The sequence below is a fragment of the Mycobacterium gordonae genome (genome assembly GCF_001417955.2).
GTDB classification, from domain to species: Bacteria; Actinomycetota; Actinomycetes; order Mycobacteriales; family Mycobacteriaceae; genus Mycobacterium; species Mycobacterium gordonae_B.
Window position 1 is genome coordinate 1 of the sequence record NZ_LKTM01000350.1, and the last position, 57,671, is coordinate 57,671.

The 57,671-nt window shown below is 66.9% G+C and carries 52 protein-coding genes and 2 pseudogenes (1 of these 54 running past the window's edge); 32 read left to right on the top strand and 22 right to left on the bottom strand.

Features of this window, described 5'->3' with window-relative positions; translation table 11 throughout:
• From AO501_RS39675 to AO501_RS26190, 4 genes and pseudogenes are all read left to right on the top strand, one after another.
• Positions 1-960, top strand: a pseudogene (locus tag AO501_RS39675) (PPE family protein); the annotation flags it as partial.
• A 338-nt stretch (positions 961-1,298) separates the two neighbouring features.
• Entirely contained in the window at positions 1,299-1,598 is a 300-nt protein-coding gene (locus AO501_RS26180; RefSeq protein ID WP_055580498.1) for a PE family protein, read from the top strand.
• 311 nt (positions 1,599-1,909) lie between these two features.
• Positions 1,910-3,178 (top strand): MFS transporter, encoded by a 1,269-nt coding sequence (locus AO501_RS26185; protein ID WP_371935034.1) that lies wholly within the window; start codon positions 1,910-1,912, stop codon positions 3,176-3,178.
• 99 nt (positions 3,179-3,277) lie between these two features.
• Positions 3,278-4,483 (top strand): sensor histidine kinase, encoded by a 1,206-nt coding sequence (locus AO501_RS26190; protein WP_055580499.1) that lies wholly within the window; start codon positions 3,278-3,280, stop codon positions 4,481-4,483.
• Between the two features lie 22 nt (positions 4,484-4,505).
• Here AO501_RS26190 and narL read toward each other — a convergent pair whose 3' ends face one another.
• Positions 4,506-5,159, bottom strand: coding sequence for a two-component system response regulator NarL (narL, locus tag AO501_RS26195; protein ID WP_055580500.1), 654 nt, complete (start codon positions 5,157-5,159; stop codon positions 4,506-4,508).
• Positions 5,160-5,253: 94 nt separating this feature from the next.
• Between narL and AO501_RS26200 the strand changes: the two genes are divergently transcribed.
• Complete coding sequence (locus AO501_RS26200) at positions 5,254-6,471, top strand: sensor histidine kinase (RefSeq protein ID WP_055580501.1); 1,218 nt, start codon at positions 5,254-5,256, stop codon at positions 6,469-6,471.
• Here the strand turns inward: AO501_RS26200 and AO501_RS26205 are convergent.
• Complete coding sequence (locus AO501_RS26205) at positions 6,461-8,101, bottom strand: FAD-dependent oxidoreductase (RefSeq protein WP_055580502.1); 1,641 nt, start codon at positions 8,099-8,101, stop codon at positions 6,461-6,463. The genes AO501_RS26200 and AO501_RS26205 overlap by 11 nt on opposite strands.
• A 14-nt stretch (positions 8,102-8,115) precedes the next feature.
• Positions 8,116-8,781 carry an IclR family transcriptional regulator gene (locus tag AO501_RS26210; protein ID WP_055580503.1) on the bottom strand — a complete coding sequence of 222 codons (666 nt, stop codon included), beginning with the start codon at positions 8,779-8,781 and terminating at the stop codon, positions 8,116-8,118.
• Positions 8,782-8,896: 115 nt separating this feature from the next.
• Here AO501_RS26210 and AO501_RS26215 point away from each other — a divergent pair, with 115 nt between their 5' ends.
• Genes AO501_RS26215 through AO501_RS26250 form a run of 8 tightly spaced genes read left to right on the top strand, consistent with a single transcriptional unit; the run spans position 8,897 to position 18,011 of the window.
• Positions 8,897-9,760: an alpha/beta fold hydrolase gene (locus tag AO501_RS26215; protein ID WP_055580504.1), complete on the top strand. Its 864-nt coding sequence runs from the start codon at positions 8,897-8,899 to the stop codon at positions 9,758-9,760.
• Positions 9,760-11,460 (top strand): bifunctional 3-(3-hydroxy-phenyl)propionate/3-hydroxycinnamic acid hydroxylase, encoded by a 1,701-nt coding sequence (locus AO501_RS26220; RefSeq protein WP_055580505.1) that lies wholly within the window; start codon positions 9,760-9,762, stop codon positions 11,458-11,460. Before AO501_RS26215 ends, AO501_RS26220 begins: the two co-directional genes overlap by 1 nt.
• Entirely contained in the window at positions 11,408-12,328 is a 921-nt protein-coding gene (locus AO501_RS26225) for a 3-carboxyethylcatechol 2,3-dioxygenase (protein ID WP_055580506.1), read from the top strand. Before AO501_RS26220 ends, AO501_RS26225 begins: the two co-directional genes overlap by 53 nt.
• The gene (locus AO501_RS26230) at positions 12,325-14,049 is read left to right on the top strand and encodes an FAD-binding protein (protein WP_055580507.1); all 1,725 of its coding nucleotides are present in this window, start codon (positions 12,325-12,327) and stop codon (positions 14,047-14,049) included. The genes AO501_RS26225 and AO501_RS26230 overlap by 4 nt, the downstream gene beginning before the upstream one ends.
• Before the next feature lie 2 nt (positions 14,050-14,051).
• On the top strand, positions 14,052-15,356 hold the full coding sequence (locus AO501_RS26235) for an LLM class flavin-dependent oxidoreductase (protein WP_055580508.1): 1,305 nt from the start codon (positions 14,052-14,054) through the stop codon (positions 15,354-15,356).
• Positions 15,357-15,376: 20 nt separating this feature from the next.
• Entirely contained in the window at positions 15,377-16,189 is an 813-nt protein-coding gene (locus AO501_RS26240; protein WP_055580509.1) for a coniferyl-alcohol dehydrogenase, read from the top strand.
• Positions 16,189-17,178, top strand: a complete 990-nt coding sequence (locus AO501_RS26245; protein ID WP_055580510.1) for a cyclase family protein — start codon at positions 16,189-16,191, stop codon at positions 17,176-17,178. The genes AO501_RS26240 and AO501_RS26245 overlap by 1 nt, the downstream gene beginning before the upstream one ends.
• The gene (locus AO501_RS26250; RefSeq protein ID WP_055580511.1) at positions 17,178-18,011 is read left to right on the top strand and encodes an alpha/beta fold hydrolase; all 834 of its coding nucleotides are present in this window, start codon (positions 17,178-17,180) and stop codon (positions 18,009-18,011) included. Before AO501_RS26245 ends, AO501_RS26250 begins: the two co-directional genes overlap by 1 nt.
• 14 nt (positions 18,012-18,025) lie before the next feature.
• Here the strand turns inward: AO501_RS26250 and AO501_RS26255 are convergent, their stop codons facing one another.
• Complete coding sequence (locus tag AO501_RS26255) at positions 18,026-19,420, bottom strand: wax ester/triacylglycerol synthase family O-acyltransferase (protein ID WP_055580643.1); 1,395 nt, start codon at positions 19,418-19,420, stop codon at positions 18,026-18,028.
• Positions 19,421-19,539: 119 nt separating this feature from the next.
• Between AO501_RS26255 and AO501_RS26260 the strand changes: the two genes are divergently transcribed.
• From AO501_RS26260 to AO501_RS26275, 4 genes are read left to right on the top strand one after another with little or no spacing between them, the layout of a single operon-like run.
• Positions 19,540-20,493, top strand: coding sequence for an alpha/beta hydrolase (locus AO501_RS26260; RefSeq protein WP_231752614.1), 954 nt, complete (start codon positions 19,540-19,542; stop codon positions 20,491-20,493).
• A complete protein-coding gene (locus tag AO501_RS26265; protein WP_055580513.1) occupies positions 20,493-21,290 on the top strand; it encodes an SDR family NAD(P)-dependent oxidoreductase in 798 nt (265 codons plus the stop codon). Before AO501_RS26260 ends, AO501_RS26265 begins: the two co-directional genes overlap by 1 nt.
• Positions 21,290-22,054, top strand: a complete 765-nt coding sequence (locus tag AO501_RS26270; RefSeq protein WP_055580514.1) for a glucose 1-dehydrogenase — start codon at positions 21,290-21,292, stop codon at positions 22,052-22,054. The genes AO501_RS26265 and AO501_RS26270 overlap by 1 nt, the downstream gene beginning before the upstream one ends.
• A gap of 20 nt (positions 22,055-22,074) precedes the next feature.
• Positions 22,075-22,845 carry a glucose 1-dehydrogenase gene (locus AO501_RS26275; RefSeq protein ID WP_055580644.1) on the top strand — a complete coding sequence of 257 codons (771 nt, stop codon included), beginning with the start codon at positions 22,075-22,077 and terminating at the stop codon, positions 22,843-22,845.
• Position 22,846: 1 nt separating this feature from the next.
• On the opposite strand, the gene AO501_RS26280 is transcribed toward AO501_RS26275, so the two are convergent.
• Both AO501_RS26280 and AO501_RS26285 read right to left on the bottom strand, forming a co-directional pair.
• On the bottom strand, positions 22,847-24,469 hold the full coding sequence (locus tag AO501_RS26280; protein ID WP_055580515.1) for a multicopper oxidase family protein: 1,623 nt from the start codon (positions 24,467-24,469) through the stop codon (positions 22,847-22,849).
• Between the two features lie 94 nt (positions 24,470-24,563).
• Entirely contained in the window at positions 24,564-25,745 is a 1,182-nt protein-coding gene (locus tag AO501_RS26285) for a serine hydrolase domain-containing protein (protein ID WP_055580516.1), read from the bottom strand.
• Between the two features lie 144 nt (positions 25,746-25,889).
• Here AO501_RS26285 and AO501_RS26290 point away from each other — a divergent pair, with 144 nt between their 5' ends.
• Positions 25,890-29,201 (top strand): LuxR C-terminal-related transcriptional regulator, encoded by a 3,312-nt coding sequence (locus AO501_RS26290; protein ID WP_082658849.1) that lies wholly within the window; start codon positions 25,890-25,892, stop codon positions 29,199-29,201.
• A 178-nt stretch (positions 29,202-29,379) separates the two neighbouring features.
• On the opposite strand, the gene AO501_RS26295 is transcribed toward AO501_RS26290, so the two are convergent.
• From AO501_RS26295 to AO501_RS26305, 3 genes are all read right to left on the bottom strand, one after another.
• The gene (locus tag AO501_RS26295) at positions 29,380-30,102 is read right to left on the bottom strand and encodes an SDR family NAD(P)-dependent oxidoreductase (protein ID WP_055580646.1); all 723 of its coding nucleotides are present in this window, start codon (positions 30,100-30,102) and stop codon (positions 29,380-29,382) included.
• An 11-nt stretch (positions 30,103-30,113) separates the two neighbouring features.
• Positions 30,114-30,884, bottom strand: coding sequence for an SDR family oxidoreductase (locus AO501_RS26300; RefSeq protein WP_055580517.1), 771 nt, complete (start codon positions 30,882-30,884; stop codon positions 30,114-30,116).
• 94 nt (positions 30,885-30,978) lie between these two features.
• On the bottom strand, positions 30,979-33,771 hold the full coding sequence (locus AO501_RS26305) for a helix-turn-helix transcriptional regulator (protein ID WP_082658850.1): 2,793 nt from the start codon (positions 33,769-33,771) through the stop codon (positions 30,979-30,981).
• Positions 33,772-33,856: 85 nt separating this feature from the next.
• On the opposite strand from AO501_RS26305, the gene AO501_RS26310 reads away from it, so the two are divergent.
• The 12 genes from AO501_RS26310 (at position 33,857) to AO501_RS26365 (ending at position 45,953) form a co-directional block, all read left to right on the top strand.
• Positions 33,857-34,666, top strand: a complete 810-nt coding sequence (locus AO501_RS26310) for an SDR family NAD(P)-dependent oxidoreductase (protein WP_055580518.1) — start codon at positions 33,857-33,859, stop codon at positions 34,664-34,666.
• A gap of 209 nt (positions 34,667-34,875) precedes the next feature.
• Positions 34,876-35,694: an alpha/beta hydrolase gene (locus AO501_RS26315; RefSeq protein WP_055580648.1), complete on the top strand. Its 819-nt coding sequence runs from the start codon at positions 34,876-34,878 to the stop codon at positions 35,692-35,694.
• Positions 35,695-35,739: 45 nt separating this feature from the next.
• The gene (locus AO501_RS26320) at positions 35,740-36,564 is read left to right on the top strand and encodes an SDR family NAD(P)-dependent oxidoreductase (protein WP_055580519.1); all 825 of its coding nucleotides are present in this window, start codon (positions 35,740-35,742) and stop codon (positions 36,562-36,564) included.
• Between the two features lie 5 nt (positions 36,565-36,569).
• A complete protein-coding gene (locus tag AO501_RS26325) occupies positions 36,570-36,965 on the top strand; it encodes a hypothetical protein (RefSeq protein ID WP_197419955.1) in 396 nt (131 codons plus the stop codon).
• A gap of 61 nt (positions 36,966-37,026) precedes the next feature.
• Entirely contained in the window at positions 37,027-37,689 is a 663-nt protein-coding gene (locus AO501_RS26330; protein ID WP_055580521.1) for a TetR/AcrR family transcriptional regulator, read from the top strand.
• The gene (locus tag AO501_RS26335) at positions 37,686-37,880 is read left to right on the top strand and encodes a ferredoxin (RefSeq protein WP_055580522.1); all 195 of its coding nucleotides are present in this window, start codon (positions 37,686-37,688) and stop codon (positions 37,878-37,880) included. Before AO501_RS26330 ends, AO501_RS26335 begins: the two co-directional genes overlap by 4 nt.
• 75 nt (positions 37,881-37,955) lie before the next feature.
• Positions 37,956-39,140 carry a cytochrome P450 gene (locus tag AO501_RS26340; protein WP_055580649.1) on the top strand — a complete coding sequence of 395 codons (1,185 nt, stop codon included), beginning with the start codon at positions 37,956-37,958 and terminating at the stop codon, positions 39,138-39,140.
• 10 nt (positions 39,141-39,150) lie between these two features.
• Complete coding sequence (locus AO501_RS26345) at positions 39,151-40,311, top strand: amidohydrolase family protein (RefSeq protein WP_055580523.1); 1,161 nt, start codon at positions 39,151-39,153, stop codon at positions 40,309-40,311.
• A gap of 71 nt (positions 40,312-40,382) precedes the next feature.
• Positions 40,383-41,552, top strand: coding sequence for a M24 family metallopeptidase (locus AO501_RS26350; protein ID WP_082658860.1), 1,170 nt, complete (start codon positions 40,383-40,385; stop codon positions 41,550-41,552).
• Positions 41,542-42,660, top strand: coding sequence for a M24 family metallopeptidase (locus tag AO501_RS26355; RefSeq protein ID WP_055580524.1), 1,119 nt, complete (start codon positions 41,542-41,544; stop codon positions 42,658-42,660). Before AO501_RS26350 ends, AO501_RS26355 begins: the two co-directional genes overlap by 11 nt.
• A gap of 19 nt (positions 42,661-42,679) precedes the next feature.
• Positions 42,680-45,058, top strand: coding sequence for a CaiB/BaiF CoA transferase family protein (locus tag AO501_RS26360; RefSeq protein WP_055580525.1), 2,379 nt, complete (start codon positions 42,680-42,682; stop codon positions 45,056-45,058).
• Positions 45,059-45,143: 85 nt separating this feature from the next.
• Complete coding sequence (locus AO501_RS26365; RefSeq protein ID WP_055580526.1) at positions 45,144-45,953, top strand: SDR family NAD(P)-dependent oxidoreductase; 810 nt, start codon at positions 45,144-45,146, stop codon at positions 45,951-45,953.
• Positions 45,954-46,042: 89 nt separating this feature from the next.
• On the opposite strand, the gene AO501_RS26370 is transcribed toward AO501_RS26365, so the two are convergent.
• The 4 genes from AO501_RS26370 to AO501_RS26385 form a co-directional block, all read right to left on the bottom strand.
• Entirely contained in the window at positions 46,043-46,879 is an 837-nt protein-coding gene (locus AO501_RS26370; RefSeq protein WP_055580527.1) for an SDR family NAD(P)-dependent oxidoreductase, read from the bottom strand.
• A 10-nt stretch (positions 46,880-46,889) separates the two neighbouring features.
• On the bottom strand, positions 46,890-47,729 hold the full coding sequence (locus AO501_RS26375; RefSeq protein WP_055580528.1) for a mycofactocin-coupled SDR family oxidoreductase: 840 nt from the start codon (positions 47,727-47,729) through the stop codon (positions 46,890-46,892).
• 18 nt (positions 47,730-47,747) lie between these two features.
• On the bottom strand, positions 47,748-48,950 hold the full coding sequence (locus AO501_RS26380) for a cytochrome P450 (protein ID WP_055580529.1): 1,203 nt from the start codon (positions 48,948-48,950) through the stop codon (positions 47,748-47,750).
• 219 nt (positions 48,951-49,169) lie between these two features.
• Positions 49,170-49,823, bottom strand: coding sequence for a TetR/AcrR family transcriptional regulator (locus AO501_RS26385; protein ID WP_055580530.1), 654 nt, complete (start codon positions 49,821-49,823; stop codon positions 49,170-49,172).
• Between the two features lie 210 nt (positions 49,824-50,033).
• Between AO501_RS26385 and AO501_RS26390 the strand changes: the two genes are divergently transcribed.
• A complete protein-coding gene (locus tag AO501_RS26390; protein ID WP_055580651.1) occupies positions 50,034-51,209 on the top strand; it encodes an acyl-CoA dehydrogenase family protein in 1,176 nt (391 codons plus the stop codon).
• 79 nt (positions 51,210-51,288) lie between these two features.
• Here AO501_RS26390 and AO501_RS26395 read toward each other — a convergent pair whose 3' ends face one another.
• The 9 genes and pseudogenes from AO501_RS26395 to AO501_RS26425 form a co-directional block, all read right to left on the bottom strand.
• Positions 51,289-52,023: an acyl-CoA dehydrogenase family protein gene (locus AO501_RS26395; protein ID WP_082658861.1), complete on the bottom strand. Its 735-nt coding sequence runs from the start codon at positions 52,021-52,023 to the stop codon at positions 51,289-51,291.
• 46 nt (positions 52,024-52,069) lie between these two features.
• Entirely contained in the window at positions 52,070-52,516 is a 447-nt protein-coding gene (locus AO501_RS40830; protein ID WP_371935035.1) for an acyl-CoA dehydrogenase family protein, read from the bottom strand.
• Complete coding sequence (locus AO501_RS40835) at positions 52,461-52,631, bottom strand: TilS substrate-binding domain-containing protein (protein ID WP_371935036.1); 171 nt, start codon at positions 52,629-52,631, stop codon at positions 52,461-52,463. The genes AO501_RS40830 and AO501_RS40835 overlap by 56 nt, the downstream gene beginning before the upstream one ends.
• Positions 52,595-53,068, bottom strand: a pseudogene (locus tag AO501_RS40840) (acyl-CoA dehydrogenase family protein); the annotation flags it as partial. The gene AO501_RS40835 and the pseudogene AO501_RS40840, both read right to left, overlap by 37 nt.
• Positions 53,069-53,154: 86 nt before the next feature.
• On the bottom strand, positions 53,155-53,577 hold the full coding sequence (locus AO501_RS26405) for a nuclear transport factor 2 family protein (protein ID WP_055580533.1): 423 nt from the start codon (positions 53,575-53,577) through the stop codon (positions 53,155-53,157).
• Positions 53,561-54,775, bottom strand: a complete 1,215-nt coding sequence (locus AO501_RS26410; RefSeq protein ID WP_055580534.1) for a metal-dependent hydrolase family protein — start codon at positions 54,773-54,775, stop codon at positions 53,561-53,563. Before AO501_RS26410 ends, AO501_RS26405 begins: the two co-directional genes overlap by 17 nt.
• A 3-nt stretch (positions 54,776-54,778) precedes the next feature.
• On the bottom strand, positions 54,779-55,105 hold the full coding sequence (locus AO501_RS26415) for a hypothetical protein (protein ID WP_055580535.1): 327 nt from the start codon (positions 55,103-55,105) through the stop codon (positions 54,779-54,781).
• The gene (locus AO501_RS26420) at positions 55,086-56,381 is read right to left on the bottom strand and encodes an aromatic ring-hydroxylating oxygenase subunit alpha (protein WP_055580536.1); all 1,296 of its coding nucleotides are present in this window, start codon (positions 56,379-56,381) and stop codon (positions 55,086-55,088) included. The genes AO501_RS26415 and AO501_RS26420 overlap by 20 nt, the downstream gene beginning before the upstream one ends.
• Positions 56,382-56,383: 2 nt before the next feature.
• Entirely contained in the window at positions 56,384-56,920 is a 537-nt protein-coding gene (locus tag AO501_RS26425; protein WP_055580537.1) for a carboxymuconolactone decarboxylase family protein, read from the bottom strand.
• Positions 56,921-57,224: 304 nt separating this feature from the next.
• On the opposite strand from AO501_RS26425, the gene AO501_RS26430 reads away from it, so the two are divergent.
• Positions 57,225-57,671 carry the 5' end (the start) of an amidohydrolase family protein gene (locus tag AO501_RS26430; protein WP_055580538.1) on the top strand. 852 nt of this gene lie beyond the right edge of the window, so the window shows 447 of its 1,299 coding nt (coding positions 1-447); its start codon is at positions 57,225-57,227; its stop codon lies beyond the right edge, outside the window.

Genomic DNA, 57,671 nt, shown 5'->3' on the forward strand with positions numbered 1-57,671 from the left:
TTTGCGTTGCCGGCGATTACGACGCCGGCGATTACGACGCCGCCGTTGACGATCAGCCCGATTGGTGTGGGTGGGTTCGCGTTGCCGGACATCACGACCCCGGCGTTGACGATCCAGCCGATCAGTGTCGCCGGGTTTGCGTTGCCGGCGATTACGACGCCGGCGATTACGACGCCGCCGTTGACGATCAGCCCGATTGGTGTGGGTGGGTTTGCGTTGCCGGCGATTACGACGCCGGCGATTACGACGCCGCCGTTGACGATCAGCCCGATCAATGTGGCTGGTTTCAGCTTGCCGGATATCACGACGCCGGCGATTACGACGCCCCCGTTGACGATCGGCCCGATCGGGGTGGGTGGGTTCGCGTTGCCGGCGATCACAACTCCGGCGATTACCACGCCGCCGTTGACGTTGGGTCCGATCGGGGTGGGCGCGTCGCTGTTGCCGGACGTCACGACACAGCCCATCGTCACCCCACCGCTGACGCTCGGCCCTTTCGGCCTGGGTGCGTTCACCCTGCCGGCGGTCACCACCCAGCCGTTCACCACCCAGCCGTTCACCATTCCGCCCATTGGCTTGGCGGCCTTCACCACGCCGGCGCTCACCATCCCGAGCATTCATCTACCCAGCACCACTCTGGCGACCATCAACATCCCCGGCGGTCCGGGCTACCTCAACACGAGCGCTACCCCTTCATCCGGATTCTTCAACAGCGGCCCGGGTGGCAACTCGGGGTACGGCAACAACGGTGTCGGCCTGTCGGGCTGGTTCAACACCAATGCTGCAGGCGTTTTCGGCGGCTCGGGTTACCAGAACTACGGCAACCTCATCTCGGGCTTCTCGAACCTTGGCAGTGGCGTATCGGGCTTCGCCAATACGGGTGAATTGCTGACGAGTCTGCTTTCGGGACTTGCCAACATCGGTGATCAGCTGAACGGGATCTTCCGCATTGCAGCCTGAACGACGCACCCCAAAAGCACTGAGATGCAGTGAAAGAGAGGAAGAAAGATGAACCAGAAGTTGCGAGTACCGGTGATCGGTGCGGCGCTGGCGGCACTGGCGGTCTTGGCCGCCACCATGCTCGCTGGTTGCACTATGAATGTTCAACCCAACACTCAGAAGCCCGGACCCATGGATTCGGTCGTCGTAGTCTCACCCTCAGACGCCTAGCGGCTCGGCTCCGGACCGGGCTGACCGGGGGACGTCGCATCCGACGATCGGTGGACGACGCGATTCAACCCACGCATTGACCGCTCGGCCGACAGACAGCAACGCCACACGACGGCAACCTGATTGGCATGTCCTTCCTGACCTGCCAGCCAGAAATGCTGAATTCGGCCGCGGCCAACCTTGAGTCGATCGGCGCCGTAATGAACACCAGCAACGCCGCCGCTGCCGTCCCGATCGCCGGCGTCGTGCCGGCCGCGGCCGACGAGGTGTCGGCTCTGACCGCAGCACAGTTCGCTGCTCACGGCGCTATGTATCAGGCGATCAGCGCCCAGGCGGCGGCGTTCCACGAGCTTTTCGTGAGCACCCTCGCCGCCAGCGGCGATTGCTACGCGGCGACCGAAGCCGCCAACGCGGCAGCGGTGCGCTGAGGCATCTTCGGCACGGACCGGCGGGTCTCGTCGGCGTCGTGGGCTGGATCAACGCGGAATCTGTTGGAAAACAGGAAGTTCCACCATCGTGGACGGCGCCCACTGCGTGTCCCCCGATCAGCCGACAGACATCCGCCACTGTTGCGTCCGATCGGTGGAGTTATCGAAGCGTGATCATCCCTAACGTTCGGATGGTGACTACAGCGGTGTCAGGCGCAGCCAACCTCCAGACCCTCGACGAGCCCGTCGCATACCGCCGGTGTGCCGGCGGCAGCCGACGTTCGGCCGAAAAGTACCGGGCCACAAGGGTACTGCGCAGCACCCGGTTGCTGCGTCACCCGACCACGGCGTCCGGCCAGGCCGCGCACAGCGGATATCCCGCGGTCATCTGGTTGCTGCTGGGCGGCAACTTCGTCGTGCGCGGCGCGGGTTTCGCATATCCGTTCCTGGCCTACCACGTCGCCGGACGTCATCACGCCGCCGACGCGGTGGGCGCGGTCCTGGCCGCTTTCGGGGTGGGCTGGGCGGTCGGCCAGTTGCTGTGCGGGTGGCTGGCCGACCGGATCGGCGCGCGCCTGACGTTGGTGGCCACCATGTTGGTGGCGGCCGTAGTGCTGGTGCTGATGGCGCAGGCGTGCAGCGTGCCCGCGCTGCTTTTCGGGGCGGTGATCACCGGCATCGTGTACGACGCGCCGCGCCCGGTGCTGGGGGCCGCCATCGCCGACCTGGTTCCGGACCCGCAACGCCGCGCCAGACTCGACGCCTTCCGCTTCGGCTGGGTGGTGAGCATCGGGCGCGCCATCACCGGCGGGATCGGCGGAATGCTCGTCGGCGTGGTAGGCGTGCCGGTGCTGTTTTGGATCAATGCCGCCGGTTGCCTGACATTCGCCGTCGTCGCCGGCTGCTGTATCCCCGGCCGCCAACCCGGGTTGGCGACGACGGCGCCCAAGGCCCGAAACATCAGTTACCGCAATGCATTAGCAGACCGTCGTCTCATGCTGCTGTTCGCCTCGAGCCTGGCCACCCTGATCGCGGTCCGCGGGCTGTACGCTGCCATCCCCATGCTGATGGCCGACCGCGGTCTGGGCGCCGGTCAATTCGGCTGGGCACAACTGACGAACGCGCTGGCGGGGCTCGCGCTGACCCCGGTGATCACCCCGTGGGTCGGCAGGAAGGTGGCGGCCCGGTTCCACCCGCGGCTCGACATCCTGGCGCTCGCCGGAATATGGACAACGGCGAGCATGGGATGGGCGGCACTGGCTCACACCACCGTGGACTTCAGTCTGGCCACCGCCATGTCGACGCCCGGTGAGGTCGCCTGGTTCGTCATCGCGGCCGGCGTCGTGCACCGGATCGCACCCGTGGCCACCGGCGGCCGCTACCACGGGATCTGGTCGATGTCAGTGGCGGTGGCTTCGGTGATCGCCCCGATCCTCGCCTCCTACAGCCTGATTCACGGCGGGCACCAACTCGTGGCCATCGTCACGGTGTCGGCCGGAGCGCTCGGTGCCGCCCTGTGCCTGCCGCTGGCCCGGACCCTGAGTAAATCGGTCCACCCGCCCGCCCACCACGCCGCGTAAGGGGAGCATTCTCCTTGAGCAGCAACCAGAGTCGGAGCGCGGATACTGGGCCGGCGCGTTGGGTTTCCGGTGTGAACGCGCGCTGAGTAAGGTGTTTCGGTGGCATCGGCCAGCGATGTGGAACTCGACCGGGTGCGCAGGAACCACCAACTGCGCTCCTACCGGGTCGTCGCCGTCCTACGGATCGGTGTGCTGGCCTTTGTGATCGGCGCCATGGTCGTAGCCGCACCGCGCTACGAATGGGGTAGCCAGATCGCCCTGATCGTCCTGTACGCATTCGCCACGGTGTCTGCCCTGGTGCTGGCGTTCACGCGGTTCGACCGGCCCCGCTTCGGCGTCGGCCGGATGGAGCCGTTCGCCTTCACGGCCATCGACGTCATCGTGTTGACCGCCCTGCAATTGGTATCCAGCGACGGGGTCTACCCCTTACTGATCATGATCCTGCTGCCGGTGCTGGTAGGGGTCGACATGTCGACCCGGCGGGCGGCGGTGATCCTGGCTTTCACCGTGGTCGGGTTCGCACTCGCCGGGGTCCAGGACCATCTGCAGAAGCGGGCGATCGGCTGGCCCGACACCGCCTTCCTGTTCGGGCTGTACGCGTTCATGTGCGTGGCCGCGTTGGTGGCGGTTCGCATCGAGGAGCGCCATGCCCGCTCGATTGCCGCCCTGAGTGCGCTGCGTGAAGAGCTGTTGGGGCAGACCATGACCGCTTCTGAGGTATTGCAGCGTCGCATCTCGGAGTCCATCCACGACGGCCCGTTGCAGGATGTGCTGGTGGCGCGTCAGGAGCTCATCGAGCTGCAACTCGACGACCCCGATGACGACCGGGTCACCCGTGCGCTCACCGGGTTGCAGAGCGCGTCGGAACGCCTGCGGCAGGCCACATTCGAGCTGCACCCGGCCGTACTCGAGCAGGTCGGGCTGGCGGCGGCGGTCGAGCAACTGGCCGGGTTCACCGCCAAGCGCTCGGGGATCGAGGTGACCACCGACATCGACTACCCGATGCGCAACGAGGTCGACCCGATCGTCTTCGGTGTGGCACGGGAACTGTTGTCCAACGTGGTGCGCCACTCCCAGGCCACCAACGCCTGGGTCACGCTCGGCGTCACCGACGACATGTGCGTGCTGACCGTGGCCGACGACGGGGTAGGCGTCAACAGCGACACCATGGCGCGCCGGCTGGGAGAAGGCCACATCGGACTGGCCTCGCACCGGGCCCGCGTCGAAGCCGCCGGCGGCGCCTTCGTGTTCCTCGAAGCGGCCAGCGGTACCCGCGTCTGCGTACAGGTGCCGTTGAAGAAGTGAACCGCGCTGCGCGCAGCGGCGTTCAGTCGAGCAGTTTCTGGCGCATCGCTTCGGCGACCGCGGCCGCACGGTCACTGACGCCGAGCTTCTCGTAGAGGCGCTGCACATGCGTCTTGACCGTCGAGGGCGCCACATACAGTTCGGCCGCAATGGCCGGGATGCTCTGGCCGCGGGCGATGCGAAGCAGCACCTCGCGCTCTCGCGCGCTGAGCACCGGAGCGCTGGGGGCGGCGCGCTGACGGATCTCGCCGGCGAGCCCGCCGACGAGCGAAGGAGCCACCACATCGCGGCCCTTGGCGCAGTCGAGTACGGCCTTGACGATTTCGGTGCGCGTGGAATCCTTGAGCAGAAAACCGGCCGCCCCCTGCTGCAGGGCCTGGTACACGATCGCCGCCTCGTCGTGCGCCGAGATCAACAACACCCGGGTCGGCAGGTCGAAGTTGCGCACCGCCGCCGCCACCTGCGCGCCGTCCATCCCCGGCATGCGGTAGTCGAGCAGGGCGACATCGGGCTTGTGCGTCTTGATCAGCTCGAGCGCGGACGAGCCGTCGTCGGCCTCGCCCACCACATTCACCGAGCCGCTCAGGGAGAGCGCGCGCACCACGCCCTCGCGGAACAGCGGGTGATCGTCACCGACCACCACACGGACCTTCTCAGGGGTCGCAGCGCCGACCATGGCGAAAGTGTAGCGGCTGCCCGCAAATATCCGACCACTTTCGCCTCGCTCGCGGCGTGGCAGCTTTCCAGGATTCGGTGAGTACGGTGTTCCTGTGGCGACCAGTGACGTCGAACTGGACCGGGTGCGCAGGGTGCACCGGTTGCGCTCCTACCGGATCGCCTCGGTGCTGCGAGTCGGGGTCGTGGCGCTGATGATCGCTGCCATGCTCATCGGCACCCGGCGCTCTGAGTGGGCGCAGCAAAGTGTCCTGATCGCCCTCTACGCCGGGATAGCGGTGTGCTCGCTGGTGTTGGCGTTTGCGCCATCACGCGCGTGGATCGGCATGGGACCGCTGGTCGGGATGCGCCGACTGGAACCCTTCGCGTTCACCGCCATCGACGTGATCGCGTTGACGGGCTACCAGATGCTGTCCACCGACGGGATCTATCCGCTGCTGATCATGACCCTGTTGCCGGTGCTGGTGGGCCTGGACGTGTCAACCCGGCGGGCGGCGGTGGTGCTCGCCTTCACCCTGGTCGGTTTTGCGCTGGCGGTGGTCGAGGACCCGGTGATGGTCAGGGCGATCGGCTGGCCCGAGGCCGTCTTTCGGTTCGCCCTGTACGCGTTCCTGTGCGGTACCGCGCTGGTCGTGGTGCGCATCGAGGAGCGCCACGCGCACTCGGTCGCCGGCCTCAGCGCGTTGCGTGAAGAGTTGTTGGCGCAGACCATGACAGCCTCCGAAGTGCTGCAGCGCCGCATCTCGGAGTCGATTCACGACGGGCCGCTGCAGGATGTGCTGGCCGCGCGCCAGGAGCTCATCGAACTGGAGCTCGACCACCCCGATGACGAGCGGGTGAGCCGGGCTCTGGCGGGACTGCAGAGTGCGTCGGAACGGTTGCGGCACGCCACATTCGAGCTGCATCCGGCCGTGCTGGAAGAGGTCGGGCTGGGGGCGGCGGTGGAACAGTTGGCCGCGTTCACCGCCAAGCGCTCGGGGATCAGGGTGACCACCGACATCGACTACCCGATACGCAACGCGATCGACCCGATCGTGTTCGGTGTGGTGCGCGAACTGTTGTCCAACGTGGTGCATCACTCCCGGGCCGAGAACGCCTCGGTGACCCTCGGTATCACCGACGAGATGTGCGTGCTGACCGTCGGCGACGACGGGGTGGGGGTCAACGGCGACACGATGGCGCGGCGGCTGGGGGAGGGGCACATCGGCCTGGCTTCGCACCGCGCCCGCGTGGACGCCGCGGGCGGTACCTTCGTCTTCCTCGACGCACCCACCGGGACGCACGTGTGCGTCGAGGTGCCGCTCAAGGCTTGACGGACTCGCCTTCACAAAAGTTTCGAGCGGCCGCGTACCCGGCCCGGTACCCGAAAACCATTGCCGGACCCAGGGTTCCACCGGCGCCGCCGTAGGCCCGTCCGGTCACCCCGCCCATCGCGTTGCCCGCGGCGAACAGACCGGGAATCGGTTGGCCGCCGACATGCAACACGCGGCCGTCGGGGTCGGTCCGCGGACCGCCCTTGGTTCCCATCGACCCCACGCACACGGGTACCGCGTACAAGGGGGCGGTATCGATGGGCCCCAACGTCTTTCCGGCCAGGGTGGTGGCGCGGTCGTCACCCCAGTAGCCGTCGTACGCACTGGAGCCCCGCCCGAAGTCCGGGTCTGCGCCAGCGGCGACATTGCTGTTCCACTGCTCGATCGTGCGTGTCAGCCCAGCGGCGTCGATGCCGGTCTTGGCACTCAGCTCAGCGAGATCGGCGGACTCGCAGAACCATTCCGGCACCGGCTCACCCGGCGCGATGCCCAGAAATCCGTAGCTGCGCAGGTGAATCGAGTCGAAAACCATCCACGCGCGATCGTTGACGTAGCCGCCGCGGGGATCGAGGTAATGGAAGGCACCGGCCATCGAGTTGTACTCACCGGCCTCGTTGACGAACCGCCGGCCGGCCCGGTTGACGATGATGCTGCGCGGGCGGGTGCGTTCCAGTCGCACACTGCGGCTGCGTTGTCGACCCTCGATGGTGTCGCCGGGGATGCGCACGATCGGTACCCACCAGGCCTCGCCCATGTTCGACAGGTCCGCGCCCAAAGCCATTGCCATGCGCAGACCGTCGCCGGTGTTGTTCGGCGGCGAAACGGCACCGTGCATGGGTCCGCGCAGAAAAGCCTTGATCAGCAATGGATCCCACTCGAATCCACCGGTGCCCAGGATGACGCCGCGGCGCGCGCGCACATCCATGCTCAGTTCGGGACCGGCGATCCGTACGCCGGTGACGGCTCCGTCGTCCACGATGAGTTCGGTGGCCCGGGAGTTGGCGCACGGTGCCACCCCCACGTCCAGCAAGCCCTTGAGCAGACCGGCGATCAACGCGGTGCCGGCCACGCACAGGTCGCCGGAACGCTCCACGTCGGCATGCAGGCGGGCCCTGGTTTCGGCGTCGAACCCGACGTTGGACCAGTCGGCGGGGAACGCGGTGATACGGGTGGCCCATTCGCCGATCCGGCTCAGATCGAACGGTGCCGCGCTCAGCGAACGGCCTCCGGACGGTTGGCCGCCGGGCAGTTCGGGCTGGTAGTCGGGAAAGCCGTCGGCGATCTCGAAGCGCAGACCGCTGTATTTCTCCACGAAGTCGAGCATCGACGGCCCGGTCCGCACGAACGTCTCCACCAGGGCGTCGTCCATCGAGCCGAAAGACTGTGCGCGCAAATACCGCAACGCGTCTTCGGTTGTCAATTCCCCTGCCGGTGAACGATTATGGGCCGGAATCCAGACGATTCCACCGGACACCGCGGTCGTCCCGCCGATGGTCCCGGACTTCTCGAACACGCCGACCGTGGCACCCGCGATCGCGGCGGTCAGCGCGGCCGTCAGGCCGGCACCACCGCTGCCGAGCACGACAACATCGTATTCGTGGTCCCAGAACCGGTTTTGACGCTGCGGCATGCCTGCGAGTCCTTTCAGCTCAGCAGCGCGGACAACTGCTCCGCGGCCCTGATGACCGCGTCCTTGCCGCGCATCACCACGTCTTCGCGGTGGGAGATCAGATTGATGCAGGTCGGTGGCGCCGGCGCTGGACGTCGGACCGGCACCGCCAGGCCGTAGGTGTTCGGCTCGATCTCACCGTGAGTGGTGACCCACCCCTGCTGGCGCGCCATGGTGACCAGATCCCGCTCGGCCGGGCGCGGTGGCATGCTCGCCAGCAGCGCGATTCCCGCCGCGCCCCGGTCCAGCGGGTAGCGGCTGCCTTCGTGGAAGGCGAGCTGATAGGCGACCTGGGTCGGCACGATCACGGCGATCGCCACCTGCTCGTCGCCTTCGGCGATCAGCAGCGACACCGTGGTGCCGAGTTCGTCGGCCAGTGAGCGCAGCGTGGGCAGGCAGAGTTGCCGGACGTTGTGGTCGAACGACGCGCCGAGTGTCGCCAGCCCGGCGGCCGGACGAAAGCGGCCGTCCTCGCCTTTGGCGACCAGCCGAAACTCCGCCAGCGTCGCCAGCAATCGATATGCGATTGTGCGGTGCACACCGACCTGGTCGGCGACTTCCTGCATGGTCAGCCCACCGGAGGAGGATGCCACCAACTGCAGGGCCGTGAGGCCTCTGGCCAGCGTCTGGGAACCCGTCACGGCCTTGACAGACCTTCCGGTGAGAGCGAAGCTCTATATATAACGCACATTAGTGTGCGATATTAGCACACACAAGATGCTGAAAACGAGAACCACATTTTCACCGGAAGGAACCGTGACCGAGTTCGAAAGCGTGTGGAGCGACCTGCAGGGGGTGGCGTTCTCCCAGGGTTACCTGACGGCCGGCGGCGTCCGCACCCGCTATCTGCAGGCGGGCGACCCGAGTCAGCCGGTGCTGATCCTGCTGCACGGTTCGGGTGGCCACGCGGAGGCCTACGTACGCAACCTCGCCGCCCACGCCGAGCATTTCTGGACCTGGTCGATCGACATGCTCGGGCACGGGTACACCGACAAGCCGGGGCACCCGCTGGAGATCCGCCACTATGTCGAACACCTGATGGCGGTGGTCCGCACGATCGGGGCCGAGCGCATCCACCTGAGCGGAGAGTCGCTGGGCGGCTGGGTGGCCGCCCGCGCCGCCATCGACCATCGCGACGTCATCGACCGGTTGGTGCTCAACACCGCGGGCGGCTCGCAGGCGGACCCCGAAGTGATGCAGCGGATCATCACGCTGTCCATGGCCGCCGCCGAGGACCCGACGTGGGAGACGGTCCAGGACCGCATCAAGTGGTTGATGGCGGACAAGTCGAAGGGTTACGACGACCTGGTCGCCAGCCGGCAACGCATCTACCGGCAGCCGGGTTTCGTGGCGGCGATGCGCGACATCATGGCGCTGCAGGATCCGCAGATCCGGGCGCGAAACCTGTTGGGGCCAGAAGAATACGGGGTAATCACCGCGCCCACGCTGGTCCTGTGGACCAGTGATGACCCCACCGCTGACGTACCCGAAGGGCGCCGCATGGCGTCGATGATCCCGGGCGCCCGCTTCGAGGTCATGCCCGGTTGCGGTCACTGGCCACAGTACGAGGACGCCAAGACCTTCAACCGCCTGCACCTCGACTTCCTGCTGGGCCGCTGATGACCGGGCACGGGACTGACGTCGACGTACTCGTCGTGGGTGCCGGGCCGGTCGGTCTGACCCTCGCCAATATCCTTGGCCTGCAGGGTGTCCGGACCCTGGTGGCCGAGGAACGCGCGACCCTGATCGACTACCCACGCGGGGTGGGCCTCGATGACGAGGGTCTGCGCACCTTCCAGTCCATCGGTCTGGTGGAACAGGTTCTGCCGCACACCGTCCCGAACCAGATCCTGCGGTTCTACGACGCGAAGCGGCGAGTGCTCGCCGAAATGGCGCCGCCGGACGCGCAATTCGGCTGGCCCAAGCGCAACGGGTTCGTCCAGCCGTTGGTGGACGCCGAATTGTTGCGCGGCCTGGACAGGTTCGCCCACGTCCAGGTGCGGTGGAGCAGCCCGATGGTCCGGTGTGCGCAGGGCGGTGACGCGGTGCGTGCCGAGTTGGGCGGTGCGGACCCGGTGCCGGTGCGCGCACGGTACGTCGTCGGCTGCGACGGCGGGCGCAGCGTCACCCGCGGCGTGATGGGCGTGTCTTTCGACGGCACCACATCGCCGACCAGATGGCTGGTCGTCGACATCGCCCACGACCCGCTGGGTCACCCGAACAGCGAAGTGGGGGCCGACCCGGAACGCCCGTACGCCTCCATCTCGATCGCCCACGGAATCCGGCGGTTCGAGTTCATGATTCACGCCGACGAGACCGACGAACAGGCCGAGGACCCAGCGTTCCTGCGCCGGATGCTGGCGCGCATGGTGCCCTATCCCGATCGGGTCGAGGTCATCCGCCGTCGGGTCTACACCCACCACTCGAGGATCGCCGGCAACTTCCGCAGTGGCCGGATGCTGCTCGCCGGGGACGCGGCGCACCTGATGCCGGTGTGGCAGGGGCAGGGCTACAACAGCGGCATCCGCGATGCCGCCAATCTCGGCTGGAAGTTGTCCGCGGTGGTCCGGGGCCGGGCAGCCGAGCCGTTGTTGGACACCTACGACGTGGAGCGGCGCAAGCACGCGCGGGCGATGATCGACCTGTCCACCATGGTGGGCCGGGTCATCTCGCCGACCAATCGCCGCGTCGCCAGGGCGCGTGACGCGGTGATCCGGTCGGCATCAATTGTGCCGTCGCTCAAGCGGTATGTGCTGGAGATGAGGTTCAAGCCGATGCCTCGTTACGAGCACGGCGCGGTGGCGCATCCGGCCGGCGTGGCCCCGCGGCCCGGTTCGCCGACCGGCACTCTGTTCATTCAGCCTCGCGTCGACACCCGCACGCAGCGCGACGTCCTGCTCGACGACGTGCTGGGCAACTGGTTCGCCGTGCTGTGCTGGAACAACGACCCACGCAAAGTCCTCGGCGAGGCCGCGTTCGCAGACTGGAAAGGCCTGGGAGCGCGCTTCATTGCGCTGCGACCGTTGACGCAGCTGGGGTGGACCGGGCAGGACGACGCCGACGTGGTGGTCGTCGGTGACCGCGGTGGGCACCTCAAAGCCTGGTTCGATCACCACGAAGAGTCGGTGGTGTTCCTGCGGCCCGATCGGTGTATCGCCGGTGCCTGCATTGCGCAGCGCTCTGCCGAGTTGAGCGCCGCCCTGATCGATGCGCTCTCGCTGACTCCGCGAGGGGGTGAATCGGACAGTGCCACTGGCTCTTTGCTGTATGTCCCACAGCCCGCTGCTGAATCTACCGGGGCCGCCGCGGAATCTGCTTGACGACGTCGAGGCCGGGATCTCGCGGGCCCGGGACTTCGTCTCCGCCTTCGATCCCGAGCTGGTGGTCATCTTTTCCCCGGACCACTACAACGGGTTTTTCTACAAGGTGATGCCACCGTTCTGTATCGGCCTGCAGGCCAACGGAGTCGGTGATTACGGCACCTATGCCGGCCCGTTGCCCGTCGCGGAGGACGCCGCCGGGCAATGCGTGCAGGCCGTCCTGGATGCCGGCGTCGACGTGGCGGTATCGGCGAGCATGGACGTCGACCACGGCACGGTCCAGCCGCTGGAGAAGCTCTTCGGTTGTGCCACCGCACTTCCCGTGATCCCGGTCTTCATCAACGCCGTGGCGGAGCCGCTGGGCCCGCTGCGCCGGTGCCGGTCCCTGGGTACCGCGGTAGGCAGTTTCGTTGCCGCCCTGGACAAGAGGGTGCTGGTGCTCGGATCGGGCGGGTTGTCGCACAGCCCTCCGGTGCCCACCCTCGCGACCGCGGCCGCGTCCCAGTTGCGGCGGATCGTGCACGGTGAGCCGCTGAGCGCCGAACAGCGTCAGGCCCGGCAGGCCCGGGTGATCGAGGTGGCGAGGAGTTTCGCCGGTGGTGCCGGCGATCTGCAACCCCTCAACCCCGCTTGGGACCAGCGCTTCCTCGACATCGTCGACAGCGGATATCTTGCCGATCTCGATGGCTGGTCGAACACGTTCGTGACGCGTGAGGGCGGCAGTTCGGCGCATGAAATCCGGACCTGGATCGCGGCTTTCGCGGCACTGGCGACGGCCGGAAGCTATCGGAGCACTGTGCGCTACTACCGGGAGGCCGCCGACTTGATCGCCGGATTCGCCATTCGGACGGCGGAGCCGACCGAATGACGTCGTTCGATGACTTCGATCACGTGGCGGACGTGCTGATCGTCGGTTCCGGTGGCGGTGGTATGACGGCGGCGCTGACCGCGGCGGCACACGGACTGGACGCGCTGGTGATCGAGAAATCGCCACAGTTCGGGGGGTCCACCGCCCTGTCCGGCGGCGGTATCTGGGTGCCCGGTGCCCCCGCGCAGCGCCGGGCGGGCTATTCACCGTCGCCGGAGGAAGTTGTCCGCTACCTGCGGCAGATCACCGAGGGCCTGGTCAGTGACGCGCGGATCCGCCAATACGTCGAATCCGCGCCGCGGATGCTGGAGTTCCTGGAAGGACTCAGCCCATGGCTCGAATTCGTCTGGAAGCCAGGCTATGCCGACTACTATCCAGAGCTGCCGGGTGGATCCGAACTCGGCAGCACCATCAACGTGCCGCCGATCGACCTACGGGAACTCGGCGACGACGAGCCTCACCTGCTGCAGCCGCTGGCGTTGGCGCCCAGGGGGATATGGCTGGGGCCCAAGGAGTTGCGTTCCTTCTATCTGATCCGGCAGTCCTGGGCCGGCAAAGCCGTTCTGGTCAAGTTGATTTCGCGGATGGTGCGGGCGCGGGTGTTCGGCGAGCGGATCGCCGCCATCGGACAGTCGTTGGCCGCGCGGCTGCGACTGGCGATGAAGGAGTGCGGCATCCCACTGTGGCTGGACACGCCGTTGCGGAACCTGCTGACCGACTCCGACGGATCGGTGATCGGTGCCCGGGTGCACCGCGCCGGCAAGCCGGTGCGGATCGGGGCGCGCGGCGGTGTCATCCTCGCCTCCGGCGGTTTCGATCACGACATGGCCTGGCGCAAAGAGCATCAACCGGTGGTGGACCAGGACTGGAGCTTCGGCAACCCGGCCGCAATGGGGGACGGCATCCGCGCCGGGCAGCAGGTCGGCGCCGCCGCGGATCTGCTGGACGAGGCGTGGTGGTTTCCCGCCATCCAATGGCCGGACGGGCGAATGCAATTCATGCTCAACGAGCGGATGATGCCCTCGCAGTTCATCGTCAACGGGGACGGCAGGCGGTTCATCAACGAAGCGGCGCCATACATGGATTTCGGTCACGCCATGATCGATGGCCATAAGACCGGGGTCACGCATATCCCGTGCTGGCTCATCACCGATCACCGGTCCTTCAACCGCTACGTCGTCGGCGGGCATCTGCCGATACCGAAGATTCCCGGCGCGCCGGTGCCCACCGGACGCAAGGTCCCGAAAGCGTGGCTGCAATCCGGCGTCGTCAAAGCGGCCTGCGGCTGGGAGGAATTGGCGACCAAGATCGATGTTCCGGCAGCACAACTGCGGGCCACCGCGACCCGCTTCAACGAACTGGCCCGCGCCGGGCACGACGACGACTTCAACCGTGGCGACAGCGTCTACGACAACTACTACGGCGACCCCACGCTGCCCAACCCCAACCTGTATCCGCTGGGCGACCCTCCCTATTACGCCTTCCGCATCGTGCCGGGCGACCTCGGCACGTCCGGCGGCCTGCGCACCGACGAGTTCGCCCGGGTGCTGCGATCCGATGACACCGTCGTGCCCGGTCTCTACGCGGTGGGTAACACCGCGGCACCGGTCATGGGACGCAGCTACGCCGGCGCCGGGGCGACCATCGGCCCCGCCATGACCTTCGGCTTCGTCGCCGCCAAACACGCAGCCGCACAGACCCTTAACTCTCCTAGGAGGTAACGATGAAGATTTCCCTGTTCTACGAGTTCGCCCTGCCCAGGCCCTGGGTCCCCGACGACGAGCGGCAAATGCTGCAAGACTGCCTGGACGAGGTCGAAGCCGCCGACAAGGCCGGCTTCTCCACCGTCTGGCTCACCGAGCATCACTTTCTCGAGGAGTACTGCCACTCCACGGCGCCGGAGATGTTCCTGGCCGCGGCGAGCCAGCGCACCGAGAACATCCGGCTGGGCTTCGGCATCATGCACCTGCCGCCGGTCGTCAACCACCCCGCCCGGGTTGCCGAACGCATCGCCACCCTGGACCTGATCTCCAACGGCCGAGTCGAATTCGGCACGGGTGAGTCCTCCTCGGTCGGTGAACTCGGCGGCTTCAACATCGACCCCGCCGACAAGCGCGCGCAGTGGGAGGAGGCGCTGGAGGTCTCCATTCGCTGCATGGTCGAAGAGCCCTTCACCGGCTTCAAAGGCGAACACATCGAAATGCCGGCCCGCAACGTCATCCCCAAGCCGCTGCAGAAGCCCCACCCGCCGGTCTGGGTCGCCTGCACACGACCCGCCAGTGTGCAGATGGCGGCCCAGAAATGCATCGGCGCATTGAGTTTCGCCTACACCGGACCCGGACCCCTGGCCGAGCGGGTGAATGGCTACTACAAGGAATTGGAAGAGAACGGAGTCCCGGTGACCCCGCAGATCAACCCCAACATCCTGGCCATCGGCGGTGACCTGTCGATGATGGTCGCCAAAACAGATGACCTGGCGCTACAGCGCCTCGGCAAGGGCGGCGGATTCTTCTCCTTCGGCATCATGCACTACTACATGACCGGGGTGCACACACCCGGACGCACCGGGGTGTGGGACCGCTATCTCGAGGAGGTGGACAAGGACCCGACGCTGGCCTACGGTCCGGGGCGCGGCGCGATCGGATCACCGGCCACCGTGCGAGAGTTCCTGCGTGGCTACGAGGAGAGCGGCGTCGACGAGATCATCCTGCTGCTCAACCCGCGCAGTCACGAGGGCACCATGGAATCCATCGAGTTGATGGGCAAAGAGGTACTGCCCGAATTCATCGAGCGTGACGAGAAAGCGGTGGCCGAGAAGGCCGCGAGACTGGCGCCGGTGATCGAGAAGGTGGAGGCGCGCCGGCCCGAGTCGACGATTCCGCCGTTCGACGAAAACTACTCGTTCGGCGGGTTGCCGACCGGGCGCGGCGGTAAGTTCACCGCCAGTGAGATCCCCGAGGCCATGGCCGAGATCAACGAAGGCCGGGTACAGGCGGCGCAGCGGTTGAAGGAGCAGCAGGCCAAGTGACACCGAAGACCTGCTGACCAGTGGCGCGTATCGAGGAGTTGTGGCGCTACGACGGTCGCCGTGCCGTGGTGACCGGTTGTGCGTCGGGCATCGGCGCCCAGGTCGCGCAGCAGCTCAGCGAGCTCGGTGCGCAGGTGATCGGACTGGACCGCTCACCAGCCCCGGGAGTCAACGACTTTCGTCAGGTCGATCTGTCCGACCGGACATCGATCGACCGGGCTGCCGCGTCGATCGAAGGGCCGGTCGACGCGCTGTTCAACCTCGCCGGCGTCTCCTCGGGGATCGGCGACCCGCTACTGGTGGTCACCATCAACTTTCTGGGATTGCGGCATCTCACCGAAGCCTTGATACCGCGGATGCCTGCAGGTTCGTCGATAGTGAGCGTGTCGTCACTGGCAGCGGCATCCTACCGGGAGCACGGGCAGCAGGTTGCCCCGCTGCTGCGCACCGCGACGATGCACGAGGGGCTGCGTTGGTGCGAAAGACATCTCGACATGCTGGGCAACGGCTACCAACTGTCCAAGGAAGCGATCATCCTGTACACCATGTCCAGCGTCGTCGAACTCGGTAAGCGGGGCATCCGGATCAACTGCACCGGACCCGGGGTCACCGAAACCCCGATCCTCGACCAGCTGCGCACCGCGTACGGACCGTCCTACCTCGACGGCATCGCCAAGCCGCTGGGGCGGGTCTGCGACGCGGCCGAGCAGGCCGCGGTGCTGGTGTTCCTCAACAGCAGGGCGGCCAGCTACATTTCCGGTCAGGTCGTGTGGGTGGACGGCGGAAACGTGGGCGCCACCATCGCCGCTGAACTGGAGGAGGGACGGGCCTGATGGCTGACATGAACGACTTCCGCCGGGCCGCAGAGGATCTCAGCAACTGGGGCAGGTGGGGTCCGGACGACGAGCTGGGCACCCTGAACTTCATCACCCCGGAGAAGGTCCGCCGGGCGGCCGGCCTGGTCCGGCACGGCAAAGTCTTCCCGCTCGGCGTGGACTTCGGTTCGTCCGGTCCGCAGGGCGCTTTCGGATTCCGGCACAATCCCATTCACGTGATGACGGTCGACGGAGGCGACGCGCATTCGCTGGCACGATACGGGCCCGGGTGGGACAAGAATCCCACCGCCGCGCAGCTGAGCGGTTACCTGGCCGACAACCCGTTCCGGTTCAACGACGACATGGTCATCATGCCCCTGCAGGCCGCCACTCAGTGGGATGCGCTGTCCCACGTGTATTACGAGGACCAGCTCTACAACGGCTTCCCGGCGGACTCGGTGACCAGCCTGGGCGCGTTCCATTGCGGTATCGACAAGGTCGACGTCAAGGGCATCACCTCGCGCGGGGTGCTGTTGGACCTGGTGCGCCACCGCGGCGCCGAAGTGTTTCTCGAACACGGAAACCCGATCATGCCGGCGGAATTGGACGACGTGGCCCGGGCGCAGGGCGTGCAAATCGAGAGCGGCGACATCGTCCTCATCCGAACCGGTTGGTGGGCAAGGTTTCTGATGACCGGCGACAAGGTCGAACCGTACTCCGGACTGGACTGGCGCTGCGCCCACTGGCTGCACGACAACGAGGTGGCCGCGGTAGCCGCCGACAACCTGCAGGTCGAGGATCCGGTGTCCGGAGTCGAGGGATTGTTCCTACCGTTCCATCTGTTGTGCCTGCGCGATATGGGGCTGATGCTCGGCGAGTACTGGGATCTGACCGCGCTGGCCGAAGACTGCGCGGCCGACGGTGTGTACGAATTCCAGCTCGTCGCGCCGCCACTGAGATTCACCGGCGCCGTCGGCTCTCCGGTGAACCCGATCGCGATCAAGTGATGGACGTGCATCGCAGGACCGTCGAGATCGACGGTCTGGCAACGAGTTATCTGGAGGCCGGCAACGGCGATCCCCTGGTGCTGCTGCACGGCGGCGAGTTCGGCGCCAGCGCCGAGCTGGGCTGGGAACGCAATATCGGCGCACTGGCCGTGCGTCACCGGGTGCTCGCGCCGGACCAGCTCGGCTTCGGGCAGTCGGCCAAAGTCATCGATTTCGTCAACAGCCGGGCGATGCGGATCCGGCACGTGGCACGGTTCTGCCAGGTGCTCGGCATCGACTCGGCCCACTTCGCCGGGAACTCCATGGGCGCCATCAACCTGCTCAGCGACGCCACCTCAGCGGCGCCGGTGCTACCGGTGCGCAGCATGGCGATTATCTGCGGCGGCGGCGAGATTCAGCAGAATCACCACTTCGAGGCGCTGCAGCAATACGACGCCACGCTGCCCGCCATGCGCAACATCGTCGAAGCGCTGTTCTATGACCCCGCCTACCCGGCCGATGAGGACTACGTGTGGCGCCGCTTCGAATCGAGCACCGCGCCGGGCGCGTGGGAGGCGGTGGCGGCGGCGCGCTTCCGGCGTCCCAACGCACCGCCACCCGCGGTACCGGCTGCTGCCCGGGCCTATGAGCGCATCCAGGTGCCGACGTTGGTAGTCGAGGGGCGCGGCGACAAGCTGCTGCCGCCGGGATGGGCTGCCGAGATCGCCGGTCAGATAGACGGCGGGCGGTCGGTGGTCATCGACGACGCGGGGCACTGCCCGCAGATCGAGCAGGCGCCGGCGGTCAACGAGTTGCTGCTGGGGTTCTTCGCCGACGGGGCGCAGCGGCGCTGAAATGCCGTCTGCAATCAGCGGGTAGCGAATGATGCTGCCATGGACGATAATTCGTCGATTGCCTTGGTGAAACCTTCGGCGATCTGCCAGATGTCGGGGACGTGGTCGCTGCATGCCTGCATGCCGACGGTCATCTCGTCGCCGTAGCTCCATCCGGTGAAGTTCAGGCCGTAGGGGTAGACGATGGGACCGACGGAGATCAACTTCTCGACGGGTGCCCCGGCGAAGTACAGGCGCGTCTTCGGCCCTGGGACGTTGGAGGCGATCAGGCTGTATGTCGGGCGTTTCGTGGTGGCGGCCCCGACGATCGGCAGTGCCCGGCCGTAGAACCAGAACAGTGGCCAGTACTCCATCCAGTCACCGAACAGCCACAGGTCGCGCTCGTCGTGCACCGCGCGGGCGGCCTTGGTATTGGCCGAAATGCACCGCAGGCGCTCGACGGGGTCGGCCACGTCGGTGGCCAGCGAGGCGTACCAGGTGGTCACTTGGTTACCCCAGTCGACCGCGGCCCCCGGTGGTCGGATCGCCACCGGCACGACGGCGGTCAAAGGTTGGCCGGCCAACGCGCCGTGGCGAGCGAGATACGACCGGATCGCGCCACTGCACGCTGCCAGGTAGACGTCGTTGACAGTGACTCCGAATGCGCTCTTGATGGTCTTGATCGTATTGAGATCGCAAGTAATATAGGCAAACTCGCGTCCGGGAGTGAATGGCGCGTTGAACGGGGCCGGCGGTGCGGAGAACGCGGCGGCGAATCCGGGGCGACCGGCCCGGCGGCGGCCGCGCACCGTCTCGATCGTGCGTGCCGAACGCCTCAGCACCGCTGGAAACCGTGCCGCGGCCTGAGCCTGCTGCCGCAGCACCGTCCGGTACCAGGCGCCGAAAATGGGCCGAGGTTCGTCGACCGGCGCGCCCGCAGCCGTCGGCAAGGGCTCGGCCGGATCGGAACTGAACATGCTTTCCAGCAAACGTAGCGATGCCATGCCGTCGGCCATGGCGTGGTGAAGCTTGAGCACCAACGCTATTCGCCCCTCGGCCATGCCGTCGAGGTACCAGAGCTGCCACATCGGGCGCCCGCGGTCCAGGGCGCCCATGTTGATCTGGTTGATCTGAGCCGACAGTTCCCTGTCGCCGCCAGGCGCCGGTACACAGCACCGCTTGAGGTGGTAGTCGACATCGATACGCGGCCGCTCGACCCACCAGGGACGCCCCCACCTCGGTGCGATCAGCTGCCACCTCAGCGGGGCGATCCGCTCGACCAGCGCAGGAACGACCGATCGGATCGACTCGAAGCTCACCGGCTGATGCGCCATCGCCGGGTTGAGCACCACAGCCTTGATGGTGTGCTGCGGCTGGGTGCGGCGTTCCTGCTTGAGAAACAGGTTGTCGACCCCGGTCAGACGGCGCATCCGGTCACCTCCCACTGGCTGCCCACAGACAACCTCCTCGACGGGGATTCGGCAACGCGGTCTCCCGAAGAGCGGGAGATCACCGCCCGCGGAACCGTCGGGGTCCCTAAGGTGGGCATGTGGACGCCGCCACCGATGCCACGAGAACTGAAGTCGCCCAGCGTATGTCCGCGGCATTCGCCGGTATGGCCGACGGCAGCGCCGATGCCGTCGAGGTGCGCGATAGCCTGCGGGCCAGCCGCAGGCCGCCCAGCCACGTAGCGGTGGCCCGGACGGAGAACCGCACCATCCCCGGTCCGGGCGGCCGCATTCCGGTGCGCGTTTACCACCCGTCGCAACCGGACCCGTCCGGAACCCCGCTCATGGTGTACCTGCACGGCGGAGGATTCGTACTGTGCGACCTCGACTCGCACGACGCATGCTGCCGCAGACTCGCCAACGGAGCCGGCGCGATCGTGGTGTCGGTCGATTATCGACTGGCCCCTGAAAATCCTTTTCCCGCAGCGCTGGACGACGCGTGGGCGGCGACCCGGTGGGTGTCGGCCCACGGCACGTCGCTGGGCGGCGATCCGGGACGTCTGATCGTCGCCGGCGACAGCGCTGGCGGCAACCTGGCCACTGTCGTGTGCATGCTGGCCCGCGACTCCGGCGGCCCCCCGATCGCGTTGCAATTGCTGATCTATCCGGTGCTGGACCAGCGCCGCAAGCCCTCCGCTGCGCAACGGCGCGCGGCGCCGGGTGTGCTGACGCTGGAGCACATGCGCTGGTTCACCGAGCAGTATCTGGGATCCGGCGGAGACCCGGCTGACGCGCGGGTCTCACCGATCCTCGGCGAGCTTGCGGGCCTGCCGGCTGCGCACATCGTCACCGGCGAGCTCGATCCGCACTGTGACGACAACGAGGATTACGCGCGTCGTTTGCGCGCCGCGGGCGTGAATGCCACTGTGCAGGTCTATGCCGGCATGTTTCATGGCTTCTTCAACTTGCCCGACGACATTCCCATCGCAGAGCAAGCCTATGCCGACGCGTGCCTGACGCTTCGCGAAACACTGAACCGCCCGGAGGAATCGTGATGAAGCTCAACCATACTCGCGCACTGATCACCGGTGCCAGCCGCGGTCTCGGCCGCAGCATCGCAGAGGTACTCGCCCGGCGTGGTGTTGATGTGGCACTCGTGGCGCGCGACGGTGCCGCCCTGACGTTGCTGGCCGAGGAGTTGGGCGGCCAGGCCTACCCGGTCGATCTCTCCGATCCGGCGGCCGTCGGCGCCTTGCCTGATCGGGTCGAGGCCGACGGCCCGGTGGACGTGCTGATCAACAATGCGGGTCTGGACTGCGTTCGGCTGCTTCCTGACACCTCCGCGCAGGAATTGCGGAACCTGTTGCAGGTCAACCTGTTAGCCCCGATGGAGCTCTGCCGGCAGCTGATGCCGCGGATGGTGGGACGCGGCCGCGGTCACATCGTCAACGTCTCGTCAATGGGCGCGGTGAGCGTCAGTCCCGGGGTAACCGTCTATGCCACATCCAAGGCCGGTCTGAGTCACTTCACGGCCGGCATCCGGCAGGAGTTGAAGGGGACGCAGGTCGGCACCACGCTGGTCCAGATCGGGGCGGTGAAAACCGATATGCTGGACGGGATCCGGAGATTCGGGCCCGCGCGGCGGGCCATCGAGCGGTCCCAGCGGTTGCACATGCTGCCCCGCGAGGACTTGGAACCCGAGTTCGTTGCCATCGCGATCGCCGACGCGATCGAGAACGGACGACGATATGTCACACTGCCGCGCCGCATCGCGGCGTCGGCGTTGCTCACCGAGTTGCCGCGCAGAATGAGTGCGGCCATGCTCGCCGGGATCGACATGAGCGCCGACTGATGGAACCGTTGGTGGACCTGAGCGGGCGGGTCGCAATCATCACTGGCGCCGCACGCGGCCAGGGTGCCGCCGAGGCCGAGCTGTTCGCGGCATTGGGAGCGAGGATCGTCCTGACCGACATCCTTGACCGCGAAGGCGAACAGCTCGCCGAATCGATCGGTGCCGCCGCGCGATTCGTCCGGCACGACGTCGGCAGTGCCGAGAACTGGTCCGCCGCAGTGGACGTCGCAACGAAGGAGTTCGGCGGGGTGCACGTCCTGGTGAACAATGCGGCCGCCTGCGTCAGCCGGCCCATCGTGGATCAACCCGTCGACGAACTCGAGCGGCTGCTGCGTACCAACCTGGTCGGCCCATTCCTCGGGATCCAGGCGGTCGTCGAGCCGATGAAGGCGGCCGGCGGTGGCTCGATCATCAACATTTCGTCGCAGGCCGCGCTGCAGGGGCTGGCGGGTTATGGCGGCTACGGCTCCTCGAAGTGGGGCCTTCGGGGTCTGACCAAAGTGGCCGCGATTGAGTTGGGCGAGTTCGGGATTCGGGTCAATACCGTGTACCCCGGAATGATTGACACGCCGATGATCGGGCATTTGAACGTGCAGCGCGGCCCGGGCGGGCATCCGGGCGCGCCGCTCGGCCGCGTCGGGGTGCCCGACGAAGTCGCACGGGTAGTGGCCTTTCTGGCCTCCGACGCGTCGTCCTACGTCACCGGCGCCGATTTTGCCGTCGACGGCGGTGCCAGCACGGGAAAGATTCCGACACCTACATGAACACGGAGGAGAGCCGCGAAATGAACCCCACCCAGCTGGCCGACAAAGTCATCCTGATCACCGGTGGCGCAAGGGGACTCGGTGCGGCATTCGGTAAATGGATCATCGCGCGGGGCGGACGCGTGGTGATCGCCGATGTGCTCGAGGACGCCGGCAGGTCACTGGCCGACGAACACGGTGCCACAGCACGTTTCGTCCATCTTGATGTGACCGATCCGGCGCAGTGGACCCAGGCGGTGCAGTACGCCACCGCTGAATTTGGCCGACTGGACGGGCTGGTCAACAACGCCGGCGTCTCGACCGGGCAGTTCATCGAGCGCGAGCCGGTCGACCACTTCCGTGCGGTGTTGGAGGTGAATCTGGTGGGGGTGTTCAACGGTCTCCAGGCCGTCATCCCTGCGATGCGGGCCGCGGGAGGCGGATCCATCGTCAATATCTCATCGGCCGCAGGTCTTTTCGGGCTTGCTTTCACGGCCGGCTACGGCGCGTCGAAGTGGGGTGTCCGGGGCCTGACCAAAATCGCGGCGGTCGAACTGGCCGGGGACCGCATCCGGGTCAACTCCGTGCACCCGGGGATGACCTACACGCCGATGACAGAACCGGTCGGCGTCGAAGTGGGTGAGGGAAATTACCCCAACACCCCGATGGGCCGGATCGGCGTGCCGGATGAGATCGCCGGTGCCGTCGGTTATCTGCTTTCCGATGACGCCGCATACACGACCGGCGCGGAGATCGCGGTCGACGGTGGCTGGACGGCCGGGCCCACCATGAAATACGCGATGGGACAGTGACTCAGAAGACGTAATCGATGCGCGTCTGCATGCCGGCCTCCTGGTGATAGGTGTTGTGGCAGTGCATCACCCACGTTCCCGGATTGTCGGCAACCAGGACGGCGCGTAGCTTCTGATTGGGTAGCACGATGACGGTGTCCTTGCGGGCGCCGAGGGTGCCGTCGGGTTTGATCACCTGAAAAGTGTGGCCGTGCAAATGCATCGGGTGCCACATCATAGTGGTGTTGTCGAAGCTGAGCGAGGTGTGCTGGCCCTCCCGCACCTGCAACGGTTTGGTTCTGCTGTACGGCTCGCCGTTGATGGTCCAGTCATATCTGGCCATCGAGCCGCCGAGTACGACGGGCAGGTCCAACCGCGGATCGGGGCGACCCAGATTGGCAGCGGTCACCGCAGTGAACATCTCGACGGTGCCAACCCGGCGGGTGAGTTCAACGGGCCGGAACTGCGGGTCGGGTGGGCTGCCTTTGCCGGTCACCAGCAACGCGCGGGCCACCGCGTTCTTGCCTTCTGCGGAGGCGACCAGTGGGAACACGCCGTCCGCGGCGGTCACCACCACGTCGTAGCGCTCAGCCATGCCTACCAATAAGGCGTCCACCTGTACTGGGATCACCGGGAAGCCGTCGGTGTGGGTGACGGTCATCGAATGGCCGGCCAGGGCGACGCGGAACGCCGTGTCCGAGCCGGTGTTGATGATGCGAATGCGGATCCGCTGACCGGGCTTGGCGTTGAAGGTTGTGGCGGCCTCGGGAATCCGCCCGTTGATCAGGTAGTAGGGGTAGGCGATGTCGCCGGCGTCACCGCCGAGCAGGTCGCTCTTACCGACCTCGCCCATGCCTGGCATCCCCGGCATACCGGTGGTTGATGTGGGGGTACTGGATGACGACGGGCTGGAGCTCGGGGTTGTGCCGGTCGTCGTGGTGGTCGCGGTGGTAGGCGTGGTGGTCGTTGGTGTGGGTTGCGGCACCGGCGGCTTGTTGATCAGGGCGTCGTAGAGCTGCTGTGGTGACTTCCCGACGCCGTCCGTCCAATCGTCAAGGATGACAATCCATTCGGTGTCGTAGCGACCCAACTCGGTCGGGTCGTCGATGATGAACGGCAGGTACAGGCCCTTGTCACCGTCGAGCCCGGTATGCGGATGCGCCCAGTAGGTGCCGGAGTTCGGAACGGAGAAGCGATACGTGAAATCCTGTCCCGCAGGGATATTGGGGGTCGCCGGCTCGGCGCCGTCCATATCGTTGCGCAGCGCGATGCCGTGCCAGTGGACGGAGGTGGGGTGGTCGAGCTTATTGGAGACGGAGACGACGACCTCGTCGCCCACTGCGGCTCGCAGCAGTGGTCCCGGAATGCTGTCGCCGTAGGCCAGCGTGTCGACGATCCGGCCGCCGATGTCGACCTTGGCGGGTTGCGGTGTCAGGCTGGCCGTCACGGTGCGGCCGCTGTGCGGGCGGGCGGCTTCTGCCGCATCGATGGCGGCGGTCATCGGCGACGTCGACGTCTTCGATTGTCCACATCCGGCCAGCGCTAATCCACCGGCGATGCCACCGGCGATTCCGGCGGCGATGAAGCCCCGCCTGCTCAGGCGTGTCGTGTCAAAGGGGTTACCGCTGGTCGGCTGTGCCGGCATCGACTGCTCCTCCTTTGCGTCGAGTGATCGTAGAGAAGGCGCCTTCCACCATGCTCAGGTCGACGGCATAGCGCAACCCGTCGGCGAGCCGATCTCAACCGACGGCATCGTAGATCAGCCGGGTGTACTTCTGTGTTCGATCGGATCCTGCCGAGGTCACTTGCCCCATCTTGTTCATCACGTAGGAGAACGTCATCCGGCGATCCAGATCCATCACCACCATCGAGCCACCCCAGCCGCCCCAGTAACAGATCCTGCCGTCCGGGATATCCGGCACCGCTTCGCGTTTCGGCAGGGCGAAACCGATACCCCAGCGGGCCGGCATGCCGAGTACCAGGTCGATGCCGTCGGCCTGCTCGGTGAATATCAGGTCGATGGTCTCCGGTTTGAGGAACTGGCCCCCGTCCGCTCTGCCGCCCAACGAGATCGCCGACAATGCGCGTACCAGTGAGCGGGCGTTGCCGTGACCGTTGGCCGCTCCGATGTCCGCGCGCCGCCAGGCCGTCGTCTCCGCGGTCAGCGCGGCCTCGGCGTTGGGGGCGAGTATCCCGAAAGTCTTGCGCATCGGGTGGTCCTCGGGCACCGCGTCCAGCGGCACGTCCAGCGGCGGGGGCGGGATCAACTCGGCGATGCGGCTGTCGTCTTCGGGTAGCGCGCCGATCTGGATGTCAGCGTTCAACGGACGTGCGATCTCCGCGCGCACAAAATCTTTCAGTGTCATCCCGGTGACGCGCCGGACCAGCTCGCCGACAAGATGCCCGCTGTTCACCGCGTGATATCCGGAGGCGCTGCCGGGTTCCCACCACGGCGCCTGCGACGCGAGTTGCGTGGTGGACTTCTCCCAGTCGTAGACGTCGTCGATGGTGAACGGCAATTCCCAGCCCGAGACCCCCGACGTGTGGCTCAACACGTGACGCACCTCGATGCCGTGTTTTCCGTTCGCGGCGAACTCCGGCCAGTACCGGGCGACGGGGGCGTACGGGTCCAGGGCGCCGCGGTCGATGAGTAGCAGTGCGGCCAGGGCGGTGACGTTCTTGGTACTCGAAAAGACATTGACGATGGTGTCTCTGTCCCACTGGCGGGTTCTCGCCTGGTCGGTGTAACCGCCCCAGATGTCGACGACCATCTCGCCGCCGATGTCGATCGCAATGGCCGCACCGAGTTCACCACCGGTGGTGATCTCGTCGGCGAATGCGACCGCGAGTTCGCCGAAGCGTTCGTCGTAGTGCCCCGCGATGACCGCGTCGACCGCGCTGTTGCAGATGTGTCGGGTCATGTGTTCCTCCTCGTTCGCCGGTGCCTCGACTATGCGGCGGGTGCCGGGCCGGGAGCATTGGCCGGATCGCGTAATTTGCGCGCGGCCGCACCGGAGTGGATTTCTACGCATATCCGCTGATGCTGGGCGATGCCGGGGCATCGCATGCTGGCTAGCATGGGTGAATCTGAGCCCCGCGCGGACGCGCCGGTGAACGGGAATGAGCTTGGCGTGAGCGAACTGCCTACCGGAACGGTGACGTTGCTGCTGGCAGACGTCGAGGGGTCATCCGGGCTGTGGCAGAACCAACCGGCCGAGATGAGCGAGGCGGTGGCGCGCCTGGATACGACGTTGTCGCGGCTGGTCGACGCGCACCACGGGGTGCGTCCCGTCGAACAGGGCGAGGGTGACAGCTTCGTCATCGCGTTCGCCCGGGCCAGCGACGCGGCGGCATGTGCCCTGGCCTTGCAGCGCTCACCGCTGGCGCCGCTGCGGCTGCGGATCGGCCTGCACACCGGGGAGATTCAGCTGCGCGATGCGGCCAACTACATGGGGCCCACGATCAACCGGGCCGCGCGGGTACGGGACCTCGCGCACGGCGGCCAGACGGTGCTGACGGCGGCTACCGAGCACCTGGTGGTCGACAACCTGCCGCAGGGGGCCTGGCTGACCGACCTCGGCACCCACCAGCTGCGTGACATCGCTCGGCCCGAACGCATCATGCAGCTGTGCGATCCCGATTCGCGCGTCGACTTCCCACCGCTTCGGTCGCCGAACAATGCTCCGGCCCAGACTGTTCCGGTACCACTGACCAGCTTCGTGGGCCGCAAGTCGCAGATCGCGGAACTCGCCGGGATCCTCGGTGAACATCGCCTGGTCACCCTCACGGGCGCGGGTGGCGTCGGCAAGACCCGGCTGGCAATCCAATTGGCCAAGCACTACCGCAGCGGAAACGGGAACTCGGTCTATTACGTCGATCTCGCGCCGATCGCCGACCCCGAGCTGGTGGAAGCCGCCGTCGCGCAGGCGTTGGGTCTGCACAGTCAGCCGGGCCGCTCGATCGTAGACGCCGTCGCCGCGCGCATCGCGGACCAGGAGGCCATGGTCGTGCTCGACAATTGCGAGCATGTCCTGCAAGCGGCTGCGGCAGTTGCCGCCGCGCTGTTGGGGCGCTGTGCCGGCGTGCGGCTGGTGGCCACGAGCCGCGAACCGCTGCGCACCGCCGCGGAGGTGAACTGGCAGGTGCCCTCCCTGGCGCTGGCCGACGAAGCGATGGAATTGTTCACCGACCGCGCCCGTTACGTCCGGGCGGACTTCACCCTGGCCGATGGCAACGTCGAGGCGGTCGCCGAGATCTGCCGCCGCCTCGACGGAATGCCGCTGGCCATCGAGCTGGCCGCCGCGCGCATACGTGCCCTGTCGGCGGCCGACATCCGCGATAGCCTGCAGGACCGATTCCAGCTGCTCACCGGCGGTGCGCATACCGCCGTCCGGCGCCAGCAGACCCTGCTCGCCTCGGTGGACTGGTCGCATTCCATGCTCACCGACACCGAAAGCGTGCTGTTCCGCCGGATAGGGGTATTCGCCGGTGGCTTCGACCTCGACGCCGCCGTCGCGGTGTGTGGTGGCGAGGGCGTACAGCGCTATCAAGTGCTGGACCAGTTGACGCTGCTGGTCGATAAATCACTGGTGCAGGCCGACAACATCGCCGAACGGGCGCGCTACCGGATGCTCGAGACCATCCGCGACTACGCCGTGGAGAAGCTCAGCGAATCCGGTGAGGCCGACACCGTGCGCCGTCGGCACCGGGATCACTACACGGCACTGGCCGTCGAGCTGGATCGTCCGGCGCGCAACGACTTTCGGCGCAGCGTGGCCCGAACCGAGGCAGACATCGATAACCTGCGCGCGGCCTTCGCCCACTGCTGTGACAGTGACGACCACGCGGCCGCCCTGGCGCTGGCGTCCTCGTTGCTGCCGGTGTGGCAGGGCCGGGGACGCCTGCGAGAAGGCTTGTCCTGGTTCGGTTCGGTCCTGGGTGACGACCGTTTCGATCCGGACGACGTGGACCCGGCGATCTACGCCCGCGCGGTGGCCGACCACGCGGTGCTGGACTCCTTCACCGCGGCCATTGACAGCGGGGGAATGGTGCAACGTGCCATCGCCACCGCGCGTGAACGTGGCGACCCCGCGTTGCTGGCCAGAACTCTGGCCGCGGCCGGCTGCATTGTCGGGCTCGACTTCGATACTGCAGCAACCTATTTCGCCGAGGCGATCGACCTGGCGCGCCAGACGGGCGATGACTGGCGACTCAGTCAGATCCTGGGTCGCCAGGCTTATCTCGCCGCCATGGCCGGCGACCCGGTGGCCGCCCGCGCCATCGGCGGTGAGGGTGCTGACCTCGCCGATGCACTGCACGACTGGTCGAATGCGCACACCTGCCGCTGGGCCATGGGCATGGCCCAGATGTTTCGCGCCGATCTGGACGGAGCTATCGACACCTTCCGGCGCCTCCGCACCGAATGTGAATCCGACAACGACGTCGTGGGCATGATGCTGTGTCTGGTCAGTCAGGGCTGTGCCCTGGTCTATCGGGGCGATGTCGCCGAGGCCAGAAGTGTTGGCAGGGAAGCGGTCACGACGGCAGCCGAGCTCGACGACATGCTGGAACGCACGGCCGAGACCGTGCTGGCCATGGTTGCGGTGGCCGACGGAGACATCGCCAACTCGCGCCGGCTTGGCGCGAAGGTGTGGGAGCTGCCCGCGGTGCAGCGGGGCACGGTGGCCGTCACCACCATCGCGCTGTGCGCTCATATCGACGGCGACCTGGACAGAGCGCAGCAACTGGCCGACGAGGCCGTGGCCACCATGTCGGGCTGGCATCAGCTGTTCGCTCTGAGCATTCGGGCGTACGTCGCGGCGGGTCGTGGCGATCGCGAGCAGGCGCGGCGCGACGCCCGGCAGGCCCTGTCGATCGCGGCCGACAAGCAATGCCGTCTTGCGGTGCCCGCGACCTTGGAGCTCCTCGCCCGGTTGGCTGTCGACGCCGGTAGCCATGCCGAAGCGGCCCGCCTCCTGGGCGCGGCGGACGCCATGCGTACCCGAGCGGGCGAATACCGGTTCCCGGTCTACCAGGACGGCTATCCCGCGTTGCTCACGACGTGTCGTAATGAACTGGGGGAGAAGGATTTTGAGACGTCGTGGGCTGACGGTGCGGCCCTGTCGGCCGACGAGGTCATCGGTTATGCGCTGCGTGGACATGGTGAGCGTAAGCGGCCCGCGACCGGTTGGGCGTCACTGACTCCCACGGAACTCGACGTGGCCCGACTGGTCAGCGCGGGACTGACGAACAAGGACATCGCGGAACGGTTGTTCGTCTCGCCCCGCACCGTGCAGGCGCACCTGACGCACATGTACACCAAGCTCGGCTTCACCTCACGCGTCCAGCTGGCGCAGCAGGCAGTGCGTCAGGCCTGAGGGCGCCGGAGCCGCTGGCGTCACGCCGGCCTCCACCGCTTCGGGCGCGCCCGGCTTTCCGCCCTGGCCGCCACAAACCCGACCGGTCGGGGCGTGGTGGTGGGCAGGTTGGTGGTGCCGCCCGGCTGGGGCGGCGTCGCGATCGGCGCTGCGCGGGCCATCGCCTGATCGCAGCGGGTCACACCGCTGCGCCACCGCCATCCACGTGCAATGTCGAGCCGGTGATGAAGCTGGCCCGCGGTGAGCTCAGGAACAGCACGGCCTCGGCGATCTCGGCCGCGTAGGCGGTGCGGCCCAGCGGGAGCCCCTTGCCCAGTTCCTCGTTGACGTCGCCCCATTCGGCGGCAACGCCGGGGGTGCGGGTGGGGCCGGGTGCCACGCTGTTCACCCGTACCCCGCCCGGTCCGAACTCCGCCGCCCAGGTCCGCGTCAGGGATTCCAGCGCGGCCTTGGAGGCGCTGTAACCGGACGCGCCCGGGATGCCTTTGAAGGCGGCCATCGTGGTGATGTTGACGATGCTGCCCCGGCCGCGCTGCAGCATGCCTGGCACCAGGCCCGCGACCAGGAAATAGGCGCCGCGGACGTTGGTGTCGAACATCGTCTCGAAGGTCTCCGGGTTTTGATCGACCGTCAGCGCCGACGGGAAGCTGGCGGCGTTGTTGACGACGATGTCGACCTGCCCGCACTGCTCCACCAGCGCACTCACCGACGCTGCGTCGGCCATATCGACCTGGACGAACCGCGCGTTGCCGCCGATGGCCTCCACCGCCCGCTCACCCCGGGCGCGGTCGCGGCCCGAGATGACGACAGTGGCGCCTTCGCTGGCCAGCAGCCGCGCCGACTCCAGCCCGATGCCGGCCGTTCCGCCGGTGACCACAGCCGTGTGGTCGATCAGCTCCATCGACATGCCCGTCAGCGCGCGGGGCTGGTCAGGTGAGCCGGTGCCCACTCGCTGAAGCGGGTCTCGTAGATGATCACCTCTTCGCCCTCCACCGGGACGATGCTGCGGTCGTCAAGCTCAGCGCCGAAGTACGTGGCCGACGGATCGGTGACCACCTCGCGCGAGTCGCCGTGCGCGGCCAACGCGAGCCGGGCCAGGTCGTCCATGCCGAACCTGTCCGGCCCGGCGATATTGATGATCCGGTTGAGTGGATCGCCGACCGACGTACGGGTGACGGCCGAGGCGACGTCCCGCGCTGCGATCGGCTGGATGGCCGCCTCGTGCGACAGCCGCACCGTGTTGCCCTCGGTCGCCGAATCGGCGATGCCCAACGCGAATTCGAAGAACTGGGTGGCCCGCACGATCGAATACGGTGCGCCGGATTCGGCGATCAGCTTCTCCTGGGCTGCCTTGGCCCGTATGTAACCACTTGCCGGCACCCGGTCGGTGCCGACGATCGAGAGCGCGACGTGGTGCCTGACGCCGGCGGCCCGTTCTGCTTCGAGCAGATTGCGGGTCGAGGTGGTGAAGAAATTTATGACGTCGTCGTCGGTCCATGAGGGCGCGTTGGACACGTCCACCACCACGTCGACGCCCGTCATCGCCTCGGCGAGGCCCTCACCGGTCACGCTGTTGACCCCGGAACTCGGAGAGGCCGGTACGGCCTCGTGCCCCAGCTCGGTGAGGTTGGCGACCACCTGTGATCCGATGAGCCCGGTGCCACCGATAACCAAAATCTTCATTGCCCCGCCTTTCACGTCCCCGAAATTGACCCCTTCAGCATGACCCGGCCAGGGGGCCGGTCGAGCCCTTGAAAGTCCGTAGTCGGTCCCGTGGTCAATCGATAGCCGTGGTGCGCAGTTGCCGGCGCGACTTGATGCCGAGCTTGGCGAACACCTTGCGCAGGTGCCACTCCACGGTGTGGGTACTGATGAACAACTGCGCGGCGATCTCGGGGTTGGTCAGCCCGTCACCGGCCAGCTTGGCGATCTGCGCCTCCTGAGCGGTCAGCTCACCGGCCGGCACGCTCGAGCGCTTGCTCACCTTCTGCCCGGTGACCAGCAGCTCGCGGCGAGCCCGCTCGGCGAAGGCCTGGGCGCCCATCCGGGTGAACATCTCGTGAGCAGTGTGCAGCTGAGCGCGGGCATCCACGCGGCGGTTGCAACGGCGCAACCACTCGCCGTAGACGAGATGCGCACGGGCCAGCTGCACCGCCATCCGGGTGTTGCCCAGGCGCTCCAGGGCTTCCCGGTAGCGGATCTCGGCTCTCCTGTCGTCGGCCAGCAGCGCCTGCGACCGCGCTAAAACCCCTCTCGCCCAATCGGTTCCGCTGTCCAGCGCGCGTTCCTCCAGTTGGGCGAGCGCGTCCCGCGCCGCACCGAGTTCACCACATCGCACCGCGGCTTCGATGAGCTCGATCAGGCTCCAGCCGAACAGGCCCAGGTCCTCGTCCGCACATGCATGGCGCGCGGCGCCGAAGGCCTCTTCGTAGCGGCCCAAACCGTTGTAGAGCACGGCGAGGGCGAAGTTCGTCAGGCCGACCACCCGCCCTTCGCCGCGGGCGACGCCGTCGTGACGCGCCGACTCGATCAGGCTCAGGGCTTCGGACTCGGTGCCCCGCAGGGCTGCCAGCAACACCGAGTGATACTTGACCGGCGCATAGCCGGTCGCGGTCGTGATGGCGTCGGCTTCCTCGATCAGCGCGGTGGCTGCCGCGAACTCGCCGGCCTGGACGTGTACACCGGCGCGATAGACCAGGGCCAGCGGCAGGACGGCCAGTGCGCCGGCGTCGCGAGCGAGTCGCACCGCGCGGGTGGCCAGTCGGTGCCAGACATCGTCGTCCCAAAGTTCATGAGCGGCCGACTCCTGCACGATCGGGAACGCCTGCCAGAACCAGCGCATCACGTCGCCGTCGGCGCGCTCGGCTTCGGAACTGATCAGGGCAAGCGCTTCCCGCAGCGTGGTCAGACTCGCGGCGTGACCGTCGGTTGCCCTGATTGCGATGCCGTCCAGCAGCCGGTCGACCGGTCGTACCGGATCCGGCCCCGGTGGTGCCGCGCGCGCCGCGGCTGCCGTCGTCCGGATTCCGCCGCGGGGGCAGAGCCGTCCGCCGAACAGCGCCGCTCCTACCGCCTCCAGGTAGGTTTCGCGCGACTGTGCGACGTCGAGGCCGGCGAGTTGGCGTGCGGCGTCCAGCAGGCCGATGGCGGAATCAGACACCGTCGGGGCGTCGGCGTCGCCACTGCGGCTACGGGCGAACGCGATCTGAGCCCTCAACCGAGTGAGGCAGGCGCGCTGCAAATCGTCGAGTGACGCGGCCGACTCCGCGATGGTCAGCAGCTCGTCGGCGGCGTCGAACGCCGCGGTGTCGCGCTTGGCCTGGGCGGCGGCCAGCGCCCGGGTCGCGCGCCGGACCGGGTCGGAGGTCAGCTGGGTCGCTCGCTCCAGGAACGCCGCCGCGGCCGCAATTCCGCCTCTGGCCTGCGCGCGCTCGGCGGACAGTTCCAGCTGGGCCGCGACGGCCTCGTCGGGACCCGTCGCCGCGATCGCCAGGTGCCAGGCGCGACGGTCCGGATCGGCCGCACCGTCGGTGGCCTCGGCCAGCGCCCGATGAGCTCGCCGGCGCTCCATCAAACCCGCCGCACGATAGGCCGCCGAACGCACCAGTGGGTGCCGGAAGCGCACCGAGGTCCCCACGTCGATGAGTCCGGCTGCCTCGGCGCCCGCGGCCGCGTCGTGCGGCAGGCCCAACAGGTCGGCGGCCCGCCGCAACAGCGCCGCGTCCCCGACCGGTTCGGCCGCGGCGATCAGCAGCAATTGCTGGGTGTGTTCCGACAACCGTTCGATGCGCCGCAGGAAGGTGTGCTCGATCTGCCCGGCCAGCGGCCGCGCATCCGGCGGCCCGAAACCACCCGCCAGCTCCTCGGTCGTCAATCCTTTGGGTAATTCGAGCAGTGCCAGGGGATTGCCGCGGGTTTCCGCGACGATGCGGTCGCGCACCTGGTTGTCCAACCGCCCCAGGACGGCCGAGTCCAGCAACGCCCGCGCGTCGCCGGAATTGAGTCCCTGCAACGTCAATTCGGGCAGGCCGGTCAGTTCGTCGTTGCCGAGCCCGTCGCGGATGGCGAACACCAGGCACACCGGTTCGGCGACCAGGCGGCGGGCGACGAACGCCAGGGTCTGGGCCGAAACGCGGTCGATCCACTGCGCGTCGTCCACCAGGAACAGCAGCGGCTTGGCCCGGGAGGCGCTGCCGATCAGGTTCAGCACCGCGAGGCCGACCAGGAATCGGTCCGGGGCGGGACCCGCACTGCGCCCCAGGGCGACCTCCAGCGCGTCGCGTTGCGGCGCGGGCAGCTCGTCAAGACAGTCCAGGTACGGCATGCAGAGCTGATGCAGCGCCGCGAAGGCGAGCTCCATCTCCGACTCCACGCCCGACACCCGCGCCGTCCGGAAACCCTGCGCGCACTCGGCAACGAACTCGAGTAAGGCCGTCTTGCCGATGCCGGCCTCGCCGCGCAGGGCGAGCACTTGACTCTCGCCCGATCGGGCACGGACCGTCAGCCGTTCCAGGGCCGTGCATTCCGCGCGCCGCCCCCGTAAACGCAGTGCCTGAACAGTGTTGATCACCTGGAGGTTGACCTTACCGACACCAGGCCGGATTGGTTTAAATCAATTGCTTGACTTAATCGGGCCGTCCCGATTAACTCGACGGGTGGTCAACGAATTGCTGGGCCGGGTCGCGATCGTCACCGGCGCGGCCTCCGGCCTCGGGCGCGGGATGGCCCAGCGGTTCGCCGCCGAGGGCGCGCGCCTGGTCATTGCCGACGTCGACGTCGAGGGCGGGCAGGCGCTGGCCGCGACTCTGGGGGGCGACGTGGTCTTCGTCCGCACCGACGTGTCCGATCCCGACCAGGTCGGTGCGCTGGTGGCGGCGACGGTGGCGCAGTTCGGTGATCTGCACGTCATGGTGAACAACGCCGGCGTATCGGGAACGCTGCGCCGTCTGCTCGACGATGACTTGTCCGACTTCCACCGCGTCATGGCCGTGAACGTCCTCGGGGTGATGGCCGGTACCCGAGATGCCGCGCGGCACATGGCAACCCGCGACGGCGGCTCCATCATCAACCTGACCTCGATCGGCGGCATCCAGGCCGGCGGCGGTGTGATGACATACCGGGCATCCAAGGCCGCGGTCATCCAGTTCACCAAATCCGCCGCAATCGAGTTGGCGCAGCACGGGATTCGCGTCAACGCCATTGCGCCGGGCAACATCCCGACGCCTATCCTGGCCTCCTCGGCGGAGAATCTCGCTCCTGAGGAACTGGAGCGATTCGAGACCAGGATCCGCCAGGGGATGCGGGACGACCGGCCGTTGAAACGGGAGGGCACGCCCGACGACGTCGCCGAGGCGGCCCTGTACTTCGCCACCGACCGGTCGCGCTATGTCACTGGCACGGTGCTGCCCGTGGACGGGGGAACCGCCGCGGGCAAGGTGAACCGGCCGCGACGGCAGTCGCCCTGACGTTCACGCCGAACGTGAACTCACGGCGGCTTTTTGGCGATTTCATCGCCCTCAGTTCACGTTCGGCGGAGAGTGGCCGCCTTGCCGCGACACGGTAGAGTCTGACGCCGGGGAGGAACGAATCGTTGTCGCTGCTGTCGAATCAAGTCGTCGCTGACGCGTTGGCGCGCGTCTTCGCGGCTGTCGTGCGCCCGGCGCCGAAGGTGGCCGTGCGCTTTCCGGAGATCGCCGGCCGCGTCACCCGGGTCGGCATCCCCACCCGGTACGGCGATGCCGCCGCGGACGTCTACCACCCGCCGGAAGGGACGGCGCGACCACCGATCTACGTCAACGTGCACGGCGGCGGGTTCGTCGTCGGTCACCCCGAACAAGACGAACCGTGGTGCCGGTATCTGGCCGCCAACACCGGCGCGGTGGTGGTCAACGTCAGTTACGTCGTGGCTCCCGGGCACCGCTTCCCCGCTGCGCCACAACAGATCTACGACGTGGTGCGCTGGGCAGCGGACCCCGCGCGGGAGTGGGACGGGACCCGGCTGTGTGTGGGCGGCCAGAGCGCGGGCGGCAACCTCAGCGCCGCCGCCGCCCGGCTCGCGCTGGAGAACCACGGCCCCTGGATCGCGTTGCAGGTGCTGCATTACGCACCGCTCGACCTGGTGACGCCCACCGCGGCCAAGCCCTCGACGATCGGGCGCCGAGCGATCATGAAGCCGTGGATGGGCGAGGTCTTCGACACCGCTTACATCCCCGATCCCGCGCAGCGGCGCGACCGCCTGGCGTCGCCGGCCTGGGGCGACAACGCCGACGGGATCGCGGGCATCGCGCCCGCACTGGTGGTCACGGCCGAACACGACCGGCTACGCGGCGAAGCCCGCAGGTATGCAGACAAGCTGCAGGCCGTCGGGGCGCTGGCCGAGTACTACGAGGTGCCCGGTGTCGACCACGGCTACAACATCATGAGCAACGCCGCCGACGTCACGCGCGACAGTTATGCCCGCATCGCGGCGCACGTCGTACGGGCCACCAGTTGATCGGTGCATCGCCGTGCGGTGTACTCGATGATCGGGAGGTCTGCCATGGACGGGTTCGCCGGCAAGGTCGCAGTCGTCACCGGAGCGGGTTCGGGCATCGGCAGGGCGCTGGCGGTGGAACTGGCCCGCTCCGGCGCGCGGTTGGCGATCAGTGATGTCGACGTCGAAGGCCTCGAGCAGACCGGGGAGCTCATCCGGCGGATGGGTGCCCCGGTGCGTGTAGACCGGCTCGACGTCACCGAACGCGAGGCATTCCTCGCCTATGCGGACACGGTCAACGCGCACTTCGGAATCGTGCACCAGATCTACAACATCGCGGGCATCGCCTTCCTCGGCGACGTCGAGGTCAGCCAGTTCAAGGACATCGAAAGGGTGATGGACGTCGATTATTGGGGTGTGGTCAACGGAACGAAAGCTTTTCTGCCGCATCTGATCGCGTCCGGCGACGGCCACGTCGTCAACATGTCCAGCATGTTCGGCCTGTTCGGCGTCCCGGGTCAGGCGGCCTACACCTCCGCGAAATTCGCGGTGCGCGGTTTCACCGAGGCGCTGCGCCAGGAGATGGCGGTTGCCGGCCATCCGGTCGCGGTGACGGTCGTGCACCCCGGATACGTCAAGACCGCGATCGCGGCCAACGCCGGACATGTGGAAGGCCTCGACAAAGAAGCCGGTGTGCGGGTTTTCGAGAAGGTCGCCATCACCAGCGCGCAGCGGGCCGCGCGGATCATCCTCAAGGCGGTGCGGAAGAAGAAGGCGCGGGTGGTGGTGGGGCCGGACGCCAAGGCCTACGAATTGCTGGTACGGCTGGCTCCGGCGGGCTACCAGCGCATCCTGGGGCCCATGACGGCGCGCTTCCAATCCGGACGCTAGTGAATATCCGGACCATCGCCCGTCTGGTGCTCGGCGCCTTCCTGATCTTTGCGGGCGTCGCCCACCTGAGTTTCGCCCGCACCGAGTTCTACGCGCAGGTGCCGGGGTGGCTGCCCGTGAACGCCGATTTCGTCGTGATCGCCTCCGGCCTGGTGGAAATCGCCCTCGGTCTGAGCCTGCTGGTGCTCACCCGCTGGCGGACAACAGTGGGATGGATCGTGGCCGTGTTCTTCGTCTTGGTCTTTCCCGGGAATATCGCCCAATTCGCCTCGCACGCCGACGCTTTCGGTCTCAACTCCGATCTGGCCCGCGGCGTCCGCCTGTTGTTCCAGCCGCTGCTGGTGATCTGGGCGCTCTGGTGCACGGGGGCGTGGGCCGCATACCGGGGACGGAACGGCTGATGCCACCGAGATTAAATCAATCGCTTGACTTAATGACGACCGGCGCGGTTGACTGGGTGGTATGACCACAGTCGGGCGGGCTGTTCGTGGCGAGCGGGCCAGCTCCACGCAAGAGGCCATCCTCGTCGCAGCCGAGCGGTTGTTCGCCGAACACGGGGTGTTCGCGGTGTCCAACCGACAGGTCAGCGAGGCCGCCGGGCAGGGCAATAACGCCGCGGTCGGCTATCACTTCGGCACCAAGGCCGACCTGGTCCGTGCCATCGAGGAAAAGCACCGCGGACCCGTCGAGGCGTTGCGCGAGCAGATGGTGGCCGCCCTGCCCGAGTCGGCCGGGATGCGGGACTGGGTCGCGTGCCTGGTGTGCCCGCTCACCGAACATCTGGAGGATCTGGGCAACCCGACCTGGTACGCCCGGTTCGCCGCGCAGGCGATGACCGACCCGGCGTATCACAACATCGTGGTCAAGGACGCGCTCAGCTCGTCGTCTCTGGTCCAGGTCATCGACGGCATCAACAGCTGCCTCCCGGAATTGCCGGTGGCCGTCCGATTCGAGCGAAACATCATGGCGCGCAACCTGTTGATGCATACCTGCGCGGATCTGGAACGTGCCCTGGCCGAAGGTACCTCGATGCCGCGCCCGTCCTGGCGGGCCGCCGCGACCGGCCTGATCGACGCGATCGTCGGTTTGTGGCTGGCCCCTGTCACCACGGAGTCGGCTCCATGAAAGTTCGTGTCGACCAGGATGTTTGCGCGTCCTCGGGAAACTGTGTGATGAACGCGCCGGAAGTCTTCGATCAACGCGACGAGGACGGCGTCGTCGTGCTGCTCAACCCGAACCCAGCTGCCGACCAGGCCGAGGCGACCCGCAAAGCCGCGGCGTTCTGCCCGGCTCTGGCCATCCACATTGAGGAGTGAGCCGTGTCCGAGACCTCCCCGGCGTCCAAGGCGAGTACCGGCACGGAATCGGTTGCCGATATTCCCGAGTATCCGATGCCGCGTGCGTCCGGTTGCCCGTTCGCGCCACCGCCGGGAGTGATGGCGCTGGCCGAAGCCAGGCCGCTGTCCCGGGTGCGGATCTGGGACGGCAGCACGCCGTGGCTCATCACCGGTTATGAGCAGTGCCGCGAACTGTTTTCGGATGCCCGGGTCAGCGTCGACGACCGGCAGCCAGGTTTTCCGCACTGGAACGCCGGGATGTTGGCCACGGTGCACAAACGCCCGCGGTCGGTGTTCACCGCCGACGGCGAGGAACACACTCGATTTCGGCGAATGTTGTCCAAGCCGTTCACCTTTCGGCGGGTAGAGGGACTGCGTCCGGCCATTCAGCAGATCACCGACGAACACATCGACGCGATGCTGGCCGGACCCACCCCGGCCGACATCGTCGGTGCCCTGGCGCTGCCGGTGCCGTCACTGGTGATCAGTCAGCTGCTCGGCGTCCCGTACGAGGATGCCGAGATGTTCCAACACCACGCCAACGTCGGGCTGGCGAGGTACGCATCCGGCGAAGACACCGTCAAAGGTGCAATGACCCTGCACAAGTACCTGGCTCAGCTGGTGGAAGCCAAGATGGAAACCCCGGCCGAGGATGCGGTTTCCGACCTGGCCGAGCGGGTCAAGGACGGTGAGCTGACCGTGAAGGAGGCGGCTCAGCTGGCTACCGGTCTGCTGATCGCCGGGCACGAGACCACTGCCAACATGCTCGGTCTCGGAGTGCTTGCGCTATTGGAAAACCCGGACCAGTTGCCGGCTATCCGCGACGCCGACGACCCGAAGATCGTCGCCAATGCCGTTGAGGAGCTGTTGCGTTACCTCAGCATCATCCAGAACGGCCAGCGCCGGGTCGCGGTCGAGGACATCCCGATCGCGGGCGAGGTGATCCGCGCGGGCGACGGCATCATCATCGACCTGGCCCCGGCGAACTGGGATGCCGACGCATTCACCGATCCCGAGCGGCTGTATCTGCACCGCTCCGGCGCCGACCGCAACGTCGCCTTCGGCTACGGCCGGCACCAGTGTGTGGGCCAGCAGCTGGCCCGTGCCGAGATGCAGATCGTCTTCCGCACGCTGTTCCGGCGCATCCCCACACTGCAACTGGCGTCCGGGATCGAAGACATTCCCTTCAAACACGACCGCCTGGCTTACGGCGTCTACGAACTTCCGGTCACCTGGTAACGAAAGGTCGATGATGACAAGCACTCTCTACCCGCCGAAAGGCTTTGGCGCGCCCAAGGATCGCAAAGGACACGCCATCGGCAGCAACGTGGGCCTGCGCGCCGGGACGGAGGTGTTCTCGGCCGACAACCACATCTCACTGGCGGCCGACATTTTCTACGAACGCTTCCCCGAGGACCTCAAGGACAAGGCGCCCCGCATTTGGTACGAACAGGGCGCGTATCAGGTCGGCCGCAAGGGACAGTCCTTCCTGCCCGGCGACTTCAGCGCCGTGCTGATGCAGTACGACGACCTGCCCGGCGCGGCCAGCACCAATATCGAGGCGAGGATCCAGGAGCTGCGTGAGGACGGCGTCGAGAAGGAACTCGCCTTCCCCAACGCGGTACTGGCGTTATTCCACTACCCCGACAAGAAACTGCGCGAACTCACCTTCCGCATCTACAACGAGTACATCGCCGAACTGCAGGAGCGCTCGGGCGGCCACTTCTACGGTGCCGGCCTGATCAACTGGTGGGACCCCGAGGGCACCCGTAGGACGCTGGCCGAGCTGAAATCCCTTGGGCTGAAAACATTTCTGATGCCGCTGAATCCGGGCAAGGACGACGACGGCAACCCGATCGACTACTCCTGTACGTCCATGAGTGCCGTCTGGGACGAGATCGAGGCCGCCGGTCTTCCTGTGACGCACCACATCGGGGAGACTCCGCCGAAGAGCCCGTGCGAGTTCAACAGCGTCGTCGTCGGGATGATGATCAACATCGACGGCTTCCGGGAGACGTTCTCCAAGTACATCTTCGGCGGCATCCTCGATCAGCACCCGGCTCTGCGTATCGGCTGGTTCGAGGGCGGAATCGCGTGGGTGCCGTGGGCCCTGCAGGATGCCGAACATCTGGTGGCGTCCTACCAGCACATGTTCAACCGGCCCCTGGAACACGATGTCCGCTACTACTGGGACACCCATATGAGCGCCTCGTTCATGGTCGACCCGCTCGGCCTGGAGCTGATCGACCGGATCGGGGTCGACAAGGTGATGTGGTCATCGGACTACCCGCACAACGAGAGCACGTACGGATATTCCGAGAAATCACTCGCGGCCGTCGTTGAAGCCGTCGGCCCGGACAACGCCGCCCGGATCGTCAGTGGCAACATCACCGAATTCCTGGGGCTGTGACCGTTTTGGGGACCACATTCGCTCCGCAGGGCAGCGGTCTGGCGATACCGGAGACGCCTGACTTGTCCCGGATGCGCCGCGAGACCGGGGCGCGGCTGCGTTCGGCGATGGTTGAGCGTGGTGTCGACGCCCTGGTGCTGCTCGGCAACAACGCGGTGGTCTATGCCACCGGCACGAGTTGGCCGCTGGGCGACGCCGGTCTGTCCTATGTGGAGCGCCCGGTGGCAGTGGTGCTGGCCGATGACCAGTGGCCGCACCTGTTCCTGCCGTTCCGCGAGGGGGCGGCGCAGGAGTCGGAGCTGCCGGCCGATCACCTGCACGGCCCGGTCTACCTCGAATTCGAGGAAGGCGTAGCCGATTTCGCGCGGACGCTGGCCGGCCTGGTACCCGGCGGGGCCACGGTCGCGGCCGACGAACTGACCGGAGCGATGTCGCGCGCCCGCGACGTGTTGTTTCCCAATGGGTTTCCCGTCGACGCTGCCGCGGTGATCAGTGCGGCCAAGGTCATCAAGACTGCGGACGAGCTGGCCTGCATCCGCACTGCGGTCCGCATCACCGACGAAGCGATGATCGAGGTGCAGCAGGCACTGGCTCCCGGTATCCGCCAGATCGACTTGTCGGCACGTTTTGTGCGCCGGGCCTTCGAGCTCGGGGCGATGACCAGCATGCTCGAGCCGATCTGGCAGGTGATGCCACACAGCAGAGCCGAGGGCGTCTGGACCACCCACGGAGATCTGGCGCTGCCACTGTTGAGCACCGAACGCGAGTTGGCGAAGGGCGACGTGCTGTGGACCGACGTCAGCATCACCTACGCGGGCTATTGTTCCGACTTCGGCCGAACCTGGATCGTCGGACAGGACCCGTCGCCGCGCCAGCAGGAGCAGTTCCACCGGTGGCGCTCGATCATGGACGCCGTGCTGGGCGTCGCCCGTGCCGGAGTCACCGCCGCGGATCTGGGCCGGGCAGCCATCGCGGCCAACGGGGGCACCCGTCCGTGGCTGCCGCACTTCTATCTTGGTCATGGCATCGGGGTCAATGCGGCCGAAATGCCGATGATCGGAACGGATCTGGGCGCGGAGTTCGACGAGAACTTCGTGTTACGGCCGGGCATGGTGCTGGTGCTGGAACCCGTGGTGTGGGAGGACGGCACCGGCGGCTACCGCAGTGAAGAGGTTTTGGTGATCACCGAGGAGGGCTCGATTCGATTGACCGACTACCCCTATGACCCCTATGCCGACTGAAGTCCTGCCCGATGCGCAGGCGCTGCGCCTGGGGCGCCGGGAACGCGCGCTGGCCCAGATGGCGGTCCACGACCTGGACGTGCTGGTGCTGGGCCGACAGGCCAACGTCCGCTATGTCACCGGCGCACCACAACTCTGGGTGGCCGGAACACGGCCGTTCGGGCCCACCTGCGTGCTGGTGCGAGAGACCGGTGCCGTGCATCTGCTCAGTACCTGGGACGAGGGCATCCCCGAGGACATCCCGCGGGAGAACCTCTACGGCATCTCCTGGAATCCGGTGAACACCATCGCGGCGCTGAGCCGCATCGAGGGAGCAGCCACCGCCCGGCGGGTCGGAACCGATGCGCTGTCACCGGTTTTCGCTCAGCTGCTGCCGACCGCCTTTCCCAGGGCCGAACTGGTCGACGGTGAGCTCGCCATGCGCGCGTCGCGGCGGGTCAAGACCGACGACGAGATCGCCGCGCTGCGGGAATCCATCGCGGTGGCCGAAACCGGCCTGACCGCCGCCGTCGCGGAACTGCGGCCCGGCGTCCGGGAACAGGAACTGGCCGGGGTATTGCTGGAGGCGGTGGCCGCCGGTGGGGTGAGCACACCCTCGAATCAGGATGTGGCCTGGGCGACGTCGCGCGAGCATCCCTGGCGGCGCGCCGCGGGCGACGGTCGCGTGCAGTCGGGTGACCTGGTGGCGCTGTCCTCCGGCGTCCTGGCCGGCGGCTACATCGGTGAAGTGGGACGCACCTGGCCGGTCGGTGAAGTCGCCGGTGCCGCCGCGCTGTTCGGACGTTGGGACCGGCTGTGGGACATGCTCATTTCAGTGTGCCGGCCGGGCGCCGGAGCGGGTGAGCTGCTAACCGCCTATGCCGCCGCTGGTGAGCCCGCGCCGCCGATGCCGGTAGCGCGCGGTCTGGGCATGGGCTTCGACCCGCCGGTGGTCTCGGCGCGGCTGCCGCACACTGCGGAGCAGGAGCGGCTCGAGCCCGGCATGGTGCTGGCGGTCACCGGCTACGTCTGGGAACAGGGTGTCGGCGCGGTATTCGGGCGCGAGGCGGTGTTGATCACGGCTGACGGTCCAGAGATGTTGACCGCGAGCCCATTTTGGCGGGTCTAGGCCGGAGGGCCGGGCGGCAGTGACGCAACCACCGCTGTCCGGCTACCGCGTGATCGACCTGTCCAGCGGGATCGCGGGCGGTTACTGCACCAAGCTGCTCGCCGACGGCGGGGCTGAGGTCGTCAAAGTAGAGTCACCGGAGGGTGATTGGCTGCGCTCCTGGTCAGCATCGGGATCAGAGGTGGTCGGCGACGGCGCGTTGTTCAGCTTCCTGGCCGGGTGCAAACACAGTGTCGTGGCCGATCCGGAGATTGACGCTGAATTCGTCGGGCGGCTGCTGGCCGGCGCGGACGCGATGGTGTGGTCGTCGGGATCTGCTGTGGCCGATCGCTTCTCGCCTGCGACGATGGTGGAGCGTTATCCGCACCTCGTCGTCGCGTCGATCAGCCCGTTCGGTCTGCACGGTCCCTGGCACGACCGGCCCGCTACCGAGTTCACGCTGCAGGCCTGGTCCGGGGGGATCATCGGGCTGGGGCGCGGGGTGGCCGACCGTGCACCGGTGTTCGTCGGCGGTCAGGTCGGGGAGTACCTCGCCGGTGCCTACACCAGCGCGGCGATCCTGGCCGCGTTGTATAGCGGTCGCGGCCAGGGCCAGTTGATCGACCTGTCGATGCTCGAAACCCAGATCCTCGGCCTCACCTACTATCCGGTGACCTACTTCGAGATGCTCGGCCACCCTTGGCGGGATGCCCGCCGCCTCACCGTCCCGGGCGTAGCCGCCGCCCAGGACGGTCTGGTGGACCTCGGCTGCGGTACCGCGCAACAGTGGTTCGACCTGTGCGCGATGGTGGGTCACCCGGAGTGGATCGACGAGAATTCCCCGCTGTCGATCACCGAACTGGCCAACGTCTACGCCGACGAGATCTACGAGTGGGTACGACGTCATCCGGCGGATGAGATCCGCGAACTGGCTACCGCCTTCCGGATACCCAACGCGCCGGTGGCCAACGGCGCCAACATCGTTTCGCTGGAACACTTTGTCGAGCGCGGTTCGTTTCAGCGCAACCCGTGCGATGACTTTCAGCAGCCGGGACACCCCTACCGGATGCGGCCGGCGCAGTTACGGCAACCGGGAGTGGCGCCGCGCCTCGGCGAACACACCCAGCACTACCGGTCGGCATCCCTGGTGCCGCGGGCCGTTTCCAGCCAGTCGTCAGAAGCACTGCCGCTGAACGGGCTTCGAGTGCTGGACATGACCGCCTTCTGGGCGGGCCCGTCCTGTACGCACCTGCTGGCGTTGCTCGGTGCGGAGGTGATTCACATCGAGTCCACCCGCCGCCCGGACGGCACCAGGCTCATCGCCGGCATTCCGGTCACCGAGGAGCAATGGTGGGAGAAGTCGCCGATCTTCGCGGCGCTCAACACCAACAAGAAGGGCCTGACCCTGGACCTGCAGCGGCCGCGGGGGCGTGAACTGTTACTCAAGCTGATCGGCACCTGTGACGTGATCGCGGAGAACTTCACGCCCCGCGTGCTCGACCAGATCGGCTTGGACTTCGCTGCGGTACAAGCGGTCCGGCCTGACGCGATTCTATTGCGCATGCCGGGCTTCGGGCTGGACGGGCCCTGGCGCGACAATCCGGCGTTCGCCTACGTGATCGAGTCGGCGTCGGGCGTGAGCTGGCTGACCGGCTATCCCGACCGCCCGCCGTTCGAGCCGTACTCGGTGGGGGACCCCAATGCCGGTATTCACGCAGTCAACGCGTTGCTGTTGGCGCTGGAGCACCGACGCCGCACCGGACAGGGCGTGATGGTGGAGGCCGCGATGGTCGATGCGGCCCTCAACATCGCCGCCGAGCAGGTCATCGAGTTCTCCTCGTACGGAGCGCTATTGGAACGGGCCGGCAACCGGGGGCCGACGGCCGTGCCGCAGAACCTGTACCTGAGCGCCGACATCGACGAGTTCGGCCGCCTCGACAGTTGGGTCGCGATCGCGGTGGCCACCGACGAGCAGTGGGTGCAGTTGTGCGGTGCACTCGGATCACCCTCGTGGGCAACCGATCCGGCGCTGGCTACCGCGACGGGCCGGCGCGCGCAGGAAGATCGGATCGACGATCAGCTCGCGCGATGGTGTGAAGGTCGCACCCGGGACGACATTGTCGCCACCCTGTGGGGCGCCGGTGTGCCGGTCGCCAAGGTCATGCAGCCGCACCGCCAGACGGAGTTGGACCAGCTCAACGCGCGGGGATTTTTCGAAGTGGTCGACCATCCGGTGTGCGGCCCGGCTAGGCTCAGCAGCGTGCCCATGCGACTGTCCGGCGGCCCGCGTCTTTTTCACACCCAGCCGGCGCCGTTGCTGGGACAACACAATCGGGAGTTGCTGGCGGAGTTGGGGCTGACTGATGATGAGATCGCCCAGCTGGAAGCCGACGGCGTGATCGGCCGGTGCCCGGGGTGACTATTAGTGGCGCGAGCAGACGCAAAATCGCACGGCGCGGCCTCCGCGCGTGCGATTTTGCGTCTGCTCGCGGGGGGTAGGCGCCGTGCCGATTGATCCCGCACACATCTTGCTGACCGACCGGGTCGCGGTGGTCACCGGCGGGGGCGCCGGCATCGGACGCGGTATCGCCGCGGGCTTCGCGGCTTTCGGCGCGCGCGTGGCCATCTGGGAACGAAATCCCGATTCCTGCACCCAGGCCGCGGAATCGATTGGCGCACTCGGTATCACCTGTGATGTCCGGGACAGCGCACAGGTCGATGCGGCGCTGGCCCGGACGGTGGCCGAACTAGGGACGCCGACGATTCTGGTCAACAATGCCGGCGGCGTCTTCTCCTCATCGCTGCTGGATACCAGCGAGAACGGTTGGGACGCTTTATATCGCGCCAACCTGCGGCATGTGTTGCTGTGTACCCAACGGGTCGCGCGCCGGCTGGTGGCCGATGGTCTGCCCGGCAGCATCATGGCCGTCACCTCGATCGAGGGGGTACGGGCCGCGCCCGGCTACGCGGCCTACGCCGCCGCCAAGGCCGGTGTCATCAATTACACGAAGACCGCCGCGCTGGAGTTGGCGTCCCACGGTATCCGGGTCAACGCGATAGCGCCTGACATCACGCTGACCGAAGGCCTGGCTCAGCTGGGTGGGGAGGGCGCGACGGCGGCCATGGGGGCTGTAGTGCCGTGGGGGAGGCCCGGGCACGTCGACGAAATAGCCGGTACTGCAATCTTTCTCGCGTCTGACATGTCGACGTACATCACCGGCCAGACGTTGCACGTCGACGGCGGCACCCACGCCGCGGGCGGGTGGTATCACGACCCGCAGACCGGCGCCTACCGGCTGGGGCCGAATTCCTAGCGCGAGCAGACACGAAGTCGCACGCGCGGAGCCCGCGGCGTGCGATTTCGCGTCTGCTCGCGGGGCTAGGTGCGCCCCGCTCGCGCAGGCTAGTGACGCCAGCCTTCGGCGGCCTGTTCGTCGAAAGTCCGGTCGATGCGGTCGAACCGGCGCCGGATCGACGCCCGGGACGCCTCGTGCGGCAACACATACAAGCGGTTGGCCAGGATCGCGTCAGCGGTCAGGCGGGCGAGATCGCCGACTCCGAGCGTCTCGTCCTGCTCGGGGAGCGGCCCGAGCGAACCGGTCACGTCCGGTGTCGACGCCAGGCCGTAATCCGCGCCCCGGATCCGTTCGGAGTTGGACAGCAGCTTGGTCTCGACGACCATTGGGCACAGCACCGACACCCCGATGCCATTGCCCTTCACTTCGCGCGCCAGCGTCTCGGCCAGGCTGACCACGCCGTACTTGGCAACCCCGTACGCCCCGAGGCCGGCGTTGGGCACCAGCCCGGCGAAGGAGGCGGTGAATGCGATGTGGCCGCCCGTGCCCTGCTTGAGCAACCGCGGCAAGAACGCCTCGACGGCGTGAATCGAACCCCACAAGTCGATGTCGATCACCCAGCGCCAGTCCTCGTGCGTCATCTCGGCGATCGGGCCGGCGACCACGATGCCGGCATTGCTGAACACGATGTCCACCTGGCCGAGCAACCGGAACGCCTTGTCGGCCAACCGCGTCACCTCATCGAGATGCCGGACGTCGCACATCACGCCGTGGGCGTCGAAACCCTGGCCGCGTAGGTGAGTGACCGCCAATTCCAGGCCCGGTTGGTCGACGTCGGCGAGCACCACTCGCGCCCCGCGGCCGGCCAGTTCGGTGGCGGTGGCCAGGCCGATACCGCTCGCGCCGCCGGTGATGACCGCTCCGCGTCCCTCAAATCCGTCCATGGACGGCAGCCTATTTCAGGCAGCTCCCCGCATCCACCGGCAGGGTGACGCCGGTGATGTACCGGGACTCGTCGGAGGCGAAGAACAGCACCGCGTTGCTGACGTCCTGCGCCTCGACCCACGGGATCGGCAGCGTGTGGAACATCTGGCAGATCGGCGCCATGTCGTCCGGGCCGGGGTTCTCCAGGTCCGGCCGGAACATCTTGAAGGTGCCCTCGTTGTGCAGCATCGGGGTGGCGACGTGGGTGGGATGCACCGAGTTCACCCGAATCATGTGCTGCCCCAGTTCAACTGCGAAGGATCGCATGATGCCCACCACACCGTGCTTGGCGGCCACATAGCTGCCGCAGTGCGGGTAGGCCTTGATCCCGCCGACCGAGCTGGTCAGGATGATCGAGCCACCGTTGCGGCCCGCGAGAATATGCGGCACACCGGCTTTCACCGACTTCCAGACGCTGGACAGGTTGACGTCGATCATCTCCTGCCAGTCGTATTCGCTGGTTTTGTCCAGAGTGTCGCCGCCATTGCCGATGCCGGCGTTGGCCACGATGATGTCCAGTCGTCCCAGCTGCTCCACACCGCTGTCCACGACAGCCTTGAGCGCGTCGAAGTCGCGGACATCGACCTCCGCCGTGACGATCCGGCGATTGAGTCCCTTGACGAGATCGGCGGTCTCGGCCAGATCCTCCGGTGTCGACGCCGGGATCGTGGTGTTCTTGACGATCGGCTTGCACACGTCGACGGCGATGATGTCGGCGCCTTCCTCGGCCAACCGCACGGCGTGACTGCGTCCCTGACCCCGCGCCGCCCCGGTGACAAAGGCGACTTTCCCTTCTACACGTCCAGTCATGGTTCCCTCCTAGGTGACTCAGCCGAAGACGGCCGGCATGGACTCCCAACCCCGCACGGTCGACGTGGGGGAAAGCGTGGCCTCGGCAAGATCGACATCCCAGTCGGGGAAGCGCTTCAGGATCTCCTCCAGCGCGATCCGGCCCTCCAGCCGGGCCAGCGCCGAGCCGAGACAATAGTGGGTGCCGACACTGAACGTCAGGTGCTGGCGCGGCTCGCGGCGGATGTCGAAAACGTCTCCGTCAGGCGGAAATTGGCGATGGTCACGGTTCGCCGCTCCGATCAGCATCATCATGACGCTGCCTTCGGGGACCCGCTGGCCGTAGTACTCGACATCGCGGGTGACGTACCGGGCCACGTGCGGCGCCGGCGGCTCGTAGCGCAGCAACTCCTCGACGGCCGCGGGGATCAATGCCGGATTCTCCGCCAGCGCGCGACGCTGATCCGCGTGCTCGGCCAAAACCTTTCCCGCCCAGCCGATCAGCCGGGTGGTGGTCTCGTTGCCGGCACCGGAGACGACAGTGACGTAGGTGAGCAGTTCGTCGCGGCTCATGCGCCGGACGGTTCCGGTCTCGTCCTCGAACTCTGCGTTGAGCAACTCGGTCATGATGTCGTTGGACGGATGTTGCGCACGCCAGTCGATGTATTGACCGAAAAAGTCGCCGTTCAACATGGTTTCGGCCGAGAACTCCATCGGCTTGCCGGCCTCGGTGCGCATCTGCGCGTTGGCGAAGTCGCGTGCCGCCTCTTGGTCTTCCTCTGGGACACCCAGCAGCATGCCGATCACCCGCGTGGGCATCTGCGCGCCGAGGTCGTTGACGAAGTCGAACGTGCCGGTCCCGATCAGCGGATCCAGACTGCGTGCGCAGAATTCCCGGATCTTGGGCTCCAAGTCGCTGATCTTGCGCGGAGTGAACATACGCGACAACAACTTACGGTGAATGTCGTGAACGGGCGGATCCTCGAAGATGAGCACGCCCGGCGGCATCTCGATATTGGCCCGGATCAGTTCGAGGATGGCTCCGCGGGCGGAGCTGAACGTCTGGTGGTCGACGATGGCGTTGTCGACATCGGCGAAGCGACTGAGGGCATAGAAGTCATGCTGCTCGTTGTAGTACAGCGGCGACTCCTCGCGCAGGCGCCGGAACATGGGGTACGGGTCAGCGTTGAGCTCGACATCGTAGGGGTCGAAATAGACGTCACTGGCTGCGCTCACTGTCACGGGTAATTGCCCTCTCGCCGGTTACGCGCTGCCCTCGTTTGTTCGGGCAGCGCGCTGATGCCGCCGGTAGAACTCTGTCATCACGCACCAACGAGTGTCAACGCGGAATCCGTTTTGGCTATTTTACGTTCTGATTTTAAGAGAATAACATTCTCAATCCGGCGCGAGAGTGCGATATTCGCTCGTCGGGGACAGGTGGACCGCAAAGCGGTCCGAAGGTTAGCTGCCGGCGAATCCTCGTGAGCAGAAGTCCCACACCTCGTCGGCGCTGATCGGATGGACCGTCGCGTCGTCGGAACCGCCGCTGGACTGGGCGATGAACATCACTGTCTGCATGGTCATGGCAGCCATCCGCTTCGGGTTGACGCCGGCACGCAGCTTGCCAGCCTCACAGGCAGCTTCCATCAGCTCCGTGAGCAAAGCCAGCAGCGGCGCGTGGGCTACCTTGACCTCAGCGGGATGGGTGACGAGCAACCGTGGCGCAAAGTCGGTGAACAGTGGCCGCTTAGCCGTCGGGTCCGGTCGGGAGGCTTCGTAGAGAAGCTCCACCGCCACCTTGAGCCGTTCCAGCGCGTCGGTGTGGCTTTCGGTCGCGGCCCTGATCTGGTCAGCCGACCGGCTCAGCGCGTCCTCGAACAGGGCCAGCAGCAACTCGTGTTTGCCGTCGAACTGCAGGTAGAAGCTGCGCAACGACTGGCGGGAGCGGTCGACGACCTCCTGCACGGTGAAGTCCGTGCTGCCCTTCTCGATGATGATGGCCTGGGCGGCATCGAGGAAGCGCTGGACGCGTTGCGCCGCCCGCAATTTGGCGGTCTTGATGGATCGCTCGACGGCCCGCTGTTTCCAAGCCGGCTCTTCGCCCGGGCTCGTCACGGGCGGCTCGGGAGATTGCCGCGAGGAGAGAACATGGTTGGACTGTACCGGAGAACGTCGGGCCATCGCTGCGCTCGACCTCCTCACGGACGATGTCTTGGAGATTGTAACTTCCTCACGACGAGAATACTATTCTCTTGCACGGGTGTTTGGGAAGCACATTCACGAGAGTGCACACCCGGAAGCCGCGCGAAGCCCCGAGGAGATTTGGTGCAGCTGACTTTTGATGCCGACGTCGAGGCATTCCGGTCGGAATTCGTCGCTTTTCTCGACGAGCACCTGCCGGACGAGGCCCAAGGAGTGGTGCGGCCGAGTTCGTGCTCCCATGTGCCGGAGTGGGCGGCTCGCTGGCAGCGACTGCTGTTCGACAATGGCTGGCTGCTACCGGGCAACCCGCCCGAATTCGGCGGCCGCAACGCAACGTTGTTGCAGCAGTATGTGCATGCGGACGAGATGGCGCGGCGACGCATCTACCGCAGTTTCAACCCGCAAGGCGTCGGGATCATCGCGGCGTCCCTGCTGTCGTTCGGGACCCCCGAGCAGAAGCAGCAGTGGGCGGTGCGAATCCTGCGCGCGGAGATCACCGCTTCGCTGGGGATGAGTGAACCCGGCGCCGGTTCGGATCTGGCCTCTCTGAAGACGCGGGCGGTGCGGGACGGCGACGACTTCGTGGTGAACGGCCAGAAGGTGTGGACCTCGGGTGCACACGACGCCGACGTGCTGCTGACCTTCGTGCGCACCAACCCCGACGTCCCAAAACACAAGGGAATCAGTGTGTTGCTGATTCCGACGGACACTCCGGGTGTGGTGCGACGGCCGTTCGCCTCGGTGTGCGACCACGACGACGTCGAATTCAACGAGGTGTTCTTCACCGATGCCCGGGTGCCCGCCGAGAATCTGGTCGGCGAGCTCGACGGCGGCTGGCGGGTGGCGACCGGCGCGCTCGGGCACGAGCGCGCCATGCTGTGGCTGGACTACGCGAATCTATTGGACCAGCAGACAACCGATTTCGCGCCGACCGGAACGTTGGAACGGGATCGCTACGCCACCCTGGTGATGGATGCCTGGGCGATGCGGCTGCTCGGTTCGGTGACTTTGGCCAAGGCCGCGCGCGGTGAGGAGGATGTGCCCGGCCAGTCGGTGCTGAAGCTGCTCGGCTCCGAGGCGGTCCAGCGCGCCTCCGAAGATGCCCTGAACGCCAAGGGTCCCGAGGGTCTGATCCATCCGGCGATCACCGCGCCGTTCGCCCCGCTGAACCTGGACGCCCACTACGGCAGCTGGTTCGACCGGTACGCCCGCAGCTTCGCCGGCACCATCGCCGGCGGGACGTCGGAGATCCAGCGCAACATCATCGCCGAGCGGGTGCTCGGGATGCCGCGCGGCTGATTTCCGCAATCCTCCTGCCCGACTGGGAATTTGACGACGCCGCCACGGCGTGTCGCGTCGTGAGGTTCACACTCGGCGCTCAGAGATGGACGAGCCGCGGCGCCGAGCCCACGGCACGGACGTGCGCTCCCGCTTCGCGGGTCAGCTCCTTCGAGCTGCCGAGCAACCCGTCGAGCACCAATACCCGCTTGACGTGGCGGTGCAACTGATGCTCGGCGGTGAAGCCGATGCCCCCGAGTACCTGCTGGCAGTGCCGAGCGGCAGTCAGCGCCGCCTGGCCCGCCGCCGCCTTGGCCAGTAGACACGCGAACTCGTCCGGCTGATCGGCGGCGGCCCGCAAAGTGGCTTCGGCGCCCTCGACGGCGACCAGCGTCTCGGCGAGGCGGTGGCGCACCGCCTGGAAAGATGCGATGCGACGGCCGAATTGGACTCGGTCCAGTGCGTGGCTGCGAGCCAGCGCCAGCATGGCCCGGCTGGCGCCGACGAGCCACCACCCCACCGCCTGCCGGGCCGTACCGAGCGGGACGGCGTCCCCGGTGGGCACCCGGTGCAAGGGCAGCTCCTCGTCCATCGCCGGAGTCGCGGTGTCGGCACGCTCCCAGACCACCCAGGAACCCCCGGCGTAGGGCAGCGGCACCGTGTCACCGGTGCCTCGCAGCACGACGTCATTCAGCACGGGCGCATGCGCACCCGTCTCGCCGAGCAATCGGAAGACCAGAGGTATTGCGATTTCCGGTATTTCATCGACCATGTCGAGCCAGCCGAGCTCGGCCAGGGCAGCGTCCAGGGCGGCGCCGGACGGCGACGTCGTCATCGCCGAACGTAAGGATTCGGCCAGCAGCGCCAGCTCGGTGTCCACGTCACTCCTTCCCGAGGTCGAGCAGCCGACGGGCGATGATGTTGCGCTGGATCTCGGCTGTCCCACCGTAGATGGTCGCCGCGCGCGAGTAGAGGTACTCCGGCCGCCAGGCGGTGTCGTCGAGTTCGAGCGTGCCGGGCAGCAGGTCGCGGACGGTGTCGTAGAGCCGTTGTTCGGCACCGGCCAGTAGCACCTTGTCGATGGAGGTGTCGGGTCCGAGTCGCGCTCCGCCGGCCAGCCGGTGCTGGGTGGCGCGGGATCGGCAGCGCAGCGTATGCAGCGCGAGATAGGCTGCGCCCAAGGCGGATTCGTCCGCTTCGGTCGTCTCGGCGACCAGTGCGTCGAACCTCGAGTACAGGTAGGCGATTCGCTGCCAGAAACAGGTCGACCGCTCATAGGGCAACAGATCCATCGCGAGTCGCCAGCCGTCTCCGGGCTTGCCGAGCATCCGGCTGGACGGGATCACCACATCGTCGTAGTACACCTCGCAGAACTCGTCGACGCCGTGCATGGTGCGCAACGGGCGGACCGTGATGCCTGGCGTGTCCAGGTCGACGAAAAATGCGGTGATGCCGTTATGGCCCGGCGCGGTACGGGTGAGCAGCACGCACCGGGTGGAGAACTGCGCGAAGCTGGTCCAGACCTTCTGCCCGTTGACGATCCAGTTGTCACCGTCGGGGACCGCCCGGGTCGTCAAGGATGCCAGATCGCTGCCGGATCCCGGTTCGGAGAAACCCTGGCACCACTGCTCTCGTCCGCTGAGCAGCCGCGGCACCATCTCGGCGGCGAGTTCGATTGGCGCGTAGTCGATCATGGTGGGCGCCAGTACCTCCAGCATCGAGTAGGGACCGGGTTCGGCCAGCCGCCGGCCCACCACCTCCTCGCCGACGATTGCGCGCAGCAGCGCCGGCCCGCCCAGTCCGCCGACCGACTCCGGCCAGCCGTAACGCATCCAGTCCGCCTCGTACAGCGCCGCGCTGACCCGGGCGAACTGCCGCATGTGGCCCTGCAGCGAATGGTCGGGCCCCGGGGTCAGGTCATGCTCGTCGAGCCACGCGCACAACCCGGTCCGGAACTCCTCGACATTCACGGCGTTGGGCGGCCCACGGCATGCGGCCGTCCGGAGTCATGCACGCCGCTGCGCCGGATGAAGGTCATGGCGCGGGTTTTCAGGCGCCAGCCGTCGGCGGTGCGCAGGTAGGTGTCGCGGTAGTAGCCGATGCGCATGTCATGCGCGGAGTGTTCGATGAAGCACAGCGGTTGGGTGCCGGTGGCCGTATCGCCGTCGAGATTTTCGACCAGCGAGGTGCCGGTCATGAACAGGCCCTTCGGCGCGGCGGCGACCAGTTCCGGGAACCGGTCCAGTGTGTAGGTGTCCCCGAATGCGCTGTAGGTGCCGTCCGGTGTGAACACGCCGACCAGTCCCTCGATGTCGCCCTGGGTGATGGTGACCGCATACCGGGCGAGCAACTGCTGGATCTCCACCAGGTCGTCAGTTCTGCTTGGCATAAACCTTGCCGCCTTTCATGACAAAGCCCACGTTGCGGGTAACGGTGATGTCCGCCAACGGATTTCCGGGCACCGCGATGACGTCGGCAAGCATGCCCTCGGCCAGGCGACCCAGCTCGGTGGAGTTGATCAGCTCCGCGGCCGTCACGGTCGCCCCGCGCAACACGGCCAGCGGCGGCAATCCCCACTCGACCAGGGTGACGAGTTCATCGGCGTTGCGGCCGTGCGGTATTGCCGGCGCGTCGGTGCCGACGGCGATCTTCACCCCGGCCTGGTAGGCCGCCAGGATCGAGGTGCGCGACTTGGGGAACATCTCGGCGGCCTTGGCCTGAAGTTCGGGCGGCGCATGGGACACGTCCATGCCCTCGGCCAGCCGGCGGGTGCTCACCAGGAAGGTGCCGTTCTCGACCATCAGGGCAATGGCCTCGTCGTCGACGAGGAATCCGTGCTCGATGCAGTCGATGCCGGCCGCCACCGCGTGCTTGACCGCATCGGCGCCGTGCGTGTGCGCGGCGACCCGCAGCCCCCGCCGGTGTGCCTCGTCGACGATGGCGCGCAGCTCGTCATCCGAATAGTGCTGGGCGCCAGGCGGTCCGGTCAGCGACATGACGCCGCCGGAGCAGCACACCTTGATCAGCTGGGCGCCGTGCTTGATCTGGTAGCGCACCGCCCGGCGGATCTCGTCGACGCCGTTGGCGATACCCTCCTCGATCGTGAGGTCCAGCACGTGCGGCGCGAACGCCGCGAACATCGTCGGGTCCAGATGCCCGCCGGTAGGCGTAATCGCATGTCCGGCAGGCACTATGCGGGGCCCGTCGATCCACCCCGCGTCGATCGCCCTGCCGAGCGCGACGTCGAGCAGGTAGCCGCCGGTCTTGACGAACAGGCCCAGGTTGCGCACGGTGGTGAACCCGGCACGCAGGGTGCGCCGGGCATTACCGACGGCGCGCAGCACCCGGGTCGGTGGGTCGTCCTGTACCTGGGACAGGCCCGGCTTCTCGCCCCGGCCGCCCATCAGCAGGTTGACCTCCATGTCCATCAACCCGGGCAACAGAATCTGATCCCCGAGATCGATCAGGTCGCCCTCGGGCTCACCTCCGATACCGACGATGCGGTCGCCGTCGATCCGGAGGATGCCCGGCGAGACGATCTCGCCGGCGTCGACATCGAGTAGCCCAGCTGCCTTGAGCGTCAACACGCTTCAGATCACCGGTTCCCTGATGCACTCCACCCACGCCGCGCCGCTGTCGGGAACCCGGGGCTGCTTCCACGCCTCGATCGGAAACGAGACCATCACCAGCGACTGCATCAGGTGCATGAGCGTGCGTGCGTCCTCGGGAAGATCGTCCAGCGGGTACTTGTCACAGTAGGCGATGACGTCGTTCAGGCGCGGGAAGGCGGCGTCGTAGAACTCCTGCATCTGACCCATGGTGGAGGCCAGGCGCTTGGCGTAACGCTCGGGTTCCGTAGCCAGATCCCAGTCCAGATACGTTTCCAGGTCAGCGAATTCAGACGGTAACTTTGCCATTGTTCTGGCTCTCCTTCGCGAAGTCGGCAACGTAGTCGCCGGTCACCTTGTGCAGATGGCGGAGCAGGATCTCCTGGTCGCACAACGGGAAGTCGTTGACCACTCGGGTGCCGATCATGGTCTGCGTCGCCTCCAGCGTGTTCGCGTCCTGCAGCGCGTACTCCTTGAACGTCACCGCGGCCAACTCGTGGGCCAGGCGCTCCCGGGCATTTCGCGGCGGCACGAAGTACAGCGTGCACTCGAAGATGTGCCTGTCGACGGCGGTCGGCCAGTAGTGGTAGGTCAGGAACCAGCCCGGCTCCCAGATCAGCAGCATGAAGTTCGGGTAGAAGTGCCAGGAGTCGATGCCCCACTGCTTGACCTTCTTCGGATTCACACCCGGCGGCAGCGCGTCGAGGTTGGCAATGACTTCCGGCTTGTCCCAGGGGCCGAACAGTCCGCTGCGCAGGACCTGGTCCATCGGCTTGACCATGCTCATGTCCACCGGCGGGGCCTGGCCGCCCCAGGTCGAGATCATTCCGTGCGGGCTGGCCAGCTCGTAGTGCAGCGCCTCAAAGCCGTACTTCATGATCTTGGCGGCTTCCTCTTTGGTGTACTGCCCCTGATGCAGCACCGGAGCGTGGTAGAACTCGGCGAACGCGTCGATGAACAGCTTCCAGTTGCTGCCGACTTCGGCTCGGTAGGAATAGGTTTCGGTCATCTCGTGGAAGGGGTAGCCCTCGATGCCCTTGCCCATCGGACCCAGATAGTCCACCAGCGGCTGTGCGTTCTGGTCGAAGTTGATGAAGATGAAGCCTTCCCACATTTCGCAGCGCACCGGCACCAGGCCGTAATCACTCTTGTCGACGTCGAAGAACTCGTCTTCCTGCTGGATGTAAGTGAGGTCACCGTCCAGGCTGTACCGCCAGGCGTGGTACTTGCAGGTGAACTGCCGGCAGGTGCCGGAGGTCTCCTCGTTCGGAAAATCGTTCCACACCAGCTTGTTTCCACGGTGCCGGCAGACGTTGTGGAACGCCTTGACGGATCCGTCCTTGGTCTTGACGACGATCACCGACATCCCTTTGCCGGCCGAGGGCAGCTCTTTGGTGAAGTAGCTGCCGGTGCGCGGCAGTCTCTCGACTCGGCCGACGTTGAGCCAGGTGCGCTTGAAGACCGCGTCGCGCTCGGCTTCGAAGAACGCAGGATCGATCGAGTCGCTGTAGTCGACGGGTGCGGTCCCCAGTTCCGGATAGTTCTGCGTCCAGCTTCCGGCGGCTGGTTTGGGGAAGTGGGCCACTGTTACCTCTCCTCGTGTTCGAGCTGAACGCCAAAAGTGTTGAGCGCCATGGCCAGCATGGTGTAGGAGCCGACGGTGAAGACGTAGTCCATGCGTTGGCGGTCGTCGAAGCGGGTGCCGAGCATGGCCCAGGTTTCGTCGGACAGTTGGGATTTCTCGTCGAGTTCGCCGACGCCGGTGATCACCGCCTGCTCGAATTCGTCGAACCCGCCGTCGCCCCGGCGGACCGCGTCGATCTCGGCGTCGGTGATGCCCTCGCGCTTGGCGAGGTCGACATGATGAGTCCACTCGTAGGCGCACTCACGACGGTGCGCGACCCGCAGGATGGCCAGCTCGCGGATTCGGGGCGGCAAGGTAGATGAAAACAAGAGGTGGACGTTGAACTTGAGGAACGCCTTGGTCAGGACCGGGTGGTTGACCAGGGTCGACAACACGTTGGAGGCGTCACGCGGATTGCGGCGCTCCGGGGGCAGCATGACGGCCAGCGCGCCTTCGACAGCCTCGTCCCACTGGTCAGCGGGCAGCGGCGGTAAACGCATCGGCTGATCCCTCTCACGTGCGATCCTCTCACTCAGAGAGAATCATATTCTCATTTACAACCAACAGACTTGCACGAATCGGTCGGTGGGTCAATGCTGGCGCGGAGGGCGGCCATCGGGGGTCGTCAGCGTCGCCGCAAAGGCCCCGTCGGCCCCCGGGCGGCTATGCTGGATGTTGATTCTCGCTTCGCGAGAAGATAGTTTTCAACCTATATAGAGAGCTCGGCGCAGGTGGGCTCTGCTCTGCGGCTTGAAGCCTGCTCAATACACCCGATCAGGTGGATCAGATGAGAAGGGAACACCCGTGAACAAAGAAGACATGATCCTGATCAGCGTGGACGACCACACCGTCGAGCCGCCGAACATGTTCAAGAACCACCTACCGTCGAAGTACCTGGACGACGCGCCTCGCCTGGTGCACAACCCCGACGGCTCGGACATGTGGAAGTTCCGCGACACCGTCATTCCGAACGTGGCGCTCAACGCGGTGGCCGGCCGGCCCAAGGAGGAGTACGGGATCGAGCCCACCGGCCTGGACGAGATCCGGCCCGGCTGTTACAACGTCGACGAGCGCATCAAGGACATGAATGCCGGCGGGATCCTGGCCTCGATCTGTTTTCCGTCCTTCCCGGGTTTCGCCGGACGCCTGTTCGCCACCGACGATCCGGAATTCTCGATCGCACTGGTGCAGGCCTACAACGACTGGCACATCGAGGAATGGTGCGGTGCCTACCCGGCGCGGTTCATCCCG

What these genes read in the sequence shown, in the direction of transcription:
- AO501_RS26355 (WP_055580524.1), top strand. Translation starts at nt 41,542, where the DNA reads ATGCCGACTGAAGTCCTGCCCGATGCGCAGGCGCTGCGCCTGGGGCGC.
- AO501_RS26340 (WP_055580649.1), top strand. Translation starts at nt 37,956, where the DNA reads ATGCCGCGTGCGTCCGGTTGCCCGTTCGCGCCACCGCCGGGAGTGATG.
- AO501_RS26255 (WP_055580643.1), bottom strand. Translation starts at nt 19,420, where the DNA reads ATGCGCCGTCTGACCGGGGTCGACAACCTGTTTCTCAAGCAGGAACGC.
- AO501_RS26350 (WP_082658860.1), top strand. Translation starts at nt 40,383, where the DNA reads ATGCGCCGCGAGACCGGGGCGCGGCTGCGTTCGGCGATGGTTGAGCGT.
- AO501_RS26370 (WP_055580527.1), bottom strand. Translation starts at nt 46,879, where the DNA reads ATGGACGGATTTGAGGGACGCGGAGCGGTCATCACCGGCGGCGCGAGC.
- AO501_RS26320 (WP_055580519.1), top strand. Translation starts at nt 35,740, where the DNA reads ATGGACGGGTTCGCCGGCAAGGTCGCAGTCGTCACCGGAGCGGGTTCG.
- AO501_RS26280 (WP_055580515.1), bottom strand. Translation starts at nt 24,469, where the DNA reads ATGCCGGCACAGCCGACCAGCGGTAACCCCTTTGACACGACACGCCTG.
- narL (WP_055580500.1), bottom strand. Translation starts at nt 5,159, where the DNA reads ATGGTCGGCGCTGCGACCCCTGAGAAGGTCCGTGTGGTGGTCGGTGAC.
- AO501_RS26290 (WP_082658849.1), top strand. Translation starts at nt 25,890, where the DNA reads ATGCTGGCTAGCATGGGTGAATCTGAGCCCCGCGCGGACGCGCCGGTG.
- AO501_RS40830 (WP_371935035.1), bottom strand. Translation starts at nt 52,516, where the DNA reads ATGCTCGGCAAGCCCGGAGACGGCTGGCGACTCGCGATGGATCTGTTG.
- AO501_RS26330 (WP_055580521.1), top strand. Translation starts at nt 37,027, where the DNA reads ATGACCACAGTCGGGCGGGCTGTTCGTGGCGAGCGGGCCAGCTCCACG.
- AO501_RS26275 (WP_055580644.1), top strand. Translation starts at nt 22,075, where the DNA reads ATGAACCCCACCCAGCTGGCCGACAAAGTCATCCTGATCACCGGTGGC.
- AO501_RS26335 (WP_055580522.1), top strand. Translation starts at nt 37,686, where the DNA reads ATGAAAGTTCGTGTCGACCAGGATGTTTGCGCGTCCTCGGGAAACTGT.
- AO501_RS26235 (WP_055580508.1), top strand. Translation starts at nt 14,052, where the DNA reads ATGAAGATTTCCCTGTTCTACGAGTTCGCCCTGCCCAGGCCCTGGGTC.
- AO501_RS26285 (WP_055580516.1), bottom strand. Translation starts at nt 25,745, where the DNA reads ATGACCCGACACATCTGCAACAGCGCGGTCGACGCGGTCATCGCGGGG.
- AO501_RS26295 (WP_055580646.1), bottom strand. Translation starts at nt 30,102, where the DNA reads ATGGAGCTGATCGACCACACGGCTGTGGTCACCGGCGGAACGGCCGGC.
- AO501_RS26245 (WP_055580510.1), top strand. Translation starts at nt 16,189, where the DNA reads ATGGCTGACATGAACGACTTCCGCCGGGCCGCAGAGGATCTCAGCAAC.
- AO501_RS26265 (WP_055580513.1), top strand. Translation starts at nt 20,493, where the DNA reads ATGAAGCTCAACCATACTCGCGCACTGATCACCGGTGCCAGCCGCGGT.
- AO501_RS26250 (WP_055580511.1), top strand. Translation starts at nt 17,178, where the DNA reads ATGGACGTGCATCGCAGGACCGTCGAGATCGACGGTCTGGCAACGAGT.
- AO501_RS26405 (WP_055580533.1), bottom strand. Translation starts at nt 53,577, where the DNA reads ATGCCAAGCAGAACTGACGACCTGGTGGAGATCCAGCAGTTGCTCGCC.
- AO501_RS26300 (WP_055580517.1), bottom strand. Translation starts at nt 30,884, where the DNA reads ATGAAGATTTTGGTTATCGGTGGCACCGGGCTCATCGGATCACAGGTG.
- AO501_RS26230 (WP_055580507.1), top strand. Translation starts at nt 12,325, where the DNA reads ATGACGTCGTTCGATGACTTCGATCACGTGGCGGACGTGCTGATCGTC.
- AO501_RS26395 (WP_082658861.1), bottom strand. Translation starts at nt 52,023, where the DNA reads ATGACGACGTCGCCGTCCGGCGCCGCCCTGGACGCTGCCCTGGCCGAG.
- AO501_RS26375 (WP_055580528.1), bottom strand. Translation starts at nt 47,729, where the DNA reads ATGACTGGACGTGTAGAAGGGAAAGTCGCCTTTGTCACCGGGGCGGCG.
- AO501_RS26270 (WP_055580514.1), top strand. Translation starts at nt 21,290, where the DNA reads ATGGAACCGTTGGTGGACCTGAGCGGGCGGGTCGCAATCATCACTGGC.
- AO501_RS26225 (WP_055580506.1), top strand. Translation starts at nt 11,408, where the DNA reads ATGTCCCACAGCCCGCTGCTGAATCTACCGGGGCCGCCGCGGAATCTG.
- AO501_RS26180 (WP_055580498.1), top strand. Translation starts at nt 1,299, where the DNA reads ATGTCCTTCCTGACCTGCCAGCCAGAAATGCTGAATTCGGCCGCGGCC.
- AO501_RS26415 (WP_055580535.1), bottom strand. Translation starts at nt 55,105, where the DNA reads ATGGCAAAGTTACCGTCTGAATTCGCTGACCTGGAAACGTATCTGGAC.
- AO501_RS26425 (WP_055580537.1), bottom strand. Translation starts at nt 56,920, where the DNA reads ATGCGTTTACCGCCGCTGCCCGCTGACCAGTGGGACGAGGCTGTCGAA.
- AO501_RS26205 (WP_055580502.1), bottom strand. Translation starts at nt 8,101, where the DNA reads ATGCCGCAGCGTCAAAACCGGTTCTGGGACCACGAATACGATGTTGTC.
- AO501_RS26345 (WP_055580523.1), top strand. Translation starts at nt 39,151, where the DNA reads ATGATGACAAGCACTCTCTACCCGCCGAAAGGCTTTGGCGCGCCCAAG.
- AO501_RS26220 (WP_055580505.1), top strand. Translation starts at nt 9,760, where the DNA reads ATGACCGGGCACGGGACTGACGTCGACGTACTCGTCGTGGGTGCCGGG.